Origin of the sequence: Fictibacillus sp. NRS-1165 (assembly GCF_050468105.1) — a bacterium.
Classification (GTDB): domain Bacteria; phylum Bacillota; class Bacilli; order Bacillales; family Fictibacillaceae; genus Fictibacillus_C; species Fictibacillus_C terrinigri.
On sequence record NZ_JBDPNU010000028.1, the window covers coordinates 1 to 44,852 of the forward strand.

General features: G+C 43.8%; 46 protein-coding genes and 2 riboswitches. Of the genes, 36 read left to right on the top strand and 10 right to left on the bottom strand.

Features of this window, described 5'->3' with window-relative positions; genetic code table 11:
- Window positions 1–81: 81 nt before the first annotated feature.
- A complete protein-coding gene (locus ABHN01_RS13960) occupies window positions 82–918 on the bottom strand; it encodes a dimethylarginine dimethylaminohydrolase family protein (RefSeq protein ID WP_429876054.1) in 837 nt (278 codons plus the stop codon).
- Window positions 919–992: 74 nt separating this feature from the next.
- Window positions 993–2,609: a M20/M25/M40 family metallo-hydrolase gene (locus ABHN01_RS13965; RefSeq protein ID WP_429876055.1), complete on the bottom strand. Its 1,617-nt coding sequence runs from the start codon at window positions 2,607–2,609 to the stop codon at window positions 993–995.
- A gap of 162 nt (window positions 2,610–2,771) precedes the next feature.
- Between ABHN01_RS13965 and ABHN01_RS13970 the strand changes: the two genes are divergently transcribed.
- From ABHN01_RS13970 to ABHN01_RS14040, 15 genes are all read left to right on the top strand, one after another.
- Window positions 2,772–3,476 carry an ABC transporter ATP-binding protein gene (locus ABHN01_RS13970; protein WP_429876056.1) on the top strand — a complete coding sequence of 235 codons (705 nt, stop codon included), beginning with the start codon at window positions 2,772–2,774 and terminating at the stop codon, window positions 3,474–3,476.
- The gene (locus ABHN01_RS13975; RefSeq protein WP_429876057.1) at window positions 3,460–3,963 is read left to right on the top strand and encodes an ABC transporter permease; all 504 of its coding nucleotides are present in this window, start codon (window positions 3,460–3,462) and stop codon (window positions 3,961–3,963) included. Before ABHN01_RS13970 ends, ABHN01_RS13975 begins: the two co-directional genes overlap by 17 nt.
- 43 nt (window positions 3,964–4,006) lie before the next feature.
- Complete coding sequence (locus ABHN01_RS13980; protein WP_429876058.1) at window positions 4,007–4,327, top strand: hypothetical protein; 321 nt, start codon at window positions 4,007–4,009, stop codon at window positions 4,325–4,327.
- 136 nt (window positions 4,328–4,463) lie between these two features.
- Window positions 4,464–4,784: an ABC transporter permease gene (locus ABHN01_RS13985; protein ID WP_429876059.1), complete on the top strand. Its 321-nt coding sequence runs from the start codon at window positions 4,464–4,466 to the stop codon at window positions 4,782–4,784.
- 102 nt (window positions 4,785–4,886) lie between these two features.
- Window positions 4,887–5,582, top strand: a complete 696-nt coding sequence (locus ABHN01_RS13990) for a Type 1 glutamine amidotransferase-like domain-containing protein (RefSeq protein ID WP_429876060.1) — start codon at window positions 4,887–4,889, stop codon at window positions 5,580–5,582.
- Window positions 5,583–5,634: 52 nt separating this feature from the next.
- On the top strand, window positions 5,635–6,228 hold the full coding sequence (locus tag ABHN01_RS13995) for a superoxide dismutase family protein (RefSeq protein ID WP_429876061.1): 594 nt from the start codon (window positions 5,635–5,637) through the stop codon (window positions 6,226–6,228).
- Window positions 6,229–6,380: 152 nt separating this feature from the next.
- A riboswitch (purine riboswitch) is annotated at window positions 6,381–6,482 on the top strand.
- 145 nt (window positions 6,483–6,627) lie between these two features.
- On the top strand, window positions 6,628–7,224 hold the full coding sequence (locus tag ABHN01_RS14000; protein ID WP_429876062.1) for a xanthine phosphoribosyltransferase: 597 nt from the start codon (window positions 6,628–6,630) through the stop codon (window positions 7,222–7,224).
- Entirely contained in the window at window positions 7,221–8,540 is a 1,320-nt protein-coding gene (locus ABHN01_RS14005) for a nucleobase:cation symporter-2 family protein (RefSeq protein ID WP_429876063.1), read from the top strand. Before ABHN01_RS14000 ends, ABHN01_RS14005 begins: the two co-directional genes overlap by 4 nt.
- A gap of 275 nt (window positions 8,541–8,815) precedes the next feature.
- On the top strand, window positions 8,816–9,553 hold the full coding sequence (pyrH, locus tag ABHN01_RS14010) for a UMP kinase (protein ID WP_429876064.1): 738 nt from the start codon (window positions 8,816–8,818) through the stop codon (window positions 9,551–9,553).
- Between the two features lie 179 nt (window positions 9,554–9,732).
- On the top strand, window positions 9,733–10,509 hold the full coding sequence (locus tag ABHN01_RS14015) for a hypothetical protein (RefSeq protein ID WP_429876065.1): 777 nt from the start codon (window positions 9,733–9,735) through the stop codon (window positions 10,507–10,509).
- Window positions 10,510–10,593: 84 nt separating this feature from the next.
- Window positions 10,594–11,715 (top strand): GNAT family N-acetyltransferase, encoded by a 1,122-nt coding sequence (locus ABHN01_RS14020; RefSeq protein ID WP_429876066.1) that lies wholly within the window; start codon window positions 10,594–10,596, stop codon window positions 11,713–11,715.
- A 143-nt stretch (window positions 11,716–11,858) separates the two neighbouring features.
- Window positions 11,859–12,941, top strand: coding sequence for a copper resistance D family protein (locus tag ABHN01_RS14025; protein ID WP_429876067.1), 1,083 nt, complete (start codon window positions 11,859–11,861; stop codon window positions 12,939–12,941).
- 110 nt (window positions 12,942–13,051) lie between these two features.
- Window positions 13,052–14,152: an MBL fold metallo-hydrolase gene (locus ABHN01_RS14030; protein ID WP_429876068.1), complete on the top strand. Its 1,101-nt coding sequence runs from the start codon at window positions 13,052–13,054 to the stop codon at window positions 14,150–14,152.
- A gap of 86 nt (window positions 14,153–14,238) precedes the next feature.
- Window positions 14,239–14,490, top strand: coding sequence for a YusU family protein (locus ABHN01_RS14035; protein WP_429876069.1), 252 nt, complete (start codon window positions 14,239–14,241; stop codon window positions 14,488–14,490).
- A gap of 324 nt (window positions 14,491–14,814) precedes the next feature.
- Window positions 14,815–15,732: a proline dehydrogenase gene (locus ABHN01_RS14040; RefSeq protein ID WP_290398421.1), complete on the top strand. Its 918-nt coding sequence runs from the start codon at window positions 14,815–14,817 to the stop codon at window positions 15,730–15,732.
- Window positions 15,733–15,831: 99 nt separating this feature from the next.
- On the opposite strand, the gene ABHN01_RS14045 is transcribed toward ABHN01_RS14040, so the two are convergent.
- The 6 genes from ABHN01_RS14045 to ABHN01_RS14070 form a co-directional block, all read right to left on the bottom strand.
- Complete coding sequence (locus ABHN01_RS14045; protein ID WP_429876070.1) at window positions 15,832–17,376, bottom strand: alpha/beta hydrolase; 1,545 nt, start codon at window positions 17,374–17,376, stop codon at window positions 15,832–15,834.
- Between the two features lie 77 nt (window positions 17,377–17,453).
- On the bottom strand, window positions 17,454–18,239 hold the full coding sequence (locus ABHN01_RS14050; RefSeq protein ID WP_290398423.1) for a 3-hydroxybutyrate dehydrogenase: 786 nt from the start codon (window positions 18,237–18,239) through the stop codon (window positions 17,454–17,456).
- A 105-nt stretch (window positions 18,240–18,344) separates the two neighbouring features.
- Window positions 18,345–19,739 carry a GntP family permease gene (locus tag ABHN01_RS14055; RefSeq protein ID WP_429876071.1) on the bottom strand — a complete coding sequence of 465 codons (1,395 nt, stop codon included), beginning with the start codon at window positions 19,737–19,739 and terminating at the stop codon, window positions 18,345–18,347.
- Window positions 19,740–19,837: 98 nt separating this feature from the next.
- Complete coding sequence (locus tag ABHN01_RS14060; RefSeq protein ID WP_429876072.1) at window positions 19,838–20,515, bottom strand: 3-oxoacid CoA-transferase subunit B; 678 nt, start codon at window positions 20,513–20,515, stop codon at window positions 19,838–19,840.
- 17 nt (window positions 20,516–20,532) lie between these two features.
- Window positions 20,533–21,222 carry a CoA transferase subunit A gene (locus ABHN01_RS14065; RefSeq protein ID WP_429876073.1) on the bottom strand — a complete coding sequence of 230 codons (690 nt, stop codon included), beginning with the start codon at window positions 21,220–21,222 and terminating at the stop codon, window positions 20,533–20,535.
- A gap of 240 nt (window positions 21,223–21,462) precedes the next feature.
- Window positions 21,463–22,338, bottom strand: coding sequence for a chemotaxis protein (locus tag ABHN01_RS14070; RefSeq protein ID WP_429876074.1), 876 nt, complete (start codon window positions 22,336–22,338; stop codon window positions 21,463–21,465).
- A gap of 192 nt (window positions 22,339–22,530) precedes the next feature.
- On the opposite strand from ABHN01_RS14070, the gene ABHN01_RS14075 reads away from it, so the two are divergent.
- From ABHN01_RS14075 to ABHN01_RS14100, 6 genes are all read left to right on the top strand, one after another.
- Complete coding sequence (locus ABHN01_RS14075) at window positions 22,531–24,927, top strand: 3-hydroxyacyl-CoA dehydrogenase/enoyl-CoA hydratase family protein (protein WP_429876075.1); 2,397 nt, start codon at window positions 22,531–22,533, stop codon at window positions 24,925–24,927.
- An 18-nt stretch (window positions 24,928–24,945) separates the two neighbouring features.
- Complete coding sequence (locus ABHN01_RS14080) at window positions 24,946–26,127, top strand: acetyl-CoA C-acetyltransferase (protein ID WP_429876090.1); 1,182 nt, start codon at window positions 24,946–24,948, stop codon at window positions 26,125–26,127.
- Between the two features lie 22 nt (window positions 26,128–26,149).
- On the top strand, window positions 26,150–27,934 hold the full coding sequence (locus ABHN01_RS14085) for an acyl-CoA dehydrogenase family protein (protein WP_429876076.1): 1,785 nt from the start codon (window positions 26,150–26,152) through the stop codon (window positions 27,932–27,934).
- Window positions 27,935–28,144: 210 nt separating this feature from the next.
- Complete coding sequence (locus tag ABHN01_RS14090) at window positions 28,145–28,504, top strand: arsenate reductase family protein (protein ID WP_290398430.1); 360 nt, start codon at window positions 28,145–28,147, stop codon at window positions 28,502–28,504.
- Window positions 28,505–28,581: 77 nt separating this feature from the next.
- Window positions 28,582–28,968 (top strand): glycine cleavage system protein GcvH, encoded by a 387-nt coding sequence (gene gcvH, locus ABHN01_RS14095; RefSeq protein ID WP_053357260.1) that lies wholly within the window; start codon window positions 28,582–28,584, stop codon window positions 28,966–28,968.
- An 80-nt stretch (window positions 28,969–29,048) separates the two neighbouring features.
- Window positions 29,049–29,297 carry a YusG family protein gene (locus ABHN01_RS14100; RefSeq protein ID WP_429876077.1) on the top strand — a complete coding sequence of 83 codons (249 nt, stop codon included), beginning with the start codon at window positions 29,049–29,051 and terminating at the stop codon, window positions 29,295–29,297.
- 95 nt (window positions 29,298–29,392) lie between these two features.
- Here ABHN01_RS14100 and ABHN01_RS14105 read toward each other — a convergent pair whose 3' ends face one another.
- Window positions 29,393–29,773, bottom strand: coding sequence for a KGG domain-containing protein (locus tag ABHN01_RS14105; RefSeq protein WP_429876078.1), 381 nt, complete (start codon window positions 29,771–29,773; stop codon window positions 29,393–29,395).
- Between the two features lie 302 nt (window positions 29,774–30,075).
- On the opposite strand from ABHN01_RS14105, the gene ABHN01_RS14110 reads away from it, so the two are divergent.
- From ABHN01_RS14110 to ABHN01_RS14150, 9 genes are all read left to right on the top strand, one after another.
- Window positions 30,076–30,423 carry a toprim domain-containing protein gene (locus tag ABHN01_RS14110; RefSeq protein ID WP_290398433.1) on the top strand — a complete coding sequence of 116 codons (348 nt, stop codon included), beginning with the start codon at window positions 30,076–30,078 and terminating at the stop codon, window positions 30,421–30,423.
- A gap of 173 nt (window positions 30,424–30,596) precedes the next feature.
- The gene (locus ABHN01_RS14115) at window positions 30,597–30,926 is read left to right on the top strand and encodes a thioredoxin family protein (RefSeq protein ID WP_429876079.1); all 330 of its coding nucleotides are present in this window, start codon (window positions 30,597–30,599) and stop codon (window positions 30,924–30,926) included.
- 406 nt (window positions 30,927–31,332) lie between these two features.
- Window positions 31,333–32,079, top strand: a complete 747-nt coding sequence (gene sigI / locus ABHN01_RS14120; protein ID WP_429876080.1) for an RNA polymerase sigma-I factor — start codon at window positions 31,333–31,335, stop codon at window positions 32,077–32,079.
- Between the two features lie 132 nt (window positions 32,080–32,211).
- Window positions 32,212–33,450, top strand: coding sequence for an anti-sigma factor domain-containing protein (locus ABHN01_RS14125; protein ID WP_429876081.1), 1,239 nt, complete (start codon window positions 32,212–32,214; stop codon window positions 33,448–33,450).
- 102 nt (window positions 33,451–33,552) lie between these two features.
- Complete coding sequence (locus ABHN01_RS14130; protein WP_429876082.1) at window positions 33,553–33,855, top strand: hypothetical protein; 303 nt, start codon at window positions 33,553–33,555, stop codon at window positions 33,853–33,855.
- A 123-nt stretch (window positions 33,856–33,978) separates the two neighbouring features.
- Window positions 33,979–34,091, top strand: a riboswitch (SAM riboswitch).
- An 87-nt stretch (window positions 34,092–34,178) separates the two neighbouring features.
- Window positions 34,179–35,204, top strand: a complete 1,026-nt coding sequence (locus tag ABHN01_RS14135) for a methionine ABC transporter ATP-binding protein (RefSeq protein ID WP_429876083.1) — start codon at window positions 34,179–34,181, stop codon at window positions 35,202–35,204.
- Complete coding sequence (locus ABHN01_RS14140) at window positions 35,197–35,862, top strand: methionine ABC transporter permease (protein ID WP_290398439.1); 666 nt, start codon at window positions 35,197–35,199, stop codon at window positions 35,860–35,862. The genes ABHN01_RS14135 and ABHN01_RS14140 overlap by 8 nt, the downstream gene beginning before the upstream one ends.
- A 30-nt stretch (window positions 35,863–35,892) precedes the next feature.
- Window positions 35,893–36,720, top strand: coding sequence for a MetQ/NlpA family ABC transporter substrate-binding protein (locus ABHN01_RS14145; protein ID WP_429876084.1), 828 nt, complete (start codon window positions 35,893–35,895; stop codon window positions 36,718–36,720).
- A gap of 96 nt (window positions 36,721–36,816) precedes the next feature.
- A complete protein-coding gene (locus ABHN01_RS14150) occupies window positions 36,817–37,251 on the top strand; it encodes an RDD family protein (protein ID WP_429876085.1) in 435 nt (144 codons plus the stop codon).
- Between the two features lie 28 nt (window positions 37,252–37,279).
- Here ABHN01_RS14150 and ABHN01_RS14155 read toward each other — a convergent pair whose 3' ends face one another.
- Window positions 37,280–38,125, bottom strand: a complete 846-nt coding sequence (locus ABHN01_RS14155) for a metallophosphoesterase (RefSeq protein WP_429876086.1) — start codon at window positions 38,123–38,125, stop codon at window positions 37,280–37,282.
- Between the two features lie 158 nt (window positions 38,126–38,283).
- Between ABHN01_RS14155 and ABHN01_RS14160 the strand changes: the two genes are divergently transcribed.
- From ABHN01_RS14160 to sufB, 6 genes are all read left to right on the top strand, one after another.
- Window positions 38,284–38,658 (top strand): carboxymuconolactone decarboxylase family protein, encoded by a 375-nt coding sequence (locus tag ABHN01_RS14160; protein WP_429876087.1) that lies wholly within the window; start codon window positions 38,284–38,286, stop codon window positions 38,656–38,658.
- A gap of 717 nt (window positions 38,659–39,375) precedes the next feature.
- A complete protein-coding gene (sufC, locus tag ABHN01_RS14165; protein ID WP_290398443.1) occupies window positions 39,376–40,161 on the top strand; it encodes a Fe-S cluster assembly ATPase SufC in 786 nt (261 codons plus the stop codon).
- 21 nt (window positions 40,162–40,182) lie between these two features.
- A complete protein-coding gene (gene sufD, locus ABHN01_RS14170) occupies window positions 40,183–41,478 on the top strand; it encodes a Fe-S cluster assembly protein SufD (protein ID WP_429876088.1) in 1,296 nt (431 codons plus the stop codon).
- The gene (locus ABHN01_RS14175; RefSeq protein WP_429876089.1) at window positions 41,478–42,698 is read left to right on the top strand and encodes a cysteine desulfurase; all 1,221 of its coding nucleotides are present in this window, start codon (window positions 41,478–41,480) and stop codon (window positions 42,696–42,698) included. Before sufD ends, ABHN01_RS14175 begins: the two co-directional genes overlap by 1 nt.
- Window positions 42,688–43,128, top strand: coding sequence for a Fe-S cluster assembly sulfur transfer protein SufU (gene sufU / locus ABHN01_RS14180; protein WP_290398446.1), 441 nt, complete (start codon window positions 42,688–42,690; stop codon window positions 43,126–43,128). The genes ABHN01_RS14175 and sufU overlap by 11 nt, the downstream gene beginning before the upstream one ends.
- 172 nt (window positions 43,129–43,300) lie before the next feature.
- Window positions 43,301–44,698 (top strand): Fe-S cluster assembly protein SufB, encoded by a 1,398-nt coding sequence (gene sufB / locus ABHN01_RS14185; RefSeq protein ID WP_290398447.1) that lies wholly within the window; start codon window positions 43,301–43,303, stop codon window positions 44,696–44,698.
- The last annotated feature ends 154 nt before the right edge of the window (window positions 44,699–44,852 follow it).

The following is a 44,852-nucleotide window of genomic DNA, read 5'->3' on the forward strand; positions in this document are numbered from 1 at the left end:
TTAACGAAAAAGGACAAAAACAGGACAAACCCCATTTCAATATGAATTGAAATGGGGTTTGTCTGCGGTCTGAAACAGCCTTCATAAGGCTGTTTTTTCACGGTCCAGCGGAAGGGTGCAGCAACGGAAGGCACCGCCGGATTTTATGATTTCTGAAATATCAACTTCGATTACTTCATAACCGTTTTCTCTCAGTTTAGCATTGATTTCCTTGTTAACGGGCAAGGCAAGAACGGTCTTGTTGCCGATCGATAGAATATTGGTGCCGAGGGTAAACTGTTCCTCTTTATTGATCTCCATCGTTTTATATTTTGAGGCCAGGAGTTTTAGCTCTTCTTCATGAAAAGCGGGCGGATAAATAATGGCCTCCTCCGGGGAAAGGATGTTAAAGACACAATCAAGGTGCAAAAATTTTTCATTGAAAGGTACCGGAATGACGCTGTAATCAGGCTCATGCTTCTGAAGGTTCTCGATAGCCGCCCTGCTTGTCCTGTGGCTCACGCCTACAAAGACGGTCTGGCGGTCCAGCAGAACATCTCCGCCTTCGATGCTGTCACTCTTTAAATCTTTGATGGTGATATGTTCTTCATTCATCCAGTCTTTTAATACTTTTTCTTCGCCCTGCCTGATCTCGCGCCCCATCTCTGAAATGTATAGGGTGTGGCCGATCGTGAATCCTATATCGCGGGTAAATACTTGTTCCGGGTATTTTTCAAGAGGAGGAAGCTGGCGAACCGTAATCCCTCTGTCCTCCAAAGCTTTGGAAAACTGCTTATGCTGCTTCATGGCCAGTTCAGTGTCTATATTTTCATCCGCATAATATTTTTGAGTTTCATTGATGACTTCACGGATCTTCATGAATGAAGGCTGACAAAGAATGACGTCTTTTAATGCTTCATATTCACTATAGCAGGCCATTTTTTTCCCCCGTTTTCATAAATTCTTTTACTTTATTCTTGCCATCAAAGGGATAAATCATTCGACAATCCGTACTATTCATTGGTCAGAAGTTTAGAGATGGTAAAGGATATCAAGTCTTGTGTCTGAATGAACGAGTTCATATGAAGCCGTTCTGTCCATTTGTGCGCGTCACGTCCCAGAGGTCCGAGATTCATGACAGGCATCGACATGGAAGCCATCGCATCAATCGGCAGCTTGTATCGTTCACCGAAGACCGGCATATTTTCAAGTAATGGTATTAGTTCGGCCTTTTCATAAGGTAAACCGATATAGCTGAGATCCGAAAGGCCGGCAAAATAATTCTGTTTCTTAAGCGTGACTTGATGTTTATCCTTTGCAAACTGAATGACTTCACGGGATGTTTTCTGAATAAGCCCATCATCCTTGGAACAGACAGCCGGATAAAAAGGAGGAGCGTAAAACAATACAATCATGGGTGCGTATTGCTTGCACAAGCTTGCCAGGTCATTCACCAGCATGGTTGTAACATCACGGTCATCGAGATGTGGATGATTGGACAGGATGTAATTTTCACGTCTTGTAATTTCTTCTTGTCCGTGCAGCTCAACCGCATGCTGATACAGTTCTTGAAAGTTGAATACGGATATGGATATTTCGTTTACCTCAAAAGGAACAAGCTTTGAGTACTGCAGTGACCGCTCATAGAAGAAGGATTCTACTTCCTTGGCTGCTTTTTTTGCGATCGATAAAAGCTGTGAGTTGATCTCTTCCAGCGACTTTTCCATCAGAAGCAGATTGAACATGGTAACAGCGATATGCGGAATCTGTACAGAATAGTGATCTTTTAAGTCTTTTTGAACGAGGTTCGTTGGAGGAGGAATCGCCTCATCGTCCATCGTCTCACAAAAATCCATGTTCAATTCAAGCAATCTTGTTATTTGTGAAGCCATGAGGTTTCCGTTTAAGCCTCCAAAGGGCTCACCGACGTGTGTTTCGCGTCCATAACAAAGAAATCCGGGTAAGATTTTGCCTACCGTCCCTGTATAGAAATACTTGTTCTCGTCACCGGGGTAACGGGTAAAGGCGGGTTCTCCGTTCAAACAGGCTTTATATGTAATATTGTACTGTTTCTTCAGCTGCTCCAATACCGGTACAGCAGCGAGCATTCCGGCAGAATTTACTTCTTCATCGGGAACAGAAACCATGAGGATGTTTCCGGGGAATTTACCGTGTGCTGCTTGCTCGACCATAGACAGATGAAGAGCAACACCTGCTTTCATATCCATCGTTCCCCGTCCAAACAGCCAATCTTCTTCTTCCAATTCTTTTTTTAAGCCGTCAGGCAGCATATCCGCCTGGTAAAACTGTTCTGTTAATTCAGAAGGCCGAAAAGCTAAATGTTTCCAATCTCCGAAATCTTCCACATTGACGACGTCGAAATGGCTGAGAAGGATGATGGTATCCTCGTGTGAGCCATTCTGTACAAAAGCGGTCAATAGTTTTCGTCCATCAGGCATCGGCTGAAGCTGCAAATGATGTGGGTTTTTCTTGAAATAATCAAGTGACCCTAATGTGTAGAAGAGATGCTCCGCCATCGCAATCTCTGCGGGCTGCTGAGATATGCTCGGGATTTCAACCAGCTCTTTCACAAGCCCTGTCAATGCTTCTCTGCTTTGCCATTTATTCATACGATCCCCTCATTTCCCTTCATTTTCTTGATTCTTTCATCCTACCATAAACCTAAAAAATCTTAAGAAAGTTTGAAGGTTTTTAGGGGATAATTTACAATGGAAAAAACTGTGCGTAACATTTGTACTAGATAGAGTAATACACATGGAGGGGAAAAGGAAATGATTAACATTGAACAGCTTTCTAATGAGTTTCGAATCGGTCAAAAAACAAAAGAAAGAATTGTGCCGGTTCTGCACAATATTAATCTTCAGGTGCGAAATGGTGAAATTGTGGCGATTGTCGGCAAAAGCGGATCGGGAAAATCGACTTTGCTGAATTTAATCAGCGGCTATATCAAACCTTCGGCAGGAAAAATCCTGATCGACGGAACAGAGGTTACCTCTTTTAAGGAGGGGGAGTGGTCCGATTTCCGGTTGAACCATCTTGGTTTTATTTTTCAAAGCTTTCAATTGATTCCGAGCATGACAGCCTTCGAAAATGTTCAGCTTCCGCTCGTTCTAAAAGGAGTAGATGAAAAAATTCGCTGGAAGCAGACCGAGGAGATTCTGGCGCGGGTCGGTTTGAGTGAATATGGAGGACATTATCCAGGTGAACTGTCTGGAGGCCAGCAGCAAAGGGTGAGTATCGCCAGGGCATTGATCGTCAATCCACCGATCATTCTTGCGGATGAACCTACGGGTAGTCTGGACAGTGACAATGAAAAGGAGCTGCTTTCATTTATTCAAAAGCTGAATCAGGATTATGGAATTACGTTTTTAATGATTACTCATGATGAAGAAGTAGCTCAGATCGCACACCGCAGGATAGAAATCGTGGATGGCCATTTGAATGAAGGGAGAAATATCTATGAAGTTCAAAGATAGATACCGGTTTGTCCGGGCGAACATGAAAAAGAATAAAACAAGGGTGTTTATGACCGTTCTTGCTGCCACGATCGGCTGTGCATTCTTGATCGTTTTAGCTTCCATCGGTTTTGGGATTCACCGAACGGCGATCAAGGATATCACGAACGGCCGGCTGATGACGGAAATCGAGGTGCATGAGGAAAAGCCTTTTACGATTACAGAAGTGAACCGGCTGGACAAAATGAAGAACACGAAAACGGTAACGAGAAAACAACGAGTAGAAAACAATTTATTCTATCATTTGAAGGGCTACAAATCACAAGCCGAAACGATGGTCGCTTATATGCCAGCCGAAAAAAAAACCGGGTTTGAGCTAAGCAGCGGAAAGATGCCGGTACATAAAAATGAAGTGATTGTCGGCTATGACTTTGCCAAGTCACTGATGGAAGAAATTCCTGAAAAAGAGATGAAGGGACTGAGTGAAAAGGAAGCACAAGATAAATGAAGGATCACCAGTTTAAAAGAAGGTGCTCGGAAAAACACTGCAATTGGAAATTCAGCAGTTGGAAGGAAAGAAGGTCATCAAGAAAAAAATACCGGTCACCGTTGTCGGAGTAGGCAAAAAATCTTCAAAGAAATGGCTTCTAAATGAGTCGGTTTTTATTTCAGAAGGGATATTAAAAGAGGTTGAGGCCTTCACCAAAACGCCGAGAGGAATAATGAACAACCCGCAAAACTCCAGGGATGATAAAGTTACAATGTGTTCACTGATGTTAACGTATACACCCATGATGCCGGCCAAGTGGAAGAGGTCTCTAAAAGGATTTAAAAGCTGGGCTACAGCACGTATTCCGCGCAAAACGAATTAAAGGAAATTAACGTCGTTTTCTTAATCATTAAGATTGGACTGATAACGGTTGGGACCGTAGCCGTTTTGATCGCCTCGATCGGCATCTTCAACACGATGACAATGGCGGTCACGAAAGAGCGCAGGACATTGGCATCATGAAAGCTATCGGAGCCCACCCGGCAGTCATCAAGAAGATTTTCTTGATGGAGAGCAGCTTTATTTGTTTGCTCGGTGCATTTTTTGGAACGTTGATTGCCTATCTTTTCAGTTACGGTGTCAATATGTTTCTTCCTCTGCTGATCGAACAATTTTTTCATGAAAAACCGCCTGAGAACTTTTATTTCTCCTATATTCCCGTAACGCTTCCCTTGATCTGCATTGCCATATGTTTTGGCGTTACACTCATTTCCGGTCTGCGGCCTGCGGTTCGAGCAACTCAAGTGGATGTTCTGAAGGCGCTGAGAAGAGATCTATAATCCTGCTTAAACCATCTTTATAATAAAGGTGGTTTTTTCTTAAATAGTTCACGCAAAATGCCTCTATTGATAAGATAAGGGCATGTGAAGGGGGAGGGCATTATGAAGCAGATCATAGCTTTGGGCGGGGGCGGGTTTTCCATGGAACCCGAAAACCCTTTGTTGGATCAGTATATCTTGCGGCAATCTCGGAAGAACAATCCGAAGATCTGTTTTTTGCCGACAGCGAGTGGAGATGCGGATGGCTATGTAGAACGCTTCTATCAATCGTTTAAACAGCATGCGTGCATTCCGTCACATCTCTCGCTGTTCAAGCCGCCATCTGTAGACCTTAAACGGTTTGTTCTGGATCAGGACGTGATATATGTCGGCGGGGGCAATACAAGGAATTTAATGGCCTTGTGGCGGGAATGGGGGCTGGATCATATTTTGCAGGAAGCTTATGAAAAGGGAATCGTTCTTGCCGGCATCAGTGCCGAAGCGCTTTGCTGGTTTGAAGAAGGGGCCACCGATTCGATCCCAGGCAAACTGACACGGATATCTTGTCTCGGTCTTCTAAAAGAGAGCCATTGCCCTCATTATGATGGGGAAGAGAACAGAAGGCCATCTTATCATGACCTCATTCTGCATGGGTTATCGGAAGGCTACGCAGCCGATGACGGGGCGGGACTTCATTTTATAGATGGAGAGCTTGCGAAAATAATAAGTTCCAGGCACTATGCCAAAGGATACAAGGTTTCGAAAAACGGCGGTAGAATTATCGAAGACGTACTTCCAACGGACTATTTAGGTTCTTAAAGGTTTAAAACTCCTCCAGGTAGGTCAACACATTAATGAGGAGGAGTTTATTATGAAGAGATGGACTATGGCTCTGTGTGTCTTGATGATATGTACGCCGCTTGCTGCTTGCGGCAGTACCGGCCAGGAGGATCATAAGAATCACAATATGGACAGTGGGAAAAAATCAGAAGGAGCATCCAGCATGACAAAGGCAAAGCCGGTAACGGTGGAGTTAATGGATGCGAAAGGCAAGAAAGCCGGTACCGCGACACTACAGCAGGCAGCTGAAGGTGTTAACGTAAAAGTGGAGGCTGCAGGGCTGACTCCGGGTGAACATGGAATCCACTTTCATGAAAAAGGAGTTTGTGAAGCGCCGAAGTTTGAATCAGCAGGAAAGCATTTCAATCCTACAAGCAAGTTGCATGGATTTAAAAACCCGAAAGGCCCGCATGTGGGTGATCTCAAGAATATAAAAGCAGATTCATCCGGCAAAGCGACAGGTGACCTCATGTCTTCGCTCGTGACCCTTCAGGAAGGAAAAAGCAATTCCCTGCTGAAAGAGGGAGGCACTGCCCTTGTCGTTCATGCAAAAGCGGATGACTACAAGACCGACCCTACCGGAAATTCCGGAGACCGTGTCCTTTGCGGAGTGATCAAGAAATAACATAAAAAGAGAAGATTCCTCACAGCAGGATCTGGCTGGTTTAGTTGGATAGTTTGGATTTTTCCAACTTTATTATGCTTTAAAAGAGCCTTTCTTTGACATTTCCACTTTTTTCCGAACAATACTTCCTTTTTGGGAAAAATTATTTTATAATGTGTCTAACTTCATAGACTCGTATAATCGCAGGGATATGGCCTGCAAGTCTCTACCGGATTGCCGTAAATGATCCGACTACGGGTGTCGCTTAAATCGTTCTGTTTTTGTTTGCACGTTTTGCAGATGGAAACCCTTCGATTTTTTAACTTTCGAGTACCGATTATGGCTCGGAGAAACGCTTCACTCACGTAGGGAGGCGCTTTTCCGAGTCTTTTTTTGTCAGTAACTTAAAGGAGATAGATTATGAATTTTCTTGAAGAAGTCATCCTAAAAGAAGGAAAGGCAATGTCAGAGCATGTGCTCAAAGTGGATTCTTTTTTAAATCATCAGATTGATCCCCAGGTGATGCAGCAGGTAGGACAAGAGTTCGCCCGGTTATATAAAAAAGAGGGAATTACAAAAGTGCTGACGATTGAATCATCGGGTATTGCGCCTGCTGTGATGGCGGGGCTAGAGCTGGGTGTCCAGGCCGTTTTTGCACGAAAACGCAAGTCACTGACCCAGAATGGTGATCTTTTAACAGCAAAGGTCTATTCGTTCACTAAGGAAGAAGAAAATGAAATCTCCGTTTCGAAAAAATGGCTGAAGGCAGGAGATAGGGTTCTTGTCATTGATGATTTTCTCGCGCATGGAGAAGCAGCACTCGGCTTGGCGAGCCTGGTAGAGGAAGCTGGAGCAGAGGTTGCCGGGTTTGGCATTGTGATTGAAAAATCATTCCAGTCCGGCCGTGAGAAGCTTTTGAAAAAAGGATACAGGGTTGAGTCGCTGGCAAGAGTCGCTTCTCTTTCCAATGGCAGCATTACGTTTACCAGAAGCGGACAGGAGGCTTGGAGCTTATGAAAATGACAAACGGCAAGTTATTCTCACTCGGTATTCAGCACGTACTCGCGATGTATGCCGGGGCAGTCATCGTACCTTTGATCGTCGGCGGGGCATTGAAGCTATCAACAGAACAGCTCGCCTACTTAGTCTCCATCGATTTGCTGACCTGCGGACTGGCAACACTTTTACAGGTTTGGAATAACCGTTTTTTCGGAATCGGACTTCCGGTTGTTCTCGGCTGTACGTTCACAGCCGTCGGGCCGATGATCGCAATCGGCTCTCAGTATGGAATTTCAGCGATCTATGGTTCGATTCTGGTGTCAGGGCTTGCGGTTGTATTGCTTGCTGGTTTATTCGGAAAGATCATTAAATTGTTTCCTCCGGTTGTAACAGGTTCAGTAGTGACGATTATCGGAGTAACCCTCATTCCGGTGGCGATTCAGGATATGGCCGGCGGGCAGGGGAGCAAGGATTTTGGTTCACCGGACAATCTGATGCTTTCCTTTGGTGTTCTTGCGTTTATCATTATTGTTTATCGGCTGTTTACTGGATTTATCCGTGCAGTTTCCATCCTTCTCGGCCTGATTGCCGGGACAGTTGCTGCCAGTTTTATGGGGAAAGTGGATTTCGGGCCTGTCGCAGATGCGTCTTGGTTCCATATGGTCAAACCCTTTTACTTTGGTCCTCCGACGTTTCATGTCAGCGCCATACTTACGATGGTTCTCGTGGCGATCGTGAGTATGATTGAGTCTACGGGTGTCTTCCTTGCATTAGGAAAAATCTGCGCCAAAGACATCAGCCCTGAACAGATGACGAAAGGCTACCGTGCGGAGGGGCTGGCTGTCATACTCGGAGGTATGTTTAACGCATTCCCGTATACAACTTATTCACAAAACGTAGGACTTGTTCAGTTATCCGGCATTCGTACAAAAAATGTGATCTACACGGCAGGCGGCATGCTGATCGTCCTCGGCCTTGTGCCAAAAGTAGCAACGATAACAACACTGATTCCTACGGCGGTCATGGGAGGTGCAATGGTCGCGATGTTTGGGATGGTCGTTGCTTCAGGCATTAAAATGCTCAGCGATGTAGATTTCGGCAAACAGGAAAATCTTTTGATTATTGCATGTTCCGTCGGCCTTGGCCTTGGAGTTACCGTGGAGCCGGACCTCTTTGCGAAGCTTCCGCAGGCCGTTCGTATCTTGACGGATAACGGCATTGTAGCAGGCAGCCTGACAGCGATTGTTTTAAACCTTGTATTCAATGCCGAACGAAAAAAGGTGAAAGTTCGAAACAGAAACGAATCAACAGTGGGAGCACTAACGACGAAGTAAACCGGTGCCAGGCACCGCAATTACACACATGTGTAATGCGGGTGCCTGGCACCATGTTTTTTTTATGCCATTTTTACAACGAACTTTTTGGGTTCTGCGTCAATATAATGTAGAAGAAAAAGGAGGCGGGTCTCTTGGTCGCAAGGAAAGCTGATCACAGATGGAACGGATTCGCCATAGAAGAACAAGGCCTTTTAAAGGATTTGGTTCTTTTTTTATGAATGGACAGACAACAATCGATCAAATGCTGATTTTACCTTGAGGGAGGAAAAGATATGTTGAGGTATAAGAGGGTGCTGATCAAATTAAGCGGAGGAGCGGTCGCAGGACAAGGGGATTTTGGATTCAATCCGAAAAAACTGAGCCATATTGCACAGGAAATGATTAATGTAGCGGACTGTGGCGTTGAAGTATCGGCAGTGATCGGAGGAGGAAACATATTTAGAGGAAGCCTTGCAGAGCAATGGGGAATGAACCGGGTAGAAGCCGATCAAATTGGTACGTTAGGAACGGTGATCAACAGCTTAATGCTTAAAAGCGCCCTTAAGAGTCTGACAGATCGGGAAGTCATTGTCATGGCGTCAGAACAGCTGGCGGCGGCAGAGCATTACAACCGTGTGAAAAGCATCAAACACCTCGAGCAAGGTGCTATTGTACTCTTCGCGGGCGGCAATGGGCAGCCCTTCGTCTCAAGTGACTATCCAGCGGTCCAGCGCGCTCTTGAAATGGATGCGGAGGCACTGCTTGTTGCCAAACACGGGATAGATGGTGTATATTGCAGTGACCCTAAAATAGAGAAAAAGGCAAAACGGTACGTCTCTCTCTCCTACGAAGAAGCGATAAAAAATGACCTGAAAGCGATGGACCAGACAGCGTTGATTCTGGCAAAAGATTATCAGCTTCCGATCCACTTGTTCAACTTTGACCAGAAGGGCGCATTTTCGGAGATCTGCAAGAACGGCCACCATCCTGGAACAACCATCAGCAGCAATAAGACCATTGTTTTGATCTAGAATCCCGTTTTCACTGCCCTCTCCCCGAAAAAACGGGATGGGGTTTCTTTACGTTTGGCTAATCCATTCCCTTTTGTTTACAATACATATATAGCCATATACGTTTGAAGACGCACGAAATGATGTTAAGTTCTCATTTTCATACGCAGTGTTTTCGAAAGTTAAGGAGGAACAATTTAATGAAACATACGATGGACGATAAGATTAAAAACAGAAACAACTGGTTTAAGATTATCCTGATCAGCCTGTTTTGCATGGTTCTCATGTTTAAAGTAGCGACGGCCAAGTTTACCTTTCATTTCTCGGACTTATTATCATTTATTTTAGCCGTGTTTGCGATTGCGATCGCAGCTCTGTTTTACTCAAAAGTAAACGAGATTGTCCACTTATTAGGGGGCAGTGCACCGGGGCTGTTGAAACGAAACAGGAAGCGGGGTCATACGGCGTCTATTGCTGAGAATGCCCCTGTAAAAAGTGAAGAAGATCTAGTGAAATCACTTGATGAGCATAAGGACCAGCTGAAACGGTTAAAAAAGGTGCAGAATGAAATCATCGACCGGTTGCTGCTCAATCAAGATCTTCAGCAAGAAGACAAGAGAGATTACATTGATTATCTTCTGCAAAAAGAGAAGGAAGCAGCTCTCATTCAGATGGAAGCGGACAAGGTTGCTGCTCAGCTTGAAGATGCGGATGAATCCGCAAATGTCCACATCTCCGCAGAAAACGTGACAGTCAACAGCCTCAATGATGTTATAGCGGTTCTAGGAAAAGACGTGATCCTCGGTGCGACGTTTGATGAATTAAACCAGAAAGTCAAATCCATTCAGCCGACAATAAGCCAGGAGGTCTCTGAATCACTCCTGCAGGAAGGCTATGTGGATCAACACTTCAATATTACAAGAAAAGGCTTGAAGGAATTTCGAAGCACTGCCAAAAGAATGAAAAATAGAGGATAAGAATTTGATGCAACAAGCCCCGCTTTTAGGGCTTGTTTTTTTTCTGAAAGAAAGGGAATCGTTGAAAGTGGGAGGAGATGCACAGTGGAACATTTTAATATAAGAACACTCAAGCATGAAAACGAGCTGGAAGCCGTTCTTCAACTGCTCGAAACAGTTTTTCCGGAAGAGAAATCGTTCTTTCAAGACCGTTTAAATAAGGAAACCAACTACTCATTGGATACTACTTGGATTGCAGAATCAGAAGGGAATATCGTATCGGTTGTACAGATTTTTCCTTTTTCGGTCTATATCTCAGGTCTGCCGTTTAAAACGGCGGGTATAGGAAATGTGGCAATCTTGCCAGAATATCGCGGGTTTAGCCTCACACATCGAATTTTAAAACAAGCAGAAGAACAGCTAAGCCATGAAGGATTTGTTTTTTCCATTCTGTTTACTGGCATACCTGGATTTTACGAAAAAGCCGGATGGCACAGTATCGCTCATCCTGTTTTTCATGTGGATGCCAAAGAGGCGCGACGGAGTTTTAAAAAAGTACAGCGAAATAAAGAATGGGAAATGGCAACTCCTAACCATAATGATTGGGGCAGGTTAGCATTGATCTATGAGTCTTTTTCCAAAAAATTAAACGGGCCGCGAATCCGGTTGAAAGATTATTGGCTAAAGCAGATAGAAAGTGATAAGACCAATGATGAGATCTTCTTGCTAGCTGAATATGGCGGAAGAATCCGGAGCTATGCACGGGCGGAAAAAAAACAAAATAAGCTGATCATCCATGAGCTCTGCGGTGTGGAGGGTGGGGAAGATAGCATGTCCGAGCTGTTCTTAACGTTATTGGATGAAGAAGTGGAGAAAATTGTGTGCCTTTTGCCTCAGGAACATCCAATTCTTTCGGAAATGTCATGTAGGGCTGAGAACCTTCGAGAAGACATGTGGAAAATCATAAACAAAAAAGGGGTGCAACATTCGCTGGAACCTATTTTAAAAGAACGGGGACGCTTAGCAGGAAAGAAGGATGTGATCCTCTCTCATTCGAATGAGTCTTGGAAGTTTCGTTGGGGGAATGAAGAATTGACAATTCATACAGCCGATTTTTTAAGCTGTCTATTGAAGGGTGCTTCCGAACAATTGAGAGGCTCCCTCATTCCATTTGAAACATTGTTTCCTGAAGCTTCATATATCTTTTGGTCAAAAGATCACTTTTAAAAACAGGTAAATTAAAAATCTGTAAGCTTGTTATCGATTGCCCGGCCATAATGGTTTAATCGTCCTGGTGAATGGTATCCCTTGTGATTATATGGTAAATTACTAAAGGTACATACAAAATAACACAGGGGGATTATTCTCATATGCTGTTTGTTGCAAAAGCGGTTTTATATGTTGTTTTTTCACTTTTTATTGGAGCGTTCTTATTGTATACGATGCCTGCTGAGAAGCGTCCCACCATTCATATACCTAAAAAGTGGCTGCTGATATGCATTTTCCTGATTCCGGTCACAGCATTCTCCCAAGTCCTTGAGCTTGCGCTGACATTGGGGAAGGACTTCGGATTTTGGCCGACTCTGAACGATATTCTATTTTCGTTTGATATCGGGAAGGGCTGGTTCTTTATACTAGCCCTCTCTTTTCTGTTGTTTGTTCTTGTGTATTTTAATGATGTTTCAAAGGATCGCTTTCTTGCCAGGCTTTCATTCATTATTGGAATCATGATTACAGCTGCTATAGGTTATACGAGCCATGCAGCAACGCTTAATGAATGGGGTGGCCTTGCTGCTCACTCTCTCCATTTTCTTGCGGTAACCAGCTGGACGGGAACCTTACTGGCAGTCAGCTGGTTCTCAAAAGATCGAGAGAAGCTTACTGCCTTTCTAAAATGGTATACACCGTTTGCGCTCATTTGCCTCTGTGTGTCCATTGCTGCAGGAATCTGGCTGATGAGTTTCATTGTGCCTCAGTATTACAATTCATGGATGTTAAACTATGGACAGGCTCTTTTAATCAAACATGTATTCCTTGTAGTCGTTGTCGTCTATGCATTCATCAACACGTTCTGGATTCGCCGGAAAATCAACGAACCGGCATTTTCTCCCTACAAGTGGATGAGGCTGGAGGGCGTGTTCCTGCTCCTCATTTTTATTGCCACTTCCCTTATGACGCAGCAGGAGCCTCCGCATGATGTAGCTCAAACACTGGCTTTTCAGAAGCCGTCCGGGCTCTTTACCTTTTTCTTTGAAAAGGGTGTCACTGCCGGGACAACGGTGCAGCTTGTTCCTAGTGTTTTGTCAGGCGCATTTGGCGCTATGTCTCTTGTCTTTCTGTTAGCTGCCTTCCTCCTTTTTCGCAAAAATGCGGGGCCATGGTTCATGTTTTTGCTGACAACTGGTTTAGCATTGGCTCTTTATCTTACTGTTATGTTTTCTGTTTCCATTTAAAATGATCGGCCGCTTGCCTCGTGCAGCGGTCGTTTTATGATATATAAAACGTGAGTTATTGTATACTGAAATAGGAACATACTAGTAAAAAAGAACGGGTGGAGAACGGGATGACGGCTGCGATAATCACAATTATTCTAATGGTGCTTTTTCTTTATGTTTTTCTGAAACGATATCCTGTCTTTGGAACAAAACCCTCCAAGCAAAGACGGCTGTCTTTTCAGGCCTCGGCCCAATTTTCAGACCGCCGTTTTGTGAACGAAATCCCGACTGTCATGGACACCTCATTCACTACGACTCTCTCAATCGCTAAAGATTTTATCAAAGGAAACCCTAATGGGAAGCCTCATCAGCAGCTGAAAACCATCGGCTTTGATGTAAAGGCTGCCAGAGGCTCAAAGGACGCAGGGATTACCTGGTTTGGCCATTCTGCTCTCATGCTGGAGATGGACGGAAAGCGTATGCTGATAGATCCGATGTTTGGAAAATCTCCGTCTCCTTTTCCGATGTTCGGAGGGAAGAGGTACAGCTACAGCAAGACCTTGCCGTTTGAAAATTCACATCTTCCTTTCATAGATGCCATCTTTATTTCGCATGATCACTACGATCATCTGGATTTCGGGTCCATCAGAAAATTGAAGGAGAAAACAGGACGGTTCTTTGTTCCTCTTGGGGTTGGAGGCCATCTGGAGAGATGGGGAGTGGATCAGGAAAAAATTAGTGAGCACGACTGGTGGGATGAAGTCGAGTGGGAAGGCCTGGATCTCGTATGTACGCCCGCCCAGCACTTTTCAGGGCGCAGTTTAACCGATCGGAACGCTACATTGTGGTGTTCCTGGGTAATCGGAGATAAGCAGACCAAAGTTTTTTTTAGTGGAGACAGCGGGTATGGACCCCATTTCAAAACGATTGGGGAACGTTACGGACCATTTAATGCAGCCTTGATGGAATGCGGACAGTACGACGAACGCTGGTCGAACATCCATATGATGCCTGAGGAGACCGTTCAAGCATTTATAGATGTGAAAGGCGGTTTGCTTATTCCGATTCATTGGGCAGCATTTACACTTGCACTTCATGACTGGAATGATCCGATTGAACGGGTAACGAAAGAAGCTGCGAGAAAAGGCTTGCCAATCGCATCTCCTCAAATTGGAGAAACAGTTTTCATTGGGGAAGATATGTATCCAAATTCCGTCTGGTGGAAGTGAAATCGATGGAAAGAAAGCGCGTTTTTGGCAGGCTTTCTTTTTTATCGCTCTATTGTTACAATGACGAAAAATAGGAGGGAATTGACATGGAACAGCAGATTCGCGAGCAGTTTGACGGTCTATTGGAGAAATACACTGAACTGCTGCTCGGTGACAGTGATGAGGATAAGAAGGAAAAAGTAAAGATGTGGGCTTTGTATACCTATATCGCTAAATCAATGCCGGCTCTTGTTAAGCATTGGAACGAAAGTTATCCAGAAGGCAAAGAAGGTATCAAAGAGATCATTTCGGAGATCAAGCAGCTGAACGACCAGCAACGCCAAAAAAGCGGTAAATAATGATGAAAATGGGGGTTTTCTTCAGGGCAGAAAGAAGAAAATTCCCTTATAGATTCATATCATAAAGGAAAACAGGATGTTTTTGGATTCTGGAGAATGAGGATGATACGACAAAAAATGTCGAAATTTTTCAAAAAAGCCCAAAACGATCATTTAAATGATATGATTAAAGCGGATACATCATTGAAAGTTCAGTAAATTAAGCGCTGCCAAAAAAGCGGTGCCAGGCACCTCAATTACACACTTGTGTAATTCGGGTGCCAGGCACCTCTACAAAGAGATAGATAATTGGGCAACTGATACTGAATAATAGGGGGAAAAGTTATGGAACAGGCGATGAGAGATTTCTTTCTGTTTCTTGCAAAAAACAAAACAATGACAAAGCTTGCGAAGAGGTACGGCCTCAAATTTGGAGCAAGCCGATTCGTTGCCGGAGCATCACTAGACAGCTCCATTTCAGCGATCAAAAAACTGAACGAGAAAGGAATGCCTGTAACGATCGACCATCTAGGCGAGTTCGTTGATAACGAGCTTGAAGCGAAGGAAATGACAGAGCATTGCATCGATGCGATCAAAGCCATCGCAAAAGAAAACGTGAACTCCCAGCTATCCTTAAAGCTGACGTCCATGGGTCTTGATATCAGTGATGACCTTGTGATGGCCAACATGCGCAAGATCATGCAAACTGCCCAGAAGCATAATGTATTCGTTACCATAGATATGGAAGACTATTCGCGCTGCGCCAAGACACTTGATATCTTCAAGAAGCTTAAAAGCGAATTTGATAATATTTCAACCGTTATTCAAGCGTATCTGTACCGCTCGCTTGATGATGTAAAGGATTTAAATGAATACCAACCGAACCTTCGTCTCGTGAAGGGCGCGTATAAGGAATCCTCAGAAGTAGCGTTCCCTGATAAGACGGATGTGGATGAAAACTATAAAAAACTTATTGAAACACACCTTTTGAACGGCAACTATACGGCCATTGCGACTCATGATGATGAAATCATCAACTATACGAAAGCACTTGTGGAAAAGCATTCCATCCCGATGGATCAGTTTGAATTCCAGATGCTTTATGGCATTAAAGTGGAGCGCCAGGATCAGCTCATGCAGGAAGGGTACAAAATGCGTATTTATGTCCCATACGGGAACGACTGGTACGGCTACTTCATGCGCCGTCTGGCTGAACGTCCAGCAAACGTGATGTTTGTTTTAAAAGGTGTGTTCGGCAAATAGCAGGAAAGGATGTCCGATATTAACGGGCATCCTTTTTTAAAATTAAGAGAGCACCTGAGCTGATCACAGAAGAACAGGTGCTAACCTGCGGATGTTGTCTTATTTACCGTCGACAGAGGTTGTCATCGGTTCTCGTTCTTTTCCGGTTTTTAAATCAATGACTTTCGCCGGGTCGTCCGGTGCTCCAACCTTCTTGCTGCCCGGAGCCTTTTTATGTTTTTCTACCCAGTCAACGAGCAGATCGAATGATTGATAGACGTAAGGAAGTAGAGGCTGAAGCTCTTTTTTCGGATCGGTCGCACTGTTCCATACAAGACTGTCTACATGGTTGCCCTTCTCGATGGTATACAGCCGGTGAAGGCTGCCCCGGCCCTTCTGTTTTATCAGTTTATCATAAGGGTCAGCATGGATGAATGGAAAGATAAGAGAATCCCAGGAACCGGTCAGGCTGATTAGGGGAACGTCGATTTCACCAGTATTTTCAATGCCTTCCACGTTCTTTTTCACCTGTTCCGGCCGGGAGCTATAATCATAATCTTGAAAAATGGAATCATAGGTGCGGTCGCGGACCCCGTTCTTGAAGTTTAAGTAATTTCTCCAGTCCAGGCGGTTTGGAGCGGTGGGATCCAGTTCATCTCTGTAAATATTTAGGGTCACAAACCAGTATACCTGGTCATGATAATTCCATAGATTTTCTGATCCTTTAAGAAGGCCGGAATGGTATAACGCTTCCCGGGCCGTCCTCTGTTCCGCAGGCGTTCCGTACAATGCCTTTTCCGCATGATTGACAACAGGAGTGAGAGAGGTGATCAGGTTGGGTTTGTGAGCCCTCCACAATACACCTTCCCAATCGATGCCGCCGTCAAATAAAGCAGGATACCCCGTTTTTTTCATGCCGTCATGCTCCAGTGCGTAGCGGACAACATAGCCTCCATTGGATATGCCGACCGCGTATGTCGGCACCCGGTGGTAAGGCTTGATCAGCTTGCTTGCAGGGTTTTTTCTGTCGTTTCTCCTGATAAGCTGGTCAGAATAATGTTTTACGAGATAGTTTTGTGCAGCGATGGTGATCTGCCGGAATCTTTGGTGCCATTCGGAAATGCTGTCATCATCGCTTACAAGAGCATTTTTTACCTTTGCGAAAGGATCGCTGGGATCTTCTGTCCCTTGAGTGCCTTTATCAATGGCGGCAAAAGCATATCCTTTAGCCAGCATAAAGTCACTGAACAGGAGGTCTGTTGACGTTTCATTCCGAGTAGCAGGAATACCCGAAACAACAAGCTTGCCGTTCCAGTCATCCGGCACCCTGACTACAAATTTGGCATCATCGAAGGTTCCGTTCACTTGAGTGCCCTTAACCTCTGCCGGCTGATACAGCTTGTTCCAGCCTGTTCCCTTTGACTTTTCTCCCCAATTGTAAGGAGCCAGACCAAGATTTCCATAGACAGTAGCCGCTTCATACTGCTTTGGATTCTTCGTTGTTAGCCAATTGCCGTCTTTCCCATCAAAGCGGGTTTCTATAACATCATGTGCCCCTTTAAAATCAGCGGGCTGGTGCGGCCCTTTCCCAGCATGAACCTCTGATAGACTTGAAAACAGCAATAGCGCAGTTGCAGCCGTTATTCCAATCCATTTCGCTCTCATCTTATTTCCTCCATTCTAAATAGAGAAAAGCCCTCCAGACTCACAGGCGGGCTCTTTCTCGAAGTTGATCTCTATTTTTATTGGGCGGTGTATCCGCCGTCGATGACAATGGCCTGGCCAGTAACTCCTCCAGCTTTATTGCTGGCGAGGAAGATCGCATAATCAGAGATCTCCTTAACTGAAAGCAGTCGTTTTTGCGGAACGAGAGGATAGATGACCTCCTCCAAAACTTTTTCAAGTTCTACATTCCGGGTCCGTGCCAAGTCTGAGAGCTGATTTCTTACAAGCGGTGTATCGACATATCCAGGGCAGATGGCATTTACCGTAATTCCATGCTCTGCACCCTCAAGGGCAGCCACTTTTGTCAGACCGATCACGCCATGCTTCGCACTGTTATAAGCAGCTTTTCCGGCAAACCCGACGAGCCCATTGATGGAGGCCATATTAATGATGCGCCCGAAGCCTTGTTTTTTCATGATCGGAAATGCATGCTTTGTCGCCATGAATGGCGCAGTCAGCATCACTTTGATCAGAAGCTCAAATTTCTCAGTCGGGAACTCTTCAATCGGTGATACGTGCTGGAGGCCAGCATTGTTGATGACGACGTCCAGTCTTTCGAATTCCTTAACAGCCTCATCCATGGCTTGTTTGAGAATCCTTTCATCGCTGACATCACAAGCTGTTCCTATAGCATGATATCCTTTTTCCCGCAGTGAAGCGGCCGCATCTCTGGCCTTTTCCTCATTTAAATCACAAATGGCCACTTTTGCGCCTTCTTTGGCAAAGTCAATAGCGATCTCAAGTCCGATTCCGCTTGCAGCTCCTGTAATAAATGCGACTTTATCCTGTACTAAGCTTCCCATACCATTTTCTCCTTTTTACGTGTTGATGTAAGCAAAATTTGTGAAGGAATGTCTAGCTCCAGCACCCAAGGCTAAAGCGTGTTTCTTGTGTTCATCCCAGGTAAATCAAACGATGCCAAAAAGATAATAGAGGGCGATCACGAAAAATACAGCAATCGTTTTAATGATGGTCATCGCAAAAATGTCAAAATAGGATTGTTTATGTGTTAATCCCGTAACAGCAAGCAAGGTGATGACTGCTCCGTTATGAGGAAGAGTGTCCATTCCGCCGCTCGCCATGGAAGCGACTCTGTGAAGAACTTCAGGGTCGATACCAAGTTTGTCGGCCTGTGCGGCATACTTATCTCCCATCGTGGCAAGGGCAATACTCAAACCGCCGGAGGCTGAACCCGTAATGCCAGCCAGGGCAGTTGTTGTCACGGCTTCGTTAACGAGAGGATCCTGAATGGTATCGGCCATCCCTTTGTTAACTGCCGCAAAGCCAGGGAGAGCCGCGATCACTCCACCGAATCCGTATTCGGAAGCGGTATTGAGCGTAGCGAGCAGTGCTCCGCCGATTGAAACATTGATGCCGGCATTGAAATTTGATTTTACTTGTCTGAAAGCAAACAAGAGAACGGTTACAATTCCGATCACAAGGGCTCCTTCGACCGCCCATACCGCAGCGAGTTTAGGAATTTCAACAGGAGGGACATCCTTCATTCCAATTTTTGAGAAATCAAACACGGTTCCGTAATACTTAGGAATGAGGTTCGTAAATACTTTATTGAAAATACCGACGAGAAGAATAGGCAGGATGGCAACAAAGGCATTTGGCAGCACTTCATCCGGAATTTGTTCCGGCTCGTTAATATGACCGGTTCCATAGCCCTCTCCAGCTCTGGCTGCTTTCCTTCTTCTCCATTCCAGATAGGTCATCCCAATCGCAAGAACAAACAGACCGCCGATCAATCCAAGCCAAGGTGCAGCCCACGTATCCGTCTTAAAAAACGTAGTAGGAATGATATTCTGAATTTGCGGTGTTCCCGGGAATGCATCCATCGTAAAGGTGAACGCACCGAGCGCAATCGTTCCAGGGATGAGGCGTTTCGGAATATCCGCCGCTTTAAATAGCTCGGAAGCGAACGGATAGAGTGCAAAGGCTACGACGAACAGGGAGACGCCGCCATAGGTAAGGATAGCCCCGACAAGGACAATAGCCAGCATGGCTCTGCTCGGTCCGATTAATCTGATGACCGCTCTTGTAATGGATTTTGCAAAGCCTGACATTTCTATTACTTTTCCGAAAATCGCACCAAGCAGGAAGACAGGGAAATATAGTTTAATAAACCCGACCATCTTTTCCATGAACACTCCCGAGAAGAACGGGAGGACATGGCCAGGATCAGTTAAAAGGACGGCGAAAAGCGCAGCGATCGGTGCAAACAAAATAACGCTGAAGCCGCGGTACGCGACAAACATAAGGAAAAATAAAGCCAATAAGATAATAATGATATCCACTAGGTAACCCCCCTATTGTGTTAATGACCTGAATGTTAAAGTCTTTTGGAAAACGGTTGAAGGAACGGCATCTCTCCTTTCATTGCTCTGGACATCATTTAATAGGAATCGAGCTTAATATTTTCTGAAAGAGTAAGGTCGGGCTCGGTGCATTGGCAGATGTCTTCCACGTTATAGCCCTTGGCTACTTCGACAAGCTCCAAACCGTTATCGGTGACGTCGATCACAGCTCGTTCTGTGATCATCCGGTTGACCACACCTCGCCCCGTTAACGGCAGGGTACATTCATCTAATATCTTGCTTTTTCCGTCTTTGCTGACATGGTCCATGATGACGACGATCTTTTTCGCCCCGTGGACAAGATCCATCGCGCCTCCCATGCCTTTTATCATTTTTCCGGGGATCATCCAGTTCGCCAGGTCGCCACTTTTGGAAACCTCCATGCCTCCAAGGATCGCCACATCGATATGCCCGCCCCGGATCATTCCGAAGGATTCTGCACTGTCAAAATAAGAAGCGCCCTCGATTGCTGTGACCGTTTCCTTCCCGGCATTGATTAAATCAGGATCAACGTTAGCTTCATCAGGGTAAGGCCCTATTCCTAAAAGTCCGTTCTCAGACTGCAAAACAACACGCTTATCTCCCGAGATATAATTGGCAACGAGAGTAGGCATTCCGATCCCTAGATTGACATAGTAACCGCTTTCAATTTCCTGTTCAGCACGTCTGGCGATTTTTTCTCTAATCGCTTTTTTGTCCATTACTTTCATACTCATCGATATCCTCCGTTCTATTAATTGGCAACTGTTAACCTTTCAATTCTTTTTTCCTGTGACCCGACAATAAGGGACTGGACATAGATTCCAGGAGTGTAGACGGCATCGGCATCCAAAAATCCTGTCTCGTTCAGTTCTTCCACCTCTGCGATCGTTACCTTGCCCGCTGCGGCCATCAGAGGATTAAAGTTTCTTGCTGTTTTGTGATAGACCAAATTGCCCATTCTGTCCGCTTTGGCAGCCCGAATGAGACTGAAATCTGCCTGAAGCCCCGTTTCCAGCATGTATTCTTTCCCTCCGAAAGATCTGATCTCTCTGCCTAGAGCAAGTGGAGTTCCTACTCCGGCAGGGGTATAAAACGCCGGGATGCCTGCACCGCCTGCTCGGATACGCTCCGCCAATGTGCCTTGCGGGATCAGTTCAACCTCAATTTCACCCGATAAAACTTGCCGCTCAAATTCTTTGTTCTCTCCTACATAAGAACCTACCATCTTCTTTATCTGGTTATTTTTCAGAAGAAGGCCAAGGCCCCAATCATCGACGCCACAGTTATTGGAGATGATGGTTAAATCCTTAGTCCCTTTTTCGACAAGGGCAAGAATAAGATTTTCAGGGATACCGACCAAGCCAAAACCGCCTACCATAAGTACGGAACCGTCCTGAATGTCCTTTACCGCTTCTTTAAATGAAGATAATACAGGTTTCATAAATGTTCACTCCTTTTTTCTGCTCTGTCATTCTATCTTGCAAGTTCCGTGCCAAAATGAAGCAGATAAAGGGCTGTCACACTTTTGATATTTTTATGAATATTTTAAAGAGAGAAAATTCCGGTAATGCGGAAAAAAAGTGAAGGTAAATGACCGGAAAGGCAAAAGAGAAAAGGACAAAACCCTTTTCCGAAAAAACGGAATCAATTCCGTTTTTTCGGAAAAGATTCCGTCGAAATGTTATAGATTATTTACAGTTTTCCAGAGTTTGGCCAGCGAGGTACTGATAGAGTCGATGATTTTATCTGTTTTAAAATAATACAAGTGGGAGAGAGGAGACCATGAAGTGAAAAGATTTCCTGTGTTCACTTCGATGTCTTTTGTCACAGACCGGCTGTATTCTTCATTTAATGTTTTTAAAGGAAATGCAATAACATCATCCTGATCATAAAAATTAATCCATTCACCCTGCACACGGCTGTAGTGTGTTATTAAAAGCGGTGATGGAACACGGATGGGACTGTCAAAATCTGAATATCTCAACGTCCATAGAGGCATGGGAGTCCCCATCGTATAAAAGCTCGTCAGGGTTTCACCGTTTTCAAGAGGGTTGTCTGATTTAATCCGTTTTATAGATTCAGAAATTTTATCCGGTATATATTGAAGGTCATAAAAATAATTGCTTGCAATGACGGTGCCAAGGCTGTGGGAGACAACAGACAGAGGGGTTTGATCTCCTGCTTTGTTCCGAAGCGTATGCAAGGCTTTCGCCACGGTCTCATGTACTCGTTCATAATTAGGATTTAAATGGGGCAGTGCTGCAGGAGCAGGCTGATAGGCGATGGCATCTCCGAAAAAGCGGATGACAAACTTGCGGAGAGGAGCATAGTTGAGCGATATCTTTTGGTTCACCGATGTCCATAAGTCCTCTTCACGGTCATTAAATACGCTGCCCCAAAAAACAGGTATCATTTCAAGCTGTGTTTCGGGTGAATGATGATGGGAAGCGATTTTTGTTCCGAAGCTGCGGTTTAAAGCCTGCATAAAATCATCGGCGAATGTTTCATCCTGATTGCCGATGCCATGGAGGATCAGAACTCCTAATTTAACTGACATGACTTCACTTCCTTTGATGTTAGTCTCGCCTTTACTATGACAAAAACCTTTACAAAAAGAAAGAAAATTCTATGTTGTCAAAATAATTAAAATGAATTATGATGGGTGTAGAACTAAATTTCAAAATTAGTCATTTATTTTTTGCCCTAAAAATGAATGAGTGTTCATTCAATAGCTGAAGGAGGAAATAAGATGGCCATAACCATTCAAAAGGCTGCTGTTCTAGGGTCTGGAGTGATGGGAGCAGGAATCGCTGCACATCTCGCGAATGTTGGAATCCCTACTCTGCTTCTGGATATGGTGCCGAGAGAGTTGTCAGAAGCTGAAAAGGCAAAAGGCATCACGGAAGAAAGCCCGCAGTTCCGCAACAGGCTCACCATACAGGCAAAAGAAAGAATGCTTAAGCAAAAACCAGCACCTCTGGCAGTAAAAGAAAATCTCAATTTAATCTCAATCGGAAACTTCACAGATGATTTACCAAAGCTGGATGATGTGGACTGGATCATCGAGGTCGTTGTTGAACGGCTGGATGTAAAGCGTCAGATCTTTGAACAAGTGGAGCAATTCCGCAAGAAAGGTTCGATCATCAGCTCGAACACATCAGGTATTTCGATCCATGCGATGGCAGCGGACCGTTCCGATGATTTTAAGGAGCATTTTCTTGGCACACATTTCTTTAATCCGCCGCGATACTTAAAACTGTTGGAGATTATTCCAACAAAAGATACCAGCCCTGATATTGTTTCTTTTATGAAAGAGTTTGGGGAGAACATACTTGGAAAAGGCGTAGTTATCGCAAAAGATACACCGAACTTCATCGCTAACCGGATTGGCACTTACGGCCTGATGGTCACTGTTCAGGAAATGATGAAGCAAGGCTACAGCGTAGGAGAGGTTGATTCTGTAACTGGTCCGCTGATCGGCCGCCCGAAGAGTGCCACCTTCAGAACACTGGACGTGGTAGGTTTGGACACCTTCCTTCACGTGGCAAGGAATGTTTATGATCAGGTTGAAGGAAAAGAGAAAGAAGTGTTTGACGTTCCTCCATTCTTGAATGAAATGGTCGAAAAAGGATGGATGGGAAGCAAGTCAGGCCAAGGTTTCTACTTAAAACAGAAAGGTAAGCAGGGCGGAGAGATCCTTGAACTTGATCCTTCCACACTGGAATACAAGCCTCGCCAAAAGCTGAAAACGGCTACCACCGAGCAGGCGAAACAATTAAAAACAACAGAGCAAAAAGTGAAAGCGCTTTTATACAGTAAAGACCGAGCAGGGGAGATGCTCTGGTCCATTGTTAAGCCAGTGTTGATCTATTCTGCTGAAAAAGCATACGAAATCGCTGATGATATAGTTGCCATTGATAATGCGATGAAATGGGGCTTCGGATGGGAGCACGGGCCATTTGAGATCTGGGATGCCATCGGAGTAAAGGAATCCGTAAAACGCATGGCCGATGAAGGAGAAGCTGTTCCCGCCTGGATCCATGAGTTTATTGAAAACGGAAACACTTCGTTCTACCAGACAGCACAGGGTGAAGTTTCATTCTATCATAACGGTGACTATAGAAGAGTCAACGAAAACAAAAAGACGATCCACCTTTCATTGCTGAAAAACAAAGGAAACCTGATCACAAGGAACAACGGTGCGAGCCTGATCGACATGGGTGATGGTGTAGCGTGTCTGGAATTTACGTCCCCAAACAATGCGATGGGGCCAGACATCATCATGATGATCCACAAAGCGCTGGAAGAAGTAGAACGAAATTACGAAGGGCTTGTCATCGGGAATCAGGGAAAAAACTTCTGTGTGGGTGCAAACCTGATGCTCATTTTAATGGAGGCACAGGATGACAACTTCTATGAGCTGGATATGATGGTACGCCAGTTTCAGAACACGATGGGCATGGTCCGCTACAGCAAAAAGCCGGTCGTTACTGCAAACTTCGGCATGAGCCTAGGAGGCGGAGTGGAAGTTTCGCTTCCTGCAGCTGAGATGCAAATGTCTGCCGAAACCTATATGGGTCTGGTAGAAGTAGGTGTCGGATTAATACCGGGTGGGGGCGGAAACAAAGAATTGCTGCTTCGCCAAGTGGAACGTCTCCCTAAAGGTGCGAAACTTGATCTTCAAGGAGTTGTTAACCAAGTTTTTGAAACAATTGCTATGGCTAAAGTTTCTACCTCCGCACAAGAAGCTGAAAAACTCGGATTCTTAAGGCCGCAGGATGGAATCTCTGTTAACAGCGATCACCTGTTGTATGATGCGAAACAGCGAGTGCTCTCCTTAGCGAAGCAAGGGTATCAGCCGCCGAAACGCAAAAAGATACCTGTGGTTGGAGAAGCAGGGTATGCGACACTTTCACTCGGTGCGGAAACGATGAGATTTGGGGGTTACGTCTCTGAGCATGATCTGAAAATTGCTAAAAAGCTTGCCTTTGTACTTTCAGGCGGAAGAGTTCCTGAAGGCACACTGGTCGATGAACAATACTTATTAGATCTTGAAAGGGAAGCTTTCTTGAGTCTTGCGGGTGAGCCAAAATCTCAGGCGAGAATGCAATACATGCTGACTAAAGGAAAACCGCTTCGCAACTAAAAGGAGGGGAAAACAATGCTGAAAGATGCTGTAATCGTAGCAGGTGCAAGAACACCGATAGGAAAAGCAAAAAAAGGGTCATTCGCTCAGATGCGTTCAGATGAGCTTGCCGCAATCACTGTAAAAGAAACACTGCGGCGTGCAAGCGGTGGTTATGACGGCCCGATCGATGATCTGATTATGGGGTGTGCCATTCCAGAGGCAGAGCAGGGAATGAACATGGCAAGATTAATCGGGGCGAGAGCAGGTCTCCCGGATACCATACCGGCAATCACTGTTAACCGATTCTGTTCTTCGGGGCTTCAAAGTATCGCCTATGGCGCCGAGAAGATTATGCTCGGGCATGCTGAAGCTGTGCTGGCCGGGGGAGCGGAATCCATGAGCTTGCTGCCGATGGAAGGCCATGTCATCAAACCGAATCCTCACCTTGTTGAAACGGTTCCTCAATATTACATGGGCATGGGCTTCACGGCTGAAGAAGTGGCAAAGCGGTTCGGTGTTACGAGGGAAGACCAGGATGCCTTTGCGGTTCGAAGCCATCAAAATGCAGCACGGGCCATTAAAGAAGGCAGATTCAAGGACGAAATTGTACCTGTCTCCGTGACGAGGCGCTGGCTTGGAGAAGATAACAAGCTAAAAGAAAAAGAGTTTGTGGTTGATACGGACGAAGGTGTTCGTCCTGATACCTCGTTAGAAGGCCTCTCCCGCCTGCGCCCTGCGTTCTCCATCAACGGCTCGGTAACAGCAGGGAACGCATCACAGACAAGTGATGGTGCTGCGACTGTTCTTGTGATGGACCGTGAAAAAGCAGAAGCAGAGGGATTGACGCCGCTGCTGAAGTTCAGAAGCTTTGCCGTGGCGGGTGTACCGCCTGAAATCATGGGAATCGGACCTGTTGCTGCTGTTCCTAAAGCGTTAAAACTTGCGGGACTTGAAGTATCCGATATCGGCTTGTTTGAGCTCAATGAAGCGTTCGCCTCACAGGCTGTACAGGTCATTCGCGAGCTTGGCCTTCCGGAAGACAGAGTCAATGTCAATGGAGGAGGTATCGCTCTAGGCCATCCGCTTGGATGCTCCGGAGCAAAACTTACTCTTACCCTTCTTCATGAGATGAAGCGGAGAGGAGAGCAGTTTGGTGTCGTAACCATGTGCATCGGCGGCGGCATGGGCGCTGCTGGCGTGTTCGAATTAGTAGGCTAATCCAATACAGGAGGATATAAACATGTCTAACACAATGGAAAAGGTTTTTAAAGGCGGAAGCTTTTTAGTGGAAGATATTCAGGCTGAGGACCTCTTCACACCGGAGGATTTTTCAGAAGAACACCTCATGATCGCAAAGACAACCGAGGATTACGTGGTTAAGGAAGTTGTCCCGCAAATCGATAAGCTCGAAAACCATGAGTTTGATATTTCTAAACAGCTTTTGACAAAAGCAGGGGAACTTGGTCTTCTTGGTGCTGACGTTCCTGAAGAATACGGCGGACTTGGCCTTGATAAGATCTCTTCTTCATTGATTACTGAGAAGTTTGCACGCGGACGCGGTTTTTCCATCAGCTATGGCGCCCACGTCGGAATCGGTTCTCTGCCGATCGTGCTTTTCGGTAACGAAGAACAGAAGAAAAAGTATCTCCCGGATCTGGCAGTTGGAGCAAAAATCGCAGCGTATGCACTTACAGAACCCGGATCAGGATCCGATGCACTGGGTGCTAAAACAACAGCACGATTGAACGCTGAAGGCACTCATTATGTGCTGAACGGAGAAAAGCAATGGATCACAAATTCCGCTTTTGCCGATGTGTTTGTAGTTTATGCAAAAATTGATGGAGAACAATTCTCTGCATTCATCGTAGAAAGAGATTTTCCGGGAGTATCCACAGGCCCTGAAGAAAAGAAAATGGGGATCAAATCTTCTTCTACACGAACACTTATTTTAGAAGATGTTCATGTGCCGAAAGAAAACCTTCTTGGTGAAGCAGGAAGAGGTCACATCATCGCGTTCAACATCCTGAACATCGGACGCTATAAATTGGCGATCGGCTGTGTCGGTGCGGCGAAGCGCGGAATCGAAGTTTCAGCGAAGTATGCAAACGAGCGTACACAGTTTAAACGCAAAATCAGCTCTTTTAGCCTGATTCAGGAAAAACTGGCAAACATGGCACTTCAAACATACGCATCAGAAAGCTCGGTTTACCGCACGGTCGGTTTGTTTGAATCCCGTCTTGGAAGCTTAAGTGATGAAGCACAGAAGGATGGCTTGCAAATCGGTAAAGCCATCGCGGAATACGCGATTGAGTGCTCCCTGAACAAGTTCTTCGCATCTGAAGTACTGGATTATGTTGCAGATGAAGCCGTGCAAATCCACGGAGGATACGGCTTTATGAGTGAATATGAAGTAGAGGGCATGTATCGTGATGCCCGAATTAACCGTATTTTTGAAGGAACAAATGAGATCAACCGCTTGCTCGTGCCAGGAACCCTCGTCCGTAAAGCAATGAAAGGCGAGCTTCCTCTCATCGAAAAAGCAACGGCTCTTCAAAATGAGCTCATGATGATGATGCCTCAAGAGGTGGGCACTGAACCGCTTGAGCAGGAGAAATACCTCATAAGCATGGCCAAAAAAGTCATCCTGATGGTAGCTGGACTCGCTGTTCAGAAGTTCGGGCCAAAGCTTGAAAACGAGCAGGAACTGCTCGCAAATGTAGCTGATATGATCAGTGAAGTGTACGCGATGGAATCTGTGGCTCTACGCACGGAAAAAGCGATCAACAGAACAAGCTTGGAAAGAAATACGCAAAAGCTGCTCATGACAGAAGTGTTCTGTCAGGAAGCCTTCAACCGCATCGAAGCCCATGCGAAGGAATCCATCATTGGAGTGGAAGAAGGAGACACGCTGCGAATGATGCTGTCTGCGCTCCGCAAGCTTACCCGTCACACACCGATCAACGTCATCAAGAAGAAACGTGAAATTGCAGCTGTGGTTTTGGAAGAAGAACGCTACGTCATTTAAATAATTTCTAATAATGCCTTATCTTTAAAAATACTCTCACTTTGGCTCCGGTTATTCACCGGAGCACTTTTTTGTATATTCAACGGTGCCAGGCACCGTTATTACACATGTGTCAAACTCCGGTGCCTGGCACCAAAAAACGTGATTAATTTCCCTTTACCTGGCTAGACTATTTTGTGATACTATGGAAGGGAAGGAGAGAAAAATGACATGAGTTTAACTTTTTATCAATACCCAAAATGTGGAACTTGCCAAAAGGCTAAAAAGTGGCTGGAGTCCCATGATGTTGAATTTGAATCCGTACATATCGTTGAAAATCCTCCTTCAAAAGAGGAAATTAAAGAGCTGGTAGACAAAAGCGGCCTTGAGATCAAAAAGTTCTTTAATACGAGCGGGATGAAGTACAGAGAGCTTGGTTTAAAAGACAAAGTAAAAACCGCTTCCGAAGATGAGCTGCTTGATTTTCTGGCTTCTGACGGCATGCTGCTAAAAAGGCCGATTACTACGGACGGAAACAAAGTAACTGTCGGATTTAACGAAGATACATATAAGCAAACATGGAGTAAGTGATGTTATTAGTTGCTTAACTATAATAAATTTAATATTATAGTTATTATAAATAACAAGAAAAAGCTGGAGGGATACAAATGAATTTTCCAAAAGAATTGCGTTATTCAGAAGAACACGAATGGGTAAAGGTTGAAGATGGAAATAAAGTAAGGATTGGTATTACTGACTTTGCACAGGATGAACTGGGCGATATCGTTTTTGTAGAGCTTCCAGAAGTTGGCGATGAAATTAAAGCGGACGAGCCTTTCGGCAGTGTTGAATCTGTTAAAACGGTTTCTGAGCTCTATGCTCCCATCTCTGGCAAGGTTGTTGAAATCAACGAAGATCTTGATGACAGCCCTGAGCTTGTAAACGAGTCTGCGTATGAAAAAGCGTGGATGATCGTTGTTGAGGCATCTGATCTTTCTGAGACTGAAAACCTCATGACTGCTGAACAATATGAAGAAATGACAAAAGAAGACTAAATCCTTCTTCCAAAAAGTTTAATGAGCCCGCTTCTTTCCGGAGACAATAGTAACATCTTCAATGGGAGGAAGTGAGTTTATTGGATTCAAAAAACTCAGGATCTAAATCTGACATTACGTCCAAAGTGTACGGGAAAATGGATATGGGGTATTTGTCTCTGTTCCATGATAACCAAAGAATAGGCCGCGTCATCTTTTCTGACCAGGGGAATCAGTATGAAATGGATGAAGGCTTTGAATTTGATGCTGACAAAATTTATAAAAAAGAAAACAGTTCAGCAGAATATCCCAATAGTTATGTTCAGGGTTGCGATGAGGGCTGGTGTTAATTTCGAAAGCGCTAATGCCATGACTGGTCTTAAGCATTGAAGCTGCACAAGGAAACAAGGACAAGCCCATAGGCTTGTCCTTGTTTGGTTATTTATTAATCATCGCTACGGCTGTTACCGCCTTTTTTACCGATCTCTCTGTAAAAATCTTTATCATGACTTTCTGAAGTAGCTTCTCCGCCCTTTTTACCGATCTCTTGGTAAAAATCTTTATCATGGCTCTCAGCCGTGGCTTCTCCGCCCTTTTTCCCTATATCTTGATAGAAGTCCTTATCATGGCTCTCAGCCGTGGCTTCTCCGCCTTTTTTACCGATTTCTTGATAAAATTCCTGATCGTGGTTCTCAGAAGTTGCGTTACCGCCTTTTTTGCCGATTTCCTGATAAAAATCTTTACCATGAGTTTTTGATGTCTTTTCTCCGCCCATGCGTCCTGCTTCTTCTCTGCTCATTCCGTCTCGGTTATTATTATTAGCCATTTCAAATTCCTCCTCTTAATGCTAGATAGTATTTGCCAACAGCCTTTTGCTTTGTGCTGCTGAACTTAGAGAAACAATATCCCCTTTTTAAAATCATTAAACGGCTTTAAGTGAAGATAGTAAGAATTTCCTTACTAACTTGCTCTCTTGTAGTAAGATATTCAGACCTGGCGGGTAAATGGTAAGTCGATTTATTAACATTCCAAAGAGGATTCTAATAAAATAAAGGGTATTATAGTAAGTAAGGGAAAATATCAATCGCTTTAATACTTGTTCTTTAGAAGATATAGGAGAGATGATTGATGAATAACAACTTGGATAAAGTGATTATAGTAGAAGGAAAATCAGACAAAGATAAGCTGATTTCTATCCTTAATGAACCCGTTGAGATCATCTGTACAAATGGAACGATGGGGCTGTCACGGCTTGAAGAACTGGCCATTGAAATTGAGAACAGAGATGTATATATTTTGGTTGATGCAGATGAGGCAGGAGCAAAATTAAGAAAAATGCTTCAGAGGGAGCTTCCGAATGCAGAGCATCTTTATATTCATAAAATGTACCGTGAAGTAGCAAAAACACCGCTCATGTATCTCGCTAATATATTGCTTGGGGCGCGTTTCACAGTAAATAAAGAATGTTTAGGATAAGGATCTATATGACGGCGAGAAATCCTCTTTCTTAGATGCAAGGCATGTCTTATCCATTGAAAGGTATAGAGGATTTCTTGACTTTGTTCAGTTGACAAGATCCACTGAATCCGGGATATTCAAATACACAGGGGACCAACAGAGCTTAATAACATTTGCAACTGGAGAGGGATATGAAGGATTTAACAAACATAGAGATTCGTGATTTTATTGAGGGTTCAACAGAGGAGCCGGCTGCTCTATACATACAGACACCGCTGTGCGGCACATGTAAAATGGGAAGGCGGATGCTGGATATTACATTGGAAGCGATAAGCCAGTCACAAGATGCTGAACCTAAAATCGGAGCCTGCAACTTAAATGCAATGCCAGAGCTTGCTGAAAAGTACAGCATCACAAGTGTTCCTTGCCTCCTTTTTTTAAATCGGGGGATCGCTGTCAAGAAGATTTATGCCATGCAATCAGTTGATTTTTTGTATAAAAACTTAAAAAAGTACCTTTAAAAGACACGATTTGTGTCTTTTTTTATTTTTAAGGGGGTTTTTTAAGATGTAATAGATGGATTATGTGGTAAAATCAAGTGGAAATGTGTAATAAATTTTACATACTGACTCAGGTGCAGCAGAATAAAACGACATCTCCAAACAGCAGTGATAGCAAGCAAGTCACCGCTTCCAAACGATTTATAGGTAAAGACTGTAAAACTTTTCCTTTTCAGGCGCATGACAAAAACATTACAATTGTTATGAGTCCTGTAACATTGTTATACAACTGTATCCTACAAACCTGCGAATCAATGGTATAAATGTATAGGAGAGCTTGAAACATGTTTGCTCCTGTCGACTTTTGGCAATATATCATTCATTTTGTCCAAAAGTACAAAACAACCTGGATTTAAGAGGTGAAACTATGTCTACTGCATTTGTACCAGCTATTCGCAACAATACACCAATAATTAACATTGAAGATAAAGTATTAAAAATTCAAAGAGGGAATGATTCCTTAAGAAACGAGCTGATCGAAGCTTATCAGCCGTTCATTAAGAAAGTGACTTCAAAGGTATGCAGTCAATATATAGATCGTACGATGGACGAATTTAGTGTAGGTCTCTACGCGTTTAATGAAGCCATTGATCAATATCAAGAAGGTCAGGGAAGCCGTTTTCTTTCTTTTGCCGACATGGTCATACGCCGAAGAGTGATTGACTATATAAGAAAAGAAGTCAGGCAGAACCGACTCATCTACTTGCAGCCGGATGAAGAGGATGAAGAAGGCCGTCTCGAAGACAGCTATGCAGAACAGAAAGCTGCCATGGAGCATTACGAAGAAAAAATCCAGGCAGAAAACCGCGTTTATGAAATCGAAGAATACCAAAAACTGCTGAAGGAATTCAGCTTGAACTTTAAAGTGTTGAGCAAACACTGCCCGAAGCACGTTGATGCAAGGGAAAATGCAAAAGAAATCGCTCGTTTGTTAGTAGAAAACCAAGAAATGGCTGAATTTTTATTGGAGAAAAAACAACTTCCTATAAAAGATTTATTAAGTATGGTTTCCTGCAGTCGTAAAACAATAGAGAGAAATCGAAAATATATAATAGCGGTATCGCTAATATATCTAGGGGACTTTAAAGCGTTAAAGTCTTATATTCAGCCTTAAATAAGGGGAAGTTAAACGGTTGTAATTATTCGTGGGGAACGTACGTCTTAATTCGTAAAGCAAAAAAGCAATAAATCCCATGATGGTTATGATACGAAGCAGATCCTTCGCCTAGCAGGAGGGATATGTGGGATGAAAAATGGTGTTTTAATGGAAGTAAAGAAAGGAAAAGCCGTTTTATTAACGAAAGATGGCTGTTTCATTACCGTAAGAGTACCACGCGGAGAACATCCGGTGGTAGGTATGGAATACAGTATTTCAAGGTTTACAAAAAGCAGGGTACGACGATTGCTCTTTCCTTCTCTTTCACTTACTATAGGAGCATTGCTTATATATGTTTTATTTTCAGGAGTCTATCCACTGGGCCGCAACGACAATACTGTTGCGGCTTATGTGAGTTTTGATGTAAATCCGAGTCTTGAAACGGGAGTTAACCATGATTTGCAAGTCATAAAAGTTAAAGCCTACAATGCGGAAGGCAAAAAAATTCTCCAATCATTAAATCACAAAAAAAACGTAAGCCTCTCCCAGTTCGCCTCATCTTTGCTGAATGCCTATGAAAGCAAGGGATATTTAACAGAAAACCCGGATGTAATGATTGGTACCACGATTGTGGACGCCGAAAATGATAAACTTTCATCTTCATTGGATGAAGCGGTTTCATCCATAAAACGAAATGCCGCGGTCTTTAATACGAAAGCGGCTATCATGGTAAAAAGTATTAACACGGAAAAACGGAAAGTCGCCCAAAAGAACGGGGTATCTTCCGGTAAATATATGATGTACCTGGATGCGAAAAGAAAAGATAAGAATATATCTCTTCATCAAGTGAAGAACATGTCATATACCGAACTAAAGGAAAAGATCGAACCTGATCGCAAGCTTCCGAAAAAAGAAATAAACCATAAAAAGAAAATCTCAGAAAAAATGATAAGACACCCAAGAACTATTGAAACGATAACCATTAAGACAAGCTCTTTGCAGGGCACCTCATCTAAGGAGATTGTATCCAGACCGGAAGACCGACAGGCAGAAAATAACCGAGTTACTGGATCGGAAAATCAGAAGGTCCGAAAAATGGAACAGGGGAAAGGTTCAAAAGCGGTTAAGCGTCATTCCTCAAAGACTATACAGAAACCAAAACCTAATCATAAACAGCCAGCAGATTACACGCGGCACGGAAAAAATACCAAGATGAAAACTGTTCCAAAACACCCTGATGCTTCTGAAAAGATAAAACATGAGAACCACGATAAGAAATGGGGCAATAATGAAGAAACACCAAAGGCAACCCCGTACAGGCACCATGAAAAAAAGGCCTGGAAAAAAGCAAAACCAAAAAAATTAAAAGTACATGAAAAAGCAAGCTAATAATCGACAGGGCGTATGTAATCTGTCGAAGGAAAATTCAAGGAAGACATCCTCCTCCTCCAGAACATTTACCTATAGATGTTTTTTAAGAGGGGGATGTTTATGGATTGGATTCAATGGCAGGAAAGGGTTCAAAATACAGCCTTTCTTCAGCCGCTCATTGGAATGGGAATTCCTCATGTAAAGGCTGAAGCAGAATGTATATATTTTTCCTTTACAAGTAAAAGCAGCGGTTCTAAAAAAACATTGATGATATCGGGCAGCCGGGGTGAACTTCAAGAGATGCTTGACGGCCATTATCGGCTTAGCGATTTAATCAAGCAAAAGAAAGTGACCTTTTCGGGTACGTACAGAGAACAGCTGAAACTGGAATCTCTCCTCTTTTTATGCAAAAAGAATTCCTAAGTCAAAAGAAACGGGTCTTTCTATCTAAAATTTATGAACAATGGATTGACACTCCCCAATGGGTAATGTTAAAATTCGAAACGTGTAAAGAAAAGCGAACTAAATAGCGATTAACAAAATTCGTTCTTATCGCGAGTGGTGGAGGGACTGGCCCTGTGAAACCCGGCAACCGTTAAGCATTACCTGCTTAAAAAGGTGCCAAATCCTGCAAAGCAGCCTGCTTTGGGAGATGAGTGACGGTGCATATATAAATGATTATGCCCTTCTGCTCATGACCTGCAGAAGGGCATTCTTTATTTTAAGAAAGTGAGGGATACAGTCTCTTGATAACATTAGACGCAGTTAAAAAGATTTTCCAGACGAAAGACGGAGCGGTAAACGCGGTTGACCATGTTGACCTTTCCATAGAACAAGGAGAAATTTTCGGGATTATTGGATACAGCGGGGCAGGGAAAAGTACGTTGATCCGTATGCTCAACATGCTGGAAAGACCGACGAGCGGAGATGTTACTGTAGCCGGAAAAAATCTTTCCCAGCTCAGTAACAGGGAGCTGCGGAAAGCTCGTCAGGAAATCAGCATGATCTTTCAGCACTTCAATTTACTTTGGTCCAGAACGGTAAAGGAAAATATTGCTTTTCCACTGGAGATTGCAGGTGTACCAAAAGAGGAGCGCCAAAAACGAGTCGATGAACTGATTAAGCTTGTCGGACTCGAAGGGCGTGGTGAATCGTATCCGTCCCAATTGAGTGGAGGACAAAAGCAAAGAGTGGGGATCGCTCGTGCTTTGGCGAACAATCCTAAAGTTCTTCTGTGTGATGAGGCGACTTCGGCTTTGGACCCGAAAACAACGGACAGCATCCTTAACCTATTGGTTGAGATTAATCAAAAACTGGATTTGACCATCGTTCTTATTACACATGAGATGCATGTGATCCGAAAAATCTGTCATCGTGTAGCGGTTATGGAAGATGGCAGGATTGTGGAACAGGGTCCGGTTCTCGATGTTTTCAGACATCCGAAAGAGTTCATTACGAAAGATTTTGTCAAGCAAATAACGGAGCCGGAAGAAACAACGGATATGATCAAACAGCTGGCCTCTGAAAAGCCGCAAAGCAAGATTGTTCAGCTTACTTTTGTTGGCGGAAGTGCGGAGCAGCCTGTTATCACTGAGGTGATCCGAAAATTTGATGTTCATGTGAATATCCTTCAGGGCAAGGTATCCCAAACGCAGAACGGACCGTATGGAACCTTGTTCATTCAACTGGAAGGTGCCGATCAAGAGGTCGATGAAGCGGTAACCTATATGAATGGGCAGAAAGTAGAAGTGGAGGTGATCTCATATGAATAATCTTTTTCCGAACGTGGATTGGGCGCAAATGTGGGCCTCTACCGGAGAAACGCTATACATGACAGCAATCGCTGTCCTCGCCACTTTTATTATCGGTCTTTTCTTAGGGTTGGCATTATTTTTAACGGGTAAAGGGAACCTATGGGAGAACAAGTTTTTTAACTTTGTCATTGCAGCAATCGTAAACATCTTTCGATCCATACCGTTTATCATTCTCATCATTTTATTGATTCCGCTAACCCTTTTCTTAGTAGGATCTATGCTTGGAGCGAATGCGGCACTTCCTGCTTTGATCATCGGCGCTGCACCGTTTTACGCCAGGATGGTCGAGATTGCACTTCGGGAGGTTGATAAGGGAGTCATCGAAGCGGCAAAATCGATGGGTTCCAGCAACAGTCAAATCATTTTTAAAGTTTTGATTCCTGAAAGTCTCCCCGCACTGATTTCCGGTATTACGGTCACGTCCATCGCGCTTGTCGGCTATACAGCAATGGCGGGAGTAGTTGGAGCGGGAGGGCTCGGAAATCTGGCATTCCTTGAAGGATTCCAGCGTACGCAAAATGATGTAACGTTTGTCGCTACTGTGATCATCCTAATCATTGTATTTATCATCCAGTTGATTGGGGATAATGTAACTCGTACCATTGATAAACGTTAAGGTCTATATTACACAACCAGGAGGAGCAACATGAAAAAAATTATCGCAATCGTCCTTATGCTTGCACTGACAGCAGCACTTGCTGCCTGTGGGGCAAACGGAGGAAAAGAGAAGAAACTTGCTGACGATAAAATCGTTGTGGGAGCATCCAATGTCCCTCATGCTGAAATTCTTGAAGCGGCCAAGCCTTTAATGAAGAAAAAAGGAATTGATCTTGAAATCAAAACGTTCCAGGATTATGTACTGCCTAACAAAGCGCTTGCGAACAATGAGATTGATGCTAACTACTTCCAGCACGTTCCATATTTGAAATCTCAAATGAAGGAAAACAAAAATTATAAGTTTGAAAATGCCGGTGGTATCCATCTCGAACCAATCGGCGTTTATTCTAAAAAGTACAAATCATTAAAAGAGCTTCCAGATGGCGCAACCATCATCATGAGTAACTCTGTTGCAGATCATGGACGTATGTTAACCCTTCTTGAACACGAAGGCCTGATCAAACTGAAAGCAAGTAAAGGCTACAATTCCAAAATCAAGGATATTGCAAAAAATCCTAAGCATTTAAAATTTAAAGCAGACATAGAGGCGGGCCTTCTTCCAAAAGCGTATCAAAAGGGAGAGGGAGACGCTGTCCTGATCAATACGAACTATGCGATCGACGCTGGGTTGAACCCTCAAAAGGATTCAATTGCCATTGAAAGCGCCGATTCACCATTTGTAAATATTATTGCTGTACGTAAAGGTGACAAAAACGCTAAAACAGTAAAAACGCTCGTTGAAGTGCTCCATTCTAAAGAGATCAAAGACTTTATCAATCAGAAATATAAAGGTGCCGTTGTACCGGTAAACAAATAAATTATTTCAATGAGGACAGCCTTTGGGCTGTTCTTTTTTTTGTCCATTAGTAATATTTGTAAGATGATTTATAAATTCGTTGTGGGGGGATGGATGATGGAAGTGCAGCAGCCGGCTGGTTTTTGGATCAGGCTAGGAGCCTGTATACTGGATGGACTTATTATCGGTATTATTTTAGCGTTCATCGGATTTTTATTTACTGGAGACTTTATATCAGAAGATCCGGGTGGCGATTGGTTTACGAATGTTGTGAGTTTTCTTTATGCGCTTTTGCTGCCAATCTTCTGGAGTGGTTATGTGATTGGCAAAAGAATCTGTGGCATTCGGATTGTAAAGGCAGATGGCAGCAAGCTTGGGTTTGGGGCGATGGTCATGAGGGTGTTGATCGGGGGCCTTATTTACGGGCTCACGCTAGGCATTGCATTGATTGTCAGTGCCTTTATGGTCGGTATACGAAAAGACAAAAGGGGCATTCATGATTTGATCGCAGGGACGTATGTTACCCACCTTCCCCCTCAAAAGGAAGGGTAAAGATAAAAATAAGACGGCTGCTGCCGTCTTATTTTAATGTGATCGATGTGATTTCGGGACGGCAGAAGAAACGGAAGGGGAGGTGAGTCGTCCCCATTCCTCTGTTTGTGTAGAGAAATTTGTTTTCTGCTTGATAAAGCCCGCTATGATATTTTCTGCCCATTTTAGAAGTGACGATGGGACCGAACAGGGGCAAGCGGATTTGGCCGCCATGGCTATGGCCAGATAGCTGCAGATCAACAGGGAACTTGGTGCTCACCTTAAAATAGTCGGGTTCATGAGCCAGCAGAAAGGTACAGCGTCCCTCAGGGATACCGGCTAGCGCTCTTTCGATATCCGCTTCTCCCCTTAAGTAATCATCCAGTCCGGCGATGTACAGTTCATCTTCTCCCTTTTTAATTCTCCTATTTTCATTGATAAGGAGTTCAAACCCGCTTTTGCCCAATAGCTCTGAAATCGTATGGATGTTTTCAAGATAATCATGATTGCCAAGCACGGCCAATTTTCCATAGGGAGCATTGATTTTTTTTAAGTAAGGCAAACTCTTGACAGCAGATTTCAACGATCGGTGGGAGTTGACTAAATCGCCTGTGAAGACGACCAGATCGGGGTTGAGTTTCTGAATTTCAACGGCCATTTTTGCAATATGTTTCGCTTTAAAATGAAAACCTAAGTGAAAATCACTGATATGAACGATATGGAATTTTTTAAAGCTATCAGGCAGCCTCTGGATTCTTATCTCTATTTTGTTCAGATCAAACCAATAGGGCTCAACAAAAGCGGAATAAAAAGCCGCTGCACCGGCTGCAGCTGCTAGACTGCCTATTCCGATTGAACCAGCGATCAATGATTTTTTTATTTTTTCCTCTTCCATCTTATACTCCTTTATTCAGCCTCTTTTAGCCCATTATATTCCCATCATCTGAATTCTTTAAGCAAAACGTTCCGCTGTTCCATGAAAGAAAGGATAAGAAGAGAAGCAATAACTCATACTAAATTTTGTCTATCTTAGGACAGGAGGATGAAAAGGATATGGAACATCATGAAATGTCTGGATATAACTCAACACAGCACCATTTAATCCGTTACAAAGAAGGTTTAGCGAAGTACACAGATCATATGCCAGAGGTGGCTCATTCTTTTAATGAATTTACTCGACATTGTTTCAAGGAAGGTGAAATCTCTGAAAAAAACAAGCAGCTGATTGCTTTAGGGATCAGTATTCATGCCCAGGATGAATATTGCATCATCTATCACACCAAAGGCTGTTTGGACCAGGGCGCCAGTGAAAATGAAATTCTTGAGGCCGTTGGTGTTGCGGCAGCCTTTGGAGGCGGTGCGGCAATGAGCCAGGGTGTAACACTCGTTCAGGAATGCATACAAGAACTTAAAAATCCTATGCAATAAAGCCGAAAGAGTTCCTATATTGGAGCTCTTTTTTTGTATTTCCTTACATCAGGGAGCTTTTGAGAGGATATATAAGGATGTATGAGTCAGTATGCATCAATATAAGGAAACCCCTTCATCTTTGTAAATATGGCGTTGAATGGAATTTGAAGCACGCCACGGGTGTTTGTTACGCTATACTTGTTGATTTAGTGTTAATAACACGAAAGGATGATTCATTATTCACTCGATAAAAGTAAATCATACTTCTGAAATGGAAAAAGCACTGCAAAAGAATCATGGAATTGGTTATGCTGAATATGAACGTAATCTAGAGAAACGGATCACCATAGAACAATCCAGGGAAAAAGAATATCAAAAAAGTTTAGAAGTCTCTAATGAAATGGAACGAAAAATTCTATAGTATAGGTAGGGGGGATCAGCATTCAATGATGGATGCTGATTTTCTGTTTAAAGAAGTACTGGATGAAAAATGAGAAAAGGAGCCTAGGAGGCCCTCAACAAAAAGAGCGTGCGTCTGTGTAAGAGTTCCAGTGTTTTCGAACTTCAGCAACGCACTTGCGCTTTTCTTAATCCAATCGTTCCTGCAGGTTGAAGATAAAATAAATTTGTTATAATATTAGAATGAGAATAAATTGAGAATGGAATGAGAGAAGCTTTCATTCTTGTTCACATTAACAATATATTTCACTGAAATATAAGATGGAGGTAAATTTTATGTCTACACCTAATTTAAAGATTGAAAACCTGCGTGTTTCTATCGAAGACAAGGAAATCATCAAAGGTTTAAACCTTGAAATAAACGGCGGAGAAATCCATGCGGTCATGGGGCCAAATGGAACAGGTAAATCAACCTTATCTTCAGCGTTAATGGGACACCCCAAGTACGAAGTAACTGAGGGGCAAGTAACTTTCAACGGCGAAGACCTTTTTGAGATGGAAGTAGATGAGCGTGCAAAAGCAGGACTTTTCCTTGCTATGCAATATCCGAGCGAAGTGAGCGGTATTACCAATGCGGACTTTTTGCGTTCTGCCATTAACGCACGCCGTGAGGAAGGCCAAGAAATCTCTCTAATGAAATTCATCCGTGAACTTGACAAAAAAATGGAGCTTCTTGAAATGGACAGCTCTTTTGCGCACCGTTACTTAAATGAAGGCTTCTCCGGCGGTGAAAAGAAACGTAATGAAATTCTTCAATTGATGATGATCGAACCTAAGATCGCGATCTTGGACGAAATTGACTCCGGTCTTGATATCGATGCTCTAAAAGTGGTGGCAAAAGGTGTCAACGAAATGAGAAACCCGGAGTTCGGCTGCTTGATCATCACTCACTATCAGCGTTTGCTTAACTACATTACTCCGGACAAAGTCCACGTAATGATGCAAGGCCGCATTGTTAAATCCGGCGGTCCAGAATTGGCACAGCGCTTAGAAGCAGAAGGATATGACTGGATCAAAGAAGAGTTGGGAATCGAAGACGAAACTGTTGGCCAAGAGGCGTAAGCAAGTTAGGAGGATTTGTACATGTCAGTTGAAACTTCTTTAAAATATGACAGGGATTATGTAAGCAAGTTCTCTGAAAGCCGCCAAGAACCTCAGTGGCTTTTAGAACTGCGTTTACGTGCATTGGAATTGGCGCAGCAGCTTCCTATGCCTAAGCCCGATAAAACGAAAATCGACAAATGGAATCTTACGGATTTCAATCACGAAAGCACTGCTGAAGAAAGTGCAGAGCTTCCTGAACAAGTGAAGGCCTTAATCGGTGAAGAAGAAGCGGGAAATCTTCTTGTGATCCGCAACGGAAAAGTGGCTCATTCTTCCATTTCAGAAGAGCTGTCTTCCCAAGGCGTAATCTTTACTGATTTCAAAACAGCGTCTCAAAAGCATGGAGACCTTCTGCAAAAGTATTTCATGAAGGAAGCGGTCAGCGTTGAGGAAAACCGCCTGACAGCTATACATGCGGCTCTAGTAACCAATGGAGCATTCATCCATGTTCCAAAGAACGTAGAGTTGAAAACTCCGCTTCAGGCGATCTATTTCCACGATGATGAGCAAACAGGGCTCGTGAACCATGTAATCATCGCTGCGGAAGACAACAGCTCAGTCACTTATGTTGAGAACTACCTGTCAACAAACGAAACCCGTGAGTCTGTTGCCAATATTGTATCTGAAGTGTTTGCAGGCCCCGGTGCAAAAGTAGTTTACGGTGCAGTGGATAATCTGGCAAAAGGAATGACTTCCTATATTAACCGCCGTGGACGTGCAGAGCGAGACGCACGAATCGATTGGGCGCTAGGCCAGTTGAATGATGGAAACACAGTTTCTGATAATACTACTCACCTTGTTGGTGATGGTTCATACGCTGATACAAAAACGGTAAATATCGGTCAAGGTGACCAAAAGCAGAACTTTGTTGCACAAATATTCCACCATGGGAAAAACTCTGAAGGCTACATTCTAACTCATGGGGTAATGAAGGATTCTGCAAGCTCCATCTTTAATGGAATCACTAAAATCGAACATGGTGCAACAAAATCCAACGGCGAGCAGACGGAACGGGTATTGATGCTGAGCGAAAAAGCTCGCGGAGATGCAAACCCGATTCTTTTAATCGATGAAGATGATGTTACAGCGGGCCATGCTGCATCTGTCGGCAGAATCGATCCAATTCAGTTGTTCTACCTGATGAGCCGCGGAATATCAAAAGCTGAGGCTGAACGGTTGATCATTCATGGTTTCTTAGGGCCAGTTGTTAATGAAATACCGCTTGAATCCGTGAAAAAACGTTTGGTTGAGGTAATAGAAAGGAAAGTCAGATAATGAACGCTCAAGAAGTAAGAAAGCTGTTTCCGATCCTTCATCAGGAAGTCAATGGAAAACCGCTTGTTTACTTTGATAGTGCCGCCACTTCGCAAAAACCGGTACCTGTCATTGAAGCGATTGAAAAATATTACCGTGAATACAATTCAAATGTTCACCGCGGAGTCCATACCCTGGGTACAAGAGCGACGGATGGCTATGAAGGAGCAAGAGAAAAAGTCCGCCGTTTCATTAATGCTAAATCCACGCAGGAAGTAATTTTTACTCGTGGTACGACAACTTCAATCAATACAGTTGCAGCAAGCTACGGATTGGCTAACCTGTCAGAAGGCGATGAGATTGTCATCACACCGATGGAGCATCACAGCAACATCATCCCATGGCAGCAAGTCGCTAAAAAGACAGGCGCCACACTTAAATATATTCCATTAAGAGAAGATGGTTCGATCGATCTTCAGGATGTTGAAAACACAGTAACGGAACATACTAAAATTGTATCCGTGATGCATGTATCCAACGTCCTTGGAACCATTAATCCAGTGAAAGAAATTGCTGCCATCGCCCATAAAAACGGCGCGGTTATGGTCGTGGATGGGGCGCAAAGCACACCGCACTTAAACGTGGACGTTCAAGATCTGGATTGCGATTTCTTTGCTTTTTCATCTCATAAAATGTGCGGACCTACGGGAATTGGTGTCCTTTACGGCAAGAAGGCCCTGCTTAACCAAATGGAGCCTGTGGAATTCGGCGGAGAAATGATTGATTTCGTGGATCTGTATGATTCTACATGGAAAGAGCTTCCTTGGAAGTTTGAAGGAGGGACACCGATTATAGCTGGAGCGATCGGATTAGGCGCAGCCATTGATTTTCTACAGGAAATCGGCCTCGATAACATTCACAGACATGAGGAAGAACTCGCAAAATATGCGATGGAGCGAATTTCCGAAATGGATGGGATCACTATCTATGGACCGAAAGACCGGGCTGGTATCGTTACGTTTAATATTGAGGGTGTTCATCCGCATGATGTGGCAACTGTACTTGATGCAGAAGGTATCGCTGTACGTGCCGGACATCACTGCGCACAGCCGTTGATGAAGTGGCTGAAAGCATCCTCAACCGCCCGGGCAAGTTTCTATTTGTATAACACCAAAGACGAGATTGATTCTTTTGTAAAAGGATTGGTCACGACAAAGGAGTATTTTGGCCATGTCTTCTAATTTAGATCAGCTTTACCGGCAGGTCATTATGGATCATTACAAAAACCCGCGCAATAAAGGGGAATTAACGGATGATTCAGTGACCATCAACATGAACAATCCGACGTGCGGAGACAGAATCCAGCTTCACTTGAAAGTGGAGGACGGAAAGATTTCCGACGCTAAGTTTGATGGGGAAGGCTGCTCGATCAGCCTGGCATCTGCGAGCATGATGACGCAAACGGTAAAAGGTTTATCTGTGGAAAACGCGGTTAAGCTGGCACATGTGTTTTACAATATGATGCTGGGGAAAGAGTATGATGATGAGACATTTGATCTTGGTGACATCGAAGCCCTGCAAGGAGTTTCCAAATTCCCTGCACGAATCAAATGCGCCACCCTCGCCTGGAAAGCTATGGAGAAGGGCGTAGGGCATCAGGAAGAAGAATAAACGTCGATCATCGGAGCCTCTCTGATTGAATAAGAATCACCCTCTGCAGAAATTCATAAGAGCGGTGCCGAAGGCAGGCCTCCTGCTTTCTTGTTAAAAATGTTTTATATGTTACAATGTTAACAATACTGCCATTGCAAGAGAATTGTATCCTTTAAGGAGGGATGAAACGATGGCTAAGAAAATGCCTGATATTGGCGAATACAAATATGGTTTTCGCGATAAAGACGTTTCTATATTCCGCTCAAAACGCGGGTTGACGAAAGAAGTTGTAGAAGAAATCTCCAAGATGAAAAACGAACCGCAATGGATGCTGGACTTCCGTTTGAAATCATTGGAGCAATTTTATAAAATGCCGATGCCTCAATGGGGCGGAAATTTGAAAGACCTAAACTTTGATGACATTACTTACTATGTTAAGCCGTCAGAGAAGTCTGAAAAGTCGTGGGATGAAGTTCCACCTGAGATCAAAGCGACTTTTGACAAATTAGGAATTCCGGAAGCTGAACAAAAGTACCTTGCTGGGGTTTCTGCTCAGTATGAATCCGAAGTGGTTTATCACAACATGAAAGAAGACTTATCTGATCTCGGGATTCTCTTTACCGATACGGATACCGCTTTAAAAGAGCACGAAGATATTTTTAAAGAGTATTTTGGGACGGTTATTCCACCGTCTGACAACAAGTTTGCAGCGTTAAACTCTGCGGTTTGGTCTGGTGGATCTTTCATCTATGTGCCAAAAGGTGTGAAGTGTGATACTCCGTTGCAGGCATACTTCCGAATTAATTCTGAAAATATGGGTCAATTCGAGCGTACCCTGATCATCGCGGATGAAGACAGCTCCGTTCACTATGTAGAGGGATGTACAGCACCAGTATACTCTACGAACTCTCTCCACAGTGCAGTGGTTGAGATCATCGTTAAAAAGAACGCATATGCCCGTTATACAACCATTCAGAACTGGGCGAATAACATTTATAACCTTGTAACAAAACGTGCGGTTGCAGAAGAAAATGCAACGATGGAATGGGTAGACGGAAACATCGGTTCACGTCTTACCATGAAATATCCAGCGGTTGTTATGAAAGGCCGCGGTGCAAAAGGCACGATCCTTTCCATCGCGATCGCCGGAAAAGGACAGCATCAGGATGCCGGAGCAAAAGTTCTTCACTTAGCGCCTGATTGTTCATCAACGATCGTTTCAAAGTCGATCTCCAAGCATGGCGGTAAAGTAACGTATCGCGGAATTTCACACTTTGGACGCCGTTCGGAAGGCTCTAAGTCCAACATCAAGTGTGATACTCTCATCATGGATAACCAATCGACTTCAGATACGATTCCTTACAACGAAATCTTGAACAACAACATCACTCTTGAGCATGAAGCGACAGTTTCAAAAGTATCAGAGGATCAATTGTTCTACCTCATGAGCCGTGGTATTTCTGAGCAGGAAGCTACAGAAATGATCGTAATGGGCTTCATCGAGCCATTCACGAAAGAACTTCCGATGGAATATGCGGTTGAAATGAACCGTCTGATCAAGTTCGAGATGGAAGGTTCAATCGGATAAAGTCCAAAAGACCTTGGTATATAAGGAATATACCAAGGCTTTTTTATGTCTAAATTAACTGCTTGCCGATTTCGTGCCGATTCGAAATTTAATCTCTTGTAGTAATACGTTTTTAATTTATGAAATTCATCTTCTTCAACAATACCAGCTAATA

Excerpts from the sequence above, each read along its gene's own strand:
- ABHN01_RS13965 (WP_429876055.1), bottom strand. The coding sequence starts at position 2,609 with ATGAATAAATGGCAAAGCAGAGAAGCATTGACAGGGCTTGTGAAAGAG.
- ABHN01_RS14035 (WP_429876069.1), top strand. The coding sequence starts at position 14,239 with ATGGAACAGCAGATTCGCGAGCAGTTTGACGGTCTATTGGAGAAATAC.
- pyrH (WP_429876064.1), top strand. The coding sequence starts at position 8,816 with ATGTTGAGGTATAAGAGGGTGCTGATCAAATTAAGCGGAGGAGCGGTC.
- sufU (WP_290398446.1), top strand. The coding sequence starts at position 42,688 with ATGTCTTCTAATTTAGATCAGCTTTACCGGCAGGTCATTATGGATCAT.
- ABHN01_RS14060 (WP_429876072.1), bottom strand. The coding sequence starts at position 20,515 with ATGAGTATGAAAGTAATGGACAAAAAAGCGATTAGAGAAAAAATCGCC.
- ABHN01_RS14000 (WP_429876062.1), top strand. The coding sequence starts at position 6,628 with ATGAATTTTCTTGAAGAAGTCATCCTAAAAGAAGGAAAGGCAATGTCA.
- ABHN01_RS14005 (WP_429876063.1), top strand. The coding sequence starts at position 7,221 with ATGAAAATGACAAACGGCAAGTTATTCTCACTCGGTATTCAGCACGTA.
- ABHN01_RS14075 (WP_429876075.1), top strand. The coding sequence starts at position 22,531 with ATGGCCATAACCATTCAAAAGGCTGCTGTTCTAGGGTCTGGAGTGATG.
- ABHN01_RS14130 (WP_429876082.1), top strand. The coding sequence starts at position 33,553 with ATGGATTGGATTCAATGGCAGGAAAGGGTTCAAAATACAGCCTTTCTT.
- ABHN01_RS14030 (WP_429876068.1), top strand. The coding sequence starts at position 13,052 with ATGACGGCTGCGATAATCACAATTATTCTAATGGTGCTTTTTCTTTAT.
- ABHN01_RS14150 (WP_429876085.1), top strand. The coding sequence starts at position 36,817 with ATGGAAGTGCAGCAGCCGGCTGGTTTTTGGATCAGGCTAGGAGCCTGT.
- ABHN01_RS14090 (WP_290398430.1), top strand. The coding sequence starts at position 28,145 with ATGAGTTTAACTTTTTATCAATACCCAAAATGTGGAACTTGCCAAAAG.
- ABHN01_RS14045 (WP_429876070.1), bottom strand. The coding sequence starts at position 17,376 with ATGAGAGCGAAATGGATTGGAATAACGGCTGCAACTGCGCTATTGCTG.
- ABHN01_RS14040 (WP_290398421.1), top strand. The coding sequence starts at position 14,815 with ATGGAACAGGCGATGAGAGATTTCTTTCTGTTTCTTGCAAAAAACAAA.
- ABHN01_RS14175 (WP_429876089.1), top strand. The coding sequence starts at position 41,478 with ATGAACGCTCAAGAAGTAAGAAAGCTGTTTCCGATCCTTCATCAGGAA.
- ABHN01_RS14145 (WP_429876084.1), top strand. The coding sequence starts at position 35,893 with ATGAAAAAAATTATCGCAATCGTCCTTATGCTTGCACTGACAGCAGCA.
- ABHN01_RS13990 (WP_429876060.1), top strand. The coding sequence starts at position 4,887 with ATGAAGCAGATCATAGCTTTGGGCGGGGGCGGGTTTTCCATGGAACCC.
- ABHN01_RS14085 (WP_429876076.1), top strand. The coding sequence starts at position 26,150 with ATGTCTAACACAATGGAAAAGGTTTTTAAAGGCGGAAGCTTTTTAGTG.
- ABHN01_RS14050 (WP_290398423.1), bottom strand. The coding sequence starts at position 18,239 with ATGGGAAGCTTAGTACAGGATAAAGTCGCATTTATTACAGGAGCTGCA.
- ABHN01_RS14125 (WP_429876081.1), top strand. The coding sequence starts at position 32,212 with ATGAAAAATGGTGTTTTAATGGAAGTAAAGAAAGGAAAAGCCGTTTTA.
- sigI (WP_429876080.1), top strand. The coding sequence starts at position 31,333 with ATGTCTACTGCATTTGTACCAGCTATTCGCAACAATACACCAATAATT.
- ABHN01_RS14115 (WP_429876079.1), top strand. The coding sequence starts at position 30,597 with ATGAAGGATTTAACAAACATAGAGATTCGTGATTTTATTGAGGGTTCA.
- ABHN01_RS14160 (WP_429876087.1), top strand. The coding sequence starts at position 38,284 with ATGGAACATCATGAAATGTCTGGATATAACTCAACACAGCACCATTTA.
- ABHN01_RS14155 (WP_429876086.1), bottom strand. The coding sequence starts at position 38,125 with ATGGAAGAGGAAAAAATAAAAAAATCATTGATCGCTGGTTCAATCGGA.
- sufB (WP_290398447.1), top strand. The coding sequence starts at position 43,301 with ATGGCTAAGAAAATGCCTGATATTGGCGAATACAAATATGGTTTTCGC.
- ABHN01_RS14025 (WP_429876067.1), top strand. The coding sequence starts at position 11,859 with ATGCTGTTTGTTGCAAAAGCGGTTTTATATGTTGTTTTTTCACTTTTT.
- ABHN01_RS14105 (WP_429876078.1), bottom strand. The coding sequence starts at position 29,773 with ATGGCTAATAATAATAACCGAGACGGAATGAGCAGAGAAGAAGCAGGA.
- sufC (WP_290398443.1), top strand. The coding sequence starts at position 39,376 with ATGTCTACACCTAATTTAAAGATTGAAAACCTGCGTGTTTCTATCGAA.
- ABHN01_RS13995 (WP_429876061.1), top strand. The coding sequence starts at position 5,635 with ATGAAGAGATGGACTATGGCTCTGTGTGTCTTGATGATATGTACGCCG.
- ABHN01_RS14140 (WP_290398439.1), top strand. The coding sequence starts at position 35,197 with ATGAATAATCTTTTTCCGAACGTGGATTGGGCGCAAATGTGGGCCTCT.
- ABHN01_RS13970 (WP_429876056.1), top strand. The coding sequence starts at position 2,772 with ATGATTAACATTGAACAGCTTTCTAATGAGTTTCGAATCGGTCAAAAA.
- gcvH (WP_053357260.1), top strand. The coding sequence starts at position 28,582 with ATGAATTTTCCAAAAGAATTGCGTTATTCAGAAGAACACGAATGGGTA.
- ABHN01_RS14065 (WP_429876073.1), bottom strand. The coding sequence starts at position 21,222 with ATGAAACCTGTATTATCTTCATTTAAAGAAGCGGTAAAGGACATTCAG.
- ABHN01_RS13975 (WP_429876057.1), top strand. The coding sequence starts at position 3,460 with ATGAAGTTCAAAGATAGATACCGGTTTGTCCGGGCGAACATGAAAAAG.
- ABHN01_RS13985 (WP_429876059.1), top strand. The coding sequence starts at position 4,464 with ATGAAAGCTATCGGAGCCCACCCGGCAGTCATCAAGAAGATTTTCTTG.
- ABHN01_RS14015 (WP_429876065.1), top strand. The coding sequence starts at position 9,733 with ATGAAACATACGATGGACGATAAGATTAAAAACAGAAACAACTGGTTT.
- sufD (WP_429876088.1), top strand. The coding sequence starts at position 40,183 with ATGTCAGTTGAAACTTCTTTAAAATATGACAGGGATTATGTAAGCAAG.
- ABHN01_RS14070 (WP_429876074.1), bottom strand. The coding sequence starts at position 22,338 with ATGTCAGTTAAATTAGGAGTTCTGATCCTCCATGGCATCGGCAATCAG.
- ABHN01_RS13960 (WP_429876054.1), bottom strand. The coding sequence starts at position 918 with ATGGCCTGCTATAGTGAATATGAAGCATTAAAAGACGTCATTCTTTGT.
- ABHN01_RS14110 (WP_290398433.1), top strand. The coding sequence starts at position 30,076 with ATGAATAACAACTTGGATAAAGTGATTATAGTAGAAGGAAAATCAGAC.